This window comes from Actinomadura sp. 6N118 (assembly GCF_044326415.1).
Taxonomy (GTDB): Bacteria; Actinomycetota; Actinomycetes; order Streptosporangiales; family Streptosporangiaceae; genus Spirillospora.
The window spans coordinates 798,034-852,117 of the sequence record NZ_JBIRAZ010000001.1; the positions used below are offsets into that span (position 1 = coordinate 798,034).

General features: G+C 67.7%; 58 protein-coding genes and 2 pseudogenes (2 of these 60 cut by a window edge). 23 read left to right on the top strand and 37 right to left on the bottom strand.

Annotated elements, in window-relative coordinates:
* The 4 genes in view from ACH34W_RS03460 to ACH34W_RS03475 are tightly spaced (each overlapping or abutting the next) and all read right to left on the bottom strand, a layout consistent with a single transcriptional unit that may run on beyond the window.
* Positions 1 to 216, bottom strand: the 5' portion of a protein-coding gene (locus tag ACH34W_RS03460) for a hypothetical protein (RefSeq protein ID WP_395959189.1). The gene continues 210 nt to the left of window position 1, outside the view; the window shows 216 of its 426 coding nt (coding positions 1–216); it begins with the start codon at positions 214 to 216; its stop codon lies beyond the left edge, outside the window.
* Positions 213 to 953, bottom strand: coding sequence for a succinate dehydrogenase/fumarate reductase iron-sulfur subunit (locus ACH34W_RS03465; RefSeq protein WP_395959190.1), 741 nt, complete (start codon positions 951 to 953; stop codon positions 213 to 215). Before ACH34W_RS03465 ends, ACH34W_RS03460 begins: the two co-directional genes overlap by 4 nt.
* Positions 950 to 2,719 (bottom strand): fumarate reductase (quinol) flavoprotein subunit, encoded by a 1,770-nt coding sequence (frdA, locus tag ACH34W_RS03470; RefSeq protein WP_395959191.1) that lies wholly within the window; start codon positions 2,717 to 2,719, stop codon positions 950 to 952. Before frdA ends, ACH34W_RS03465 begins: the two co-directional genes overlap by 4 nt.
* Complete coding sequence (locus ACH34W_RS03475) at positions 2,716 to 2,934, bottom strand: hypothetical protein (RefSeq protein WP_395959192.1); 219 nt, start codon at positions 2,932 to 2,934, stop codon at positions 2,716 to 2,718. Before ACH34W_RS03475 ends, frdA begins: the two co-directional genes overlap by 4 nt.
* Before the next feature lie 369 nt (positions 2,935 to 3,303).
* On the opposite strand from ACH34W_RS03475, the gene ACH34W_RS03480 reads away from it, so the two are divergent.
* Positions 3,304 to 3,888: a TerD family protein gene (locus tag ACH34W_RS03480; protein WP_395959193.1), complete on the top strand. Its 585-nt coding sequence runs from the start codon at positions 3,304 to 3,306 to the stop codon at positions 3,886 to 3,888.
* Between the two features lie 453 nt (positions 3,889 to 4,341).
* Complete coding sequence (locus tag ACH34W_RS03485; RefSeq protein ID WP_395959194.1) at positions 4,342 to 4,605, top strand: helix-turn-helix domain-containing protein; 264 nt, start codon at positions 4,342 to 4,344, stop codon at positions 4,603 to 4,605.
* A 759-nt stretch (positions 4,606 to 5,364) separates the two neighbouring features.
* Here ACH34W_RS03485 and ACH34W_RS03490 read toward each other — a convergent pair.
* The 3 genes from ACH34W_RS03490 to ACH34W_RS03500 form a co-directional block, all read right to left on the bottom strand.
* Positions 5,365 to 6,957, bottom strand: coding sequence for a serine/threonine-protein kinase (locus ACH34W_RS03490; protein ID WP_395959195.1), 1,593 nt, complete (start codon positions 6,955 to 6,957; stop codon positions 5,365 to 5,367).
* Positions 6,950 to 7,525 carry a hypothetical protein gene (locus ACH34W_RS03495; RefSeq protein ID WP_395959196.1) on the bottom strand — a complete coding sequence of 192 codons (576 nt, stop codon included), beginning with the start codon at positions 7,523 to 7,525 and terminating at the stop codon, positions 6,950 to 6,952. Before ACH34W_RS03495 ends, ACH34W_RS03490 begins: the two co-directional genes overlap by 8 nt.
* Before the next feature lie 153 nt (positions 7,526 to 7,678).
* Positions 7,679 to 7,864: an alpha/beta hydrolase gene (locus ACH34W_RS03500; RefSeq protein ID WP_395959197.1), complete on the bottom strand. Its 186-nt coding sequence runs from the start codon at positions 7,862 to 7,864 to the stop codon at positions 7,679 to 7,681.
* Between ACH34W_RS03500 and ACH34W_RS03505 the strand changes: the two genes are divergently transcribed.
* Positions 7,863 to 11,093 carry a DUF4132 domain-containing protein gene (locus ACH34W_RS03505; RefSeq protein ID WP_395959198.1) on the top strand — a complete coding sequence of 1,077 codons (3,231 nt, stop codon included), beginning with the start codon at positions 7,863 to 7,865 and terminating at the stop codon, positions 11,091 to 11,093. The two genes, ACH34W_RS03500 and ACH34W_RS03505, sit on opposite strands and share 2 nt — an antisense overlap.
* 182 nt (positions 11,094 to 11,275) lie before the next feature.
* Here ACH34W_RS03505 and ACH34W_RS03510 read toward each other — a convergent pair whose 3' ends face one another.
* Both ACH34W_RS03510 and ACH34W_RS03515 read right to left on the bottom strand, forming a co-directional pair.
* Positions 11,276 to 13,162: a DNA/RNA helicase domain-containing protein gene (locus tag ACH34W_RS03510; RefSeq protein ID WP_395959199.1), complete on the bottom strand. Its 1,887-nt coding sequence runs from the start codon at positions 13,160 to 13,162 to the stop codon at positions 11,276 to 11,278.
* A 516-nt stretch (positions 13,163 to 13,678) separates the two neighbouring features.
* Positions 13,679 to 14,461, bottom strand: coding sequence for an endonuclease/exonuclease/phosphatase family protein (locus ACH34W_RS03515; protein WP_395959200.1), 783 nt, complete (start codon positions 14,459 to 14,461; stop codon positions 13,679 to 13,681).
* Positions 14,462 to 14,514: 53 nt separating this feature from the next.
* On the opposite strand from ACH34W_RS03515, the gene ACH34W_RS03520 reads away from it, so the two are divergent.
* Positions 14,515 to 15,495, top strand: coding sequence for a hypothetical protein (locus ACH34W_RS03520; protein WP_395959201.1), 981 nt, complete (start codon positions 14,515 to 14,517; stop codon positions 15,493 to 15,495).
* A gap of 113 nt (positions 15,496 to 15,608) precedes the next feature.
* On the opposite strand, the gene ACH34W_RS03525 is transcribed toward ACH34W_RS03520, so the two are convergent.
* Positions 15,609 to 17,066 (bottom strand): MFS transporter, encoded by a 1,458-nt coding sequence (locus ACH34W_RS03525; RefSeq protein ID WP_395959202.1) that lies wholly within the window; start codon positions 17,064 to 17,066, stop codon positions 15,609 to 15,611.
* A gap of 310 nt (positions 17,067 to 17,376) precedes the next feature.
* Between ACH34W_RS03525 and ACH34W_RS03530 the strand changes: the two genes are divergently transcribed.
* Positions 17,377 to 18,267 (top strand): LysR substrate-binding domain-containing protein, encoded by an 891-nt coding sequence (locus tag ACH34W_RS03530; RefSeq protein WP_395959203.1) that lies wholly within the window; start codon positions 17,377 to 17,379, stop codon positions 18,265 to 18,267.
* A gap of 117 nt (positions 18,268 to 18,384) precedes the next feature.
* Here ACH34W_RS03530 and ACH34W_RS03535 read toward each other — a convergent pair whose 3' ends face one another.
* Positions 18,385 to 18,765 (bottom strand): hypothetical protein, encoded by a 381-nt coding sequence (locus ACH34W_RS03535; RefSeq protein ID WP_395959204.1) that lies wholly within the window; start codon positions 18,763 to 18,765, stop codon positions 18,385 to 18,387.
* 568 nt (positions 18,766 to 19,333) lie between these two features.
* Between ACH34W_RS03535 and ACH34W_RS03540 the strand changes: the two genes are divergently transcribed.
* A complete protein-coding gene (locus ACH34W_RS03540; RefSeq protein WP_395959205.1) occupies positions 19,334 to 19,903 on the top strand; it encodes a dihydrofolate reductase family protein in 570 nt (189 codons plus the stop codon).
* 4 nt (positions 19,904 to 19,907) lie between these two features.
* On the top strand, positions 19,908 to 20,039 hold the full coding sequence (locus ACH34W_RS03545; RefSeq protein WP_395959206.1) for a hypothetical protein: 132 nt from the start codon (positions 19,908 to 19,910) through the stop codon (positions 20,037 to 20,039).
* 80 nt (positions 20,040 to 20,119) lie between these two features.
* Here ACH34W_RS03545 and ACH34W_RS03550 read toward each other — a convergent pair whose 3' ends face one another.
* From ACH34W_RS03550 to ACH34W_RS03560, 3 genes are all read right to left on the bottom strand, one after another.
* Positions 20,120 to 21,025, bottom strand: coding sequence for an alpha/beta hydrolase family esterase (locus tag ACH34W_RS03550; protein ID WP_395959207.1), 906 nt, complete (start codon positions 21,023 to 21,025; stop codon positions 20,120 to 20,122).
* Positions 21,026 to 21,164: 139 nt separating this feature from the next.
* Positions 21,165 to 22,070 carry a phosphotriesterase gene (locus tag ACH34W_RS03555; RefSeq protein WP_395959208.1) on the bottom strand — a complete coding sequence of 302 codons (906 nt, stop codon included), beginning with the start codon at positions 22,068 to 22,070 and terminating at the stop codon, positions 21,165 to 21,167.
* Complete coding sequence (locus ACH34W_RS03560; protein ID WP_395959209.1) at positions 22,067 to 22,501, bottom strand: carboxymuconolactone decarboxylase family protein; 435 nt, start codon at positions 22,499 to 22,501, stop codon at positions 22,067 to 22,069. Before ACH34W_RS03560 ends, ACH34W_RS03555 begins: the two co-directional genes overlap by 4 nt.
* Before the next feature lie 81 nt (positions 22,502 to 22,582).
* Here ACH34W_RS03560 and ACH34W_RS03565 point away from each other — a divergent pair, with 81 nt between their 5' ends.
* The 3 genes and pseudogenes from ACH34W_RS03565 (at position 22,583) to ACH34W_RS03575 (ending at position 24,678) form a co-directional block, all read left to right on the top strand.
* Positions 22,583 to 23,245 (top strand): CGNR zinc finger domain-containing protein, encoded by a 663-nt coding sequence (locus ACH34W_RS03565; RefSeq protein WP_395959210.1) that lies wholly within the window; start codon positions 22,583 to 22,585, stop codon positions 23,243 to 23,245.
* A 41-nt stretch (positions 23,246 to 23,286) separates the two neighbouring features.
* Positions 23,287 to 23,997: pseudogene (locus ACH34W_RS03570) on the top strand (phosphotransferase).
* A 534-nt stretch (positions 23,998 to 24,531) separates the two neighbouring features.
* Complete coding sequence (locus ACH34W_RS03575; protein WP_395959211.1) at positions 24,532 to 24,678, top strand: hypothetical protein; 147 nt, start codon at positions 24,532 to 24,534, stop codon at positions 24,676 to 24,678.
* Here the strand turns inward: ACH34W_RS03575 and ACH34W_RS03580 are convergent.
* Together ACH34W_RS03580 and ACH34W_RS03585 are read right to left on the bottom strand one after the other, a co-directional pair.
* Complete coding sequence (locus tag ACH34W_RS03580) at positions 24,671 to 26,167, bottom strand: hypothetical protein (RefSeq protein WP_395959212.1); 1,497 nt, start codon at positions 26,165 to 26,167, stop codon at positions 24,671 to 24,673. The two genes, ACH34W_RS03575 and ACH34W_RS03580, sit on opposite strands and share 8 nt — an antisense overlap.
* Positions 26,168 to 26,242: 75 nt before the next feature.
* On the bottom strand, positions 26,243 to 26,785 hold the full coding sequence (locus ACH34W_RS03585; protein ID WP_395959213.1) for a hypothetical protein: 543 nt from the start codon (positions 26,783 to 26,785) through the stop codon (positions 26,243 to 26,245).
* A gap of 1,120 nt (positions 26,786 to 27,905) precedes the next feature.
* On the opposite strand from ACH34W_RS03585, the gene ACH34W_RS03590 reads away from it, so the two are divergent.
* Positions 27,906 to 28,097, top strand: coding sequence for a hypothetical protein (locus tag ACH34W_RS03590; RefSeq protein WP_395959214.1), 192 nt, complete (start codon positions 27,906 to 27,908; stop codon positions 28,095 to 28,097).
* 77 nt (positions 28,098 to 28,174) lie between these two features.
* Positions 28,175 to 29,362, top strand: a complete 1,188-nt coding sequence (locus ACH34W_RS03595) for a helix-turn-helix domain-containing protein (protein WP_395959215.1) — start codon at positions 28,175 to 28,177, stop codon at positions 29,360 to 29,362.
* A gap of 217 nt (positions 29,363 to 29,579) precedes the next feature.
* Here ACH34W_RS03595 and ACH34W_RS03600 read toward each other — a convergent pair whose 3' ends face one another.
* Entirely contained in the window at positions 29,580 to 30,170 is a 591-nt protein-coding gene (locus ACH34W_RS03600; RefSeq protein WP_395959216.1) for a TetR family transcriptional regulator, read from the bottom strand.
* 102 nt (positions 30,171 to 30,272) lie between these two features.
* On the opposite strand from ACH34W_RS03600, the gene ACH34W_RS03605 reads away from it, so the two are divergent.
* The gene (locus ACH34W_RS03605; RefSeq protein WP_395959217.1) at positions 30,273 to 31,472 is read left to right on the top strand and encodes an FAD-dependent monooxygenase; all 1,200 of its coding nucleotides are present in this window, start codon (positions 30,273 to 30,275) and stop codon (positions 31,470 to 31,472) included.
* 144 nt (positions 31,473 to 31,616) lie between these two features.
* Here the strand turns inward: ACH34W_RS03605 and ACH34W_RS03610 are convergent, their stop codons facing one another.
* The gene (locus ACH34W_RS03610) at positions 31,617 to 32,273 is read right to left on the bottom strand and encodes a TetR/AcrR family transcriptional regulator (RefSeq protein ID WP_395959218.1); all 657 of its coding nucleotides are present in this window, start codon (positions 32,271 to 32,273) and stop codon (positions 31,617 to 31,619) included.
* 116 nt (positions 32,274 to 32,389) lie between these two features.
* On the opposite strand from ACH34W_RS03610, the gene ACH34W_RS03615 reads away from it, so the two are divergent.
* A complete protein-coding gene (locus tag ACH34W_RS03615; RefSeq protein ID WP_395959298.1) occupies positions 32,390 to 33,400 on the top strand; it encodes a hypothetical protein in 1,011 nt (336 codons plus the stop codon).
* Complete coding sequence (locus ACH34W_RS03620) at positions 33,397 to 33,750, top strand: hypothetical protein (RefSeq protein ID WP_395959219.1); 354 nt, start codon at positions 33,397 to 33,399, stop codon at positions 33,748 to 33,750. Before ACH34W_RS03615 ends, ACH34W_RS03620 begins: the two co-directional genes overlap by 4 nt.
* Here the strand turns inward: ACH34W_RS03620 and ACH34W_RS03625 are convergent.
* Both ACH34W_RS03625 and ACH34W_RS03630 read right to left on the bottom strand, forming a co-directional pair.
* On the bottom strand, positions 33,733 to 34,773 hold the full coding sequence (locus ACH34W_RS03625) for a zinc ribbon domain-containing protein (protein WP_395959220.1): 1,041 nt from the start codon (positions 34,771 to 34,773) through the stop codon (positions 33,733 to 33,735). The genes ACH34W_RS03620 and ACH34W_RS03625 overlap by 18 nt on opposite strands.
* Positions 34,703 to 35,797, bottom strand: a complete 1,095-nt coding sequence (locus ACH34W_RS03630) for a hypothetical protein (protein ID WP_395959221.1) — start codon at positions 35,795 to 35,797, stop codon at positions 34,703 to 34,705. Before ACH34W_RS03630 ends, ACH34W_RS03625 begins: the two co-directional genes overlap by 71 nt.
* A gap of 20 nt (positions 35,798 to 35,817) precedes the next feature.
* Here ACH34W_RS03630 and ACH34W_RS03635 point away from each other — a divergent pair, with 20 nt between their 5' ends.
* Positions 35,818 to 36,120, top strand: coding sequence for a hypothetical protein (locus ACH34W_RS03635; protein ID WP_395959222.1), 303 nt, complete (start codon positions 35,818 to 35,820; stop codon positions 36,118 to 36,120).
* Between the two features lie 223 nt (positions 36,121 to 36,343).
* Here the strand turns inward: ACH34W_RS03635 and ACH34W_RS03640 are convergent, their stop codons facing one another.
* Entirely contained in the window at positions 36,344 to 37,075 is a 732-nt protein-coding gene (locus ACH34W_RS03640) for an SDR family oxidoreductase (protein ID WP_395959223.1), read from the bottom strand.
* A gap of 94 nt (positions 37,076 to 37,169) precedes the next feature.
* On the opposite strand from ACH34W_RS03640, the gene ACH34W_RS03645 reads away from it, so the two are divergent.
* Complete coding sequence (locus ACH34W_RS03645; RefSeq protein ID WP_395959224.1) at positions 37,170 to 38,000, top strand: LysR family transcriptional regulator; 831 nt, start codon at positions 37,170 to 37,172, stop codon at positions 37,998 to 38,000.
* A gap of 54 nt (positions 38,001 to 38,054) precedes the next feature.
* Here the strand turns inward: ACH34W_RS03645 and ACH34W_RS03650 are convergent.
* The 7 genes and pseudogenes from ACH34W_RS03650 to ACH34W_RS03680 all read right to left on the bottom strand — a co-directional run.
* Positions 38,055 to 38,165: pseudogene (locus ACH34W_RS03650) on the bottom strand (DUF397 domain-containing protein); the annotation flags it as partial.
* 22 nt (positions 38,166 to 38,187) lie between these two features.
* Positions 38,188 to 38,376, bottom strand: a complete 189-nt coding sequence (locus ACH34W_RS03655; RefSeq protein WP_395959225.1) for a DUF397 domain-containing protein — start codon at positions 38,374 to 38,376, stop codon at positions 38,188 to 38,190.
* 14 nt (positions 38,377 to 38,390) lie between these two features.
* Complete coding sequence (locus tag ACH34W_RS03660; RefSeq protein WP_395959226.1) at positions 38,391 to 38,573, bottom strand: DUF397 domain-containing protein; 183 nt, start codon at positions 38,571 to 38,573, stop codon at positions 38,391 to 38,393.
* A gap of 21 nt (positions 38,574 to 38,594) precedes the next feature.
* Positions 38,595 to 38,783, bottom strand: a complete 189-nt coding sequence (locus ACH34W_RS03665; protein WP_395959227.1) for a DUF397 domain-containing protein — start codon at positions 38,781 to 38,783, stop codon at positions 38,595 to 38,597.
* Between the two features lie 13 nt (positions 38,784 to 38,796).
* Positions 38,797 to 38,976, bottom strand: a complete 180-nt coding sequence (locus ACH34W_RS03670; protein WP_395959228.1) for a DUF397 domain-containing protein — start codon at positions 38,974 to 38,976, stop codon at positions 38,797 to 38,799.
* A gap of 14 nt (positions 38,977 to 38,990) precedes the next feature.
* On the bottom strand, positions 38,991 to 39,173 hold the full coding sequence (locus tag ACH34W_RS03675; protein ID WP_395959229.1) for a DUF397 domain-containing protein: 183 nt from the start codon (positions 39,171 to 39,173) through the stop codon (positions 38,991 to 38,993).
* A complete protein-coding gene (locus ACH34W_RS03680; RefSeq protein WP_395959230.1) occupies positions 39,170 to 40,051 on the bottom strand; it encodes a helix-turn-helix domain-containing protein in 882 nt (293 codons plus the stop codon). The genes ACH34W_RS03675 and ACH34W_RS03680 overlap by 4 nt, the downstream gene beginning before the upstream one ends.
* 334 nt (positions 40,052 to 40,385) lie before the next feature.
* Here ACH34W_RS03680 and ACH34W_RS03685 point away from each other — a divergent pair, with 334 nt between their 5' ends.
* Positions 40,386 to 40,811, top strand: coding sequence for an ATP-binding protein (locus tag ACH34W_RS03685; protein WP_395959231.1), 426 nt, complete (start codon positions 40,386 to 40,388; stop codon positions 40,809 to 40,811).
* Complete coding sequence (locus tag ACH34W_RS03690; RefSeq protein ID WP_395959232.1) at positions 40,808 to 41,350, top strand: hypothetical protein; 543 nt, start codon at positions 40,808 to 40,810, stop codon at positions 41,348 to 41,350. The genes ACH34W_RS03685 and ACH34W_RS03690 overlap by 4 nt, the downstream gene beginning before the upstream one ends.
* Here ACH34W_RS03690 and ACH34W_RS03695 read toward each other — a convergent pair.
* Positions 41,347 to 41,700: a nucleotide pyrophosphohydrolase gene (locus ACH34W_RS03695; RefSeq protein ID WP_395959233.1), complete on the bottom strand. Its 354-nt coding sequence runs from the start codon at positions 41,698 to 41,700 to the stop codon at positions 41,347 to 41,349. The two genes, ACH34W_RS03690 and ACH34W_RS03695, sit on opposite strands and share 4 nt — an antisense overlap.
* 133 nt (positions 41,701 to 41,833) lie before the next feature.
* Here ACH34W_RS03695 and ACH34W_RS03700 point away from each other — a divergent pair, with 133 nt between their 5' ends.
* Together ACH34W_RS03700 and ACH34W_RS03705 are read left to right on the top strand one after the other, a co-directional pair.
* On the top strand, positions 41,834 to 43,855 hold the full coding sequence (locus tag ACH34W_RS03700) for a CHAT domain-containing protein (protein ID WP_395959234.1): 2,022 nt from the start codon (positions 41,834 to 41,836) through the stop codon (positions 43,853 to 43,855).
* Complete coding sequence (locus ACH34W_RS03705) at positions 43,836 to 44,339, top strand: hypothetical protein (RefSeq protein ID WP_395959235.1); 504 nt, start codon at positions 43,836 to 43,838, stop codon at positions 44,337 to 44,339. The genes ACH34W_RS03700 and ACH34W_RS03705 overlap by 20 nt, the downstream gene beginning before the upstream one ends.
* 47 nt (positions 44,340 to 44,386) lie before the next feature.
* Here ACH34W_RS03705 and ACH34W_RS03710 read toward each other — a convergent pair whose 3' ends face one another.
* The 6 genes from ACH34W_RS03710 to ACH34W_RS03735 form a co-directional block, all read right to left on the bottom strand.
* Positions 44,387 to 45,586: a hypothetical protein gene (locus ACH34W_RS03710; protein ID WP_395959236.1), complete on the bottom strand. Its 1,200-nt coding sequence runs from the start codon at positions 45,584 to 45,586 to the stop codon at positions 44,387 to 44,389.
* Positions 45,583 to 46,377 (bottom strand): PP2C family serine/threonine-protein phosphatase, encoded by a 795-nt coding sequence (locus ACH34W_RS03715; protein ID WP_395959237.1) that lies wholly within the window; start codon positions 46,375 to 46,377, stop codon positions 45,583 to 45,585. Before ACH34W_RS03715 ends, ACH34W_RS03710 begins: the two co-directional genes overlap by 4 nt.
* 16 nt (positions 46,378 to 46,393) lie before the next feature.
* The gene (locus ACH34W_RS03720; protein WP_395959238.1) at positions 46,394 to 47,161 is read right to left on the bottom strand and encodes a VWA domain-containing protein; all 768 of its coding nucleotides are present in this window, start codon (positions 47,159 to 47,161) and stop codon (positions 46,394 to 46,396) included.
* 56 nt (positions 47,162 to 47,217) lie between these two features.
* Positions 47,218 to 48,165, bottom strand: coding sequence for a hypothetical protein (locus ACH34W_RS03725; RefSeq protein ID WP_395959239.1), 948 nt, complete (start codon positions 48,163 to 48,165; stop codon positions 47,218 to 47,220).
* A 224-nt stretch (positions 48,166 to 48,389) separates the two neighbouring features.
* A complete protein-coding gene (locus ACH34W_RS03730; protein ID WP_395959240.1) occupies positions 48,390 to 48,848 on the bottom strand; it encodes a hypothetical protein in 459 nt (152 codons plus the stop codon).
* Positions 48,835 to 49,806: a serine/threonine-protein kinase gene (locus tag ACH34W_RS03735; protein ID WP_395959241.1), complete on the bottom strand. Its 972-nt coding sequence runs from the start codon at positions 49,804 to 49,806 to the stop codon at positions 48,835 to 48,837. Before ACH34W_RS03735 ends, ACH34W_RS03730 begins: the two co-directional genes overlap by 14 nt.
* A gap of 269 nt (positions 49,807 to 50,075) precedes the next feature.
* Between ACH34W_RS03735 and ACH34W_RS03740 the strand changes: the two genes are divergently transcribed.
* Positions 50,076 to 51,104 carry an NAD(P)H-dependent flavin oxidoreductase gene (locus ACH34W_RS03740; RefSeq protein ID WP_395959242.1) on the top strand — a complete coding sequence of 343 codons (1,029 nt, stop codon included), beginning with the start codon at positions 50,076 to 50,078 and terminating at the stop codon, positions 51,102 to 51,104.
* 71 nt (positions 51,105 to 51,175) lie between these two features.
* Here the strand turns inward: ACH34W_RS03740 and ACH34W_RS03745 are convergent, their stop codons facing one another.
* Positions 51,176 to 51,901 (bottom strand): siderophore-interacting protein, encoded by a 726-nt coding sequence (locus ACH34W_RS03745; protein WP_395959243.1) that lies wholly within the window; start codon positions 51,899 to 51,901, stop codon positions 51,176 to 51,178.
* 23 nt (positions 51,902 to 51,924) lie between these two features.
* A complete protein-coding gene (locus ACH34W_RS03750; RefSeq protein WP_395959244.1) occupies positions 51,925 to 53,472 on the bottom strand; it encodes an MFS transporter in 1,548 nt (515 codons plus the stop codon).
* A 225-nt stretch (positions 53,473 to 53,697) separates the two neighbouring features.
* Here ACH34W_RS03750 and ACH34W_RS03755 point away from each other — a divergent pair, with 225 nt between their 5' ends.
* Positions 53,698 to 54,084: the 5' portion of a TetR/AcrR family transcriptional regulator C-terminal domain-containing protein gene (locus tag ACH34W_RS03755; protein WP_395959245.1), read on the top strand. Its footprint extends 264 nt past the window's final position; only the first 387 of its 651 coding nucleotides appear in the window; the start codon lies at positions 53,698 to 53,700; its stop codon lies off the right edge, out of view.

Below are 54,084 nucleotides of genomic sequence, written 5' to 3' on the forward strand. Positions count from 1 at the left end.
GTCCAGGAACCGCCCGTACTGCTCGGCGCCCCGATCGGCCGCGTTGACGAGCAGCAGCAGGTAGACCACGAACCACGCGACGAAGACGCTGCTCAGTTCTCGCAGGATGAAGGCGAGGTATGAGCGGCGCCGCAGCCACCAGAAGGTGGACATCCGCGGCCGGTACCAGCGGGGATGGAACTCGGTGTACGCGGGCCGCTCCCTCATCTCCCTCATCGCGCCCCTCGTGGCATCAAGAACGACCTGAGCGATTCAGCGGCGGCGGTCAATTTGTAGCGCTGGATGGCACCGGCCGGATCGACGTCCTTGGGGCAGGCCCGGGTGCATTCGCCGACGAACGTGCAGGCCCAGAACCCCTCGGGATCGGACAGTACGTCCCGTCTCTCGTCGGCGCCCTCGTCCCGTGAGTCGAGGTTGTAACGCTGGGCGAGGGCGATGGCCGCCGGTCCGACGAACCCCGGGTCGAGGCCGTAGACCGGGCAGGCCGAGTAGCAGAGCATGCAGTTGATGCACATGCTGAACTGCTTGTACTCCTCCATCTCGGCCGGGGTCTGCCGATGATCCCGCGCCGGAGACGGCTGGTCCTCCCCGATGATCCAGGGCTTGACCCTCGCCAGCTTGCGCATGAAGTCACCGGTCTCGACGACCAGGTCCCGGATGACGGGGAAGTTGGCCAGCGGCCCGACGCGGACGGGTCCCGGGGCGCAGTCGACCAGGAAGGTGGCGCAGGCCAGCTTCGGCTCGCCGTTCACGGTCATGCCGCAGCTGCCGCAGATCCCCATCCGGCAGGACCATCGGTAGGACAGCGTGGCGTCCACGTGGTCCTTGATGTGGATCAGGCCGTCGAGGACCGACCACTCCTTGCGCAGCGGTACCTCGTACTCCTGGACCGTGGGCTCGGTCTCCTGCTCCGGCCGGTACCGCGCGACCCGCAGAGTGATGTCATCGGTCATGGCGAGCCACCTCCCGTAGACCCGTAGACGCGTTCCCCGGGCGGCCAGCGGGTGATCGTCACGGGCAGGTACTCCACCCGGCATGAGCCGTCGGGATTCCTGTGGATCAGCGAGTGCGCCAGGAACCGCTGGTCGTCCCTGGCAGGGAAGTCGGTGCGCTGGTGGGCGCCGCGGGACTCCTCGCGTCCCAGCGCGCAGGCGACCATGGCCTCCGCCACCTCCAGCATGCAGGACAGCTCCAGGGCGCTGGTGAGCTGGGTGTTGAACGTCCGGCTGTGATCGTCCAGGGCGATGGAGGCGAACCGGTCGCGCAGTTCGCGCAGCGTGCCTGCGGCCTTGGCCAGCGACTCCCCATCGCGGTAGATGCCGGCGCGGCCCTCCATCGTGTGCTGCATCTCCTGGCGCAGATCCGCCAGGCTCTCGTGCCCGCCGTTCTTGAGCAGCAGGTCGCGTTCCAGCCGGTGGACCTCGTCGCGCGCCTGGGCCAGCACGGCGCGGCTCGCGTTCCCGGTGGCCTCGGCGGCGTACGCGGCGGCCGCCCGCCCCGCGCGGGCCCCGAAGACGAGCAGTTCCGGAAGGGAGTTGGAGCCCAGCCGGTTGGCGCCGTTGATGCTGACGCATGCAACCTCGCCGGCCGCGAACAGACCTTCCAGGGGTGTGGCACCGTCGATGTCGGTGTGCACCCCGCCCATCATGTAATGGACCACCGGACGTACCGGGATCAGCTCTGTGACCGGGTCGATGTTCTCGTACTTCAGGCACAGTTCCCGGACGAAGGGAAGCCGGGCGTCGATGATCTCCTGGTCGAGGTGGCGCAGGTCCAGGTGGACGACGGGCCCGTAGGGGGTCTCGATGGTACGGCCCTGCTCCGCCTCGTGGACGAACGCCTGCGACAGCCTGTCGCGCGGGCCCAGCTCCATGCTGCGCAGCACCGGCCCGGGTTCGGGTTTTCCCAGGTCGTAGTCCTGCAGGTAGCGGCGGCCCTCCCGGTTCAGCAGCCAGCCGCCCTCGGCCCTCGCGGCCTCGGTGATCAGGATCCCCGTGAACGGCAGGCCCGTCGGGTGGTACTGGACGAACTCCATGTCCTTGAGCGGGGCGCCCGCGCGGTACGCCAGGGCCATGGCGTCACCGGTCTTGATCCCCGCGTTCGTGGTGAAGGGATAGACCCGCCCGCACCCTCCGGTGCAGAGGATGATCGCCTTGGCGGCGATCGTGGCGATCCTGCCCGACATCAGCTCGATCGCGACGACCCCCTGTACCCGCCCGTCGTCGGTGAGCAGCTTGGTCACGAACCATTCGTCGTAACGCATGATCCGTTCGTACTTCAGGGTCGTCTGGAACAGCGTGTGGAGCAGGTGGAAGCCGGTCTTGTCGGCGGCGAACCACGTACGTTTGCGTTTCATGCCGCCGAACGCCCGTACGGCGACCCGCCCGTCCGTCTCCCGGCTCCACGGGCAGCCCCAGCGCTCCAGCCGGAGCAGTTCCCCCGGGGCCTCCGCGACGAACGCCTCGACGGCATCCTGATCGCACAGCCAGTCCCCGCCCGAGACGGTGTCGTAGGCGTGCTCGTCCAGGCTGTCGTCGGGCCCGATCACCGCGGCGGCCCCGCCCTCGGCGGACACGGTGTGGCTGCGCATCGGATAGACCTTGGAGACGACGGCGACATCCAGCCGGGGATCGGCCTCCGCGATGGCGATGGCCGCCCGCAGGCCCGCCCCGCCGCCCCCGACGATCACCACGTCGTGCCGGGTCAGATGCGAAGTCATTCGAAGGCGTCGAGATCGTCGGCCAGGAGCTTCCCGTCATGCCGGACGACCGTCCGGCGCGCACTGCCGTCGTGGTACTCGTGGCGGGTCCTGCGACAGCCGCACGAGTAGTAGACGTCATCGATGACCAGGCCCTGATCATCCATCTCGCGGTGGTGCCTCGCGTCCACGATCTTGCCGCACGGGGCCTTTTCCCTCGTGAAGGGAATGCTCATATCGCCCCCCTCTGGGTGTGATGCCTGCTCACTTCCCGATCGGGGGGGACGACCGGCCCTCTCCTCAATAGCCTCGCACTTCAGCGGCGTCGCGGCTAGTCCCGCCTCCGCATGTGGATCTTCAGCGGCGTCCGGGCGGTCCCGGCCCCCGGATGATCAGGAAGACGACCAGCAAGAGTCTGCCTCCCAGAGACGGCTCATTGTCGATTCTTCTTCGCTCTACCTCAGGAGGGTTCTCATAGGTCTGTCCGAAATAGGCCTGTCCGAACAGGACCGGAACCTGCAACCGCTCCGGCTCGTTTGACCGCACGCGGTGCAGTCCGCTGACCATCCGCCCGGATCGGTCCGAGAAGCGCTGGAGGAACGAAGATGGCGATCACGCTGAGCAAGGAAGACGGCGCAGCCGACCTGAGCGGCATCACCCACCTCATCGTTGGAGTCGCCTGGGATCCCTCCGCCGGCGCCTCCGGTGGGGTCCTTGGCCTGGCTCGGCGGAAGAAGGGTGTGGACCTCGACCTGATCGCAGTGTTGATGCAGGGTTCGGAACCGGTCAGATTCGCCGGCCTGGACTCGCTGGACCCGCTGGGCAACGGCTCGGTCAAACATTCCGGCGACGAGCAGACCGGCGCCGCCGAAGGCGACGACGAGACCGTCCAGGTCACCTTCGCCAACGTCCCGGCCGCGATCACCTCCATCGTCTTCATCGCCGCGGCCTTCAAGCGAGGCACCTCCTTCGACAAGGCCAACAACGTCGCGTTCAAGGTCTACGACGCCACTGGAGGAGCGAGCGAACAGGTCGCCGACATCTGGCCGTCCCTGCTCGGCACGGACAACGCCAACGCGATCTGCCGCGCCTTCCGCAACGGTCCCGGCTGGCAGCTCGAAGTCCTGAACCGCCAGGGGAAGATCAAGCAAGGCGACCGGCAGGCACTGATCAGGTTCGCCATGCAATGAGAATTCGCTATGCAATAAGAGGACGCTCCTGAGGTCAGAGTCGGGAAATCTCATAACTGGCGCTGGCACCCCCGCCTGCCCGCACCTGGGCGCCGACGTGCACGTCCCCGTCGGCGCCTGATGAGCTCACTGGACTGGTGGGAAAGCGGACGTGATCTACGGCCGCGCTGTCGCGCCGTCACGCCCGAATCGTGGGCTTGAAGCTCGTGGAGCCGGGGCCGCCCTGGTACTACTCATCTCGGGCGCTGGCCAGCCGTTCGGCGATGCGGATCAGGCGAGGGCAACGATGAAGCCCGGCAGCGATTTGGCCGCCGCCGTCTCCAGCCCTACGAGCGCGGCTTCGGCCCCGCCGTCGACCACCTCATCACCCTGCGCACGACGACGTGCGACTGCCCGAGTTCCAGCCGACCTCTGCGTCGACGCTGCCAGTTCCTGCTGCACCTGGCCCGGCACATGCACGAACTCAGCCCGTCCGACACCGCCCGGCTGTCCACCCTGACGCTCAACGTGCTGACCGCGGCGCTGGCAGGCGCGCTGGACGCCCAGAGCACGGTGCCATCCCACATCTGGCGGCGAGCGCTGATGGCCCAGATCCACGCGATCGCGGCCCGGTGGGGATTCACCAGCCCCGCCCATTTCAGCCAGGCCTTCCGCACCGCCTACGGCCTCTCCCCACGCCAGTTCCGACAGCAGTGCACAACAGTGCGCACAGACTAAAGACCTGTGCGCTCACCTGTAACGACAGACCCAGCCACAGCCTGCACCCTTTAAGTGAAGAAGGCATCCTCGACCACTCGGGCATGCCCTGTCGGGATCTCACTCAGAAGGGGAACTATGGCAACGCGACGACTGGCGACCAGGATCATCGTGCCTGCTGCACTCATGCTCGCGACGATCGCGCCTATGGGAGTGATCCCATCAGCGCAGGCTGGCCCCTCGCCGAAGCCGCTCTCAGCGGCAATCGCAGCACCATCGTCCGCCGTGGCTCCGGCGGCCGCACAAGCATGTAACAATCCTTGTAGCTGGCTTTCGGCGCCGTATGCACAGCAGGTAATGGCCCAAATGGTCGCGGACCAGCAGGCCATGAAGCTGAAAACTATCGGCTATACCGTCATAGCCAAGGGTACGAGGAAAGTAGAAGCCGCCAAATGGAGAGGGTACGTGCAGTACCGGGGGTAATTCCTCCGTTGACGTTAACGCCTCACACCAGCGAGAGGTCCTGGTCCTGCATCGGGCCAGTCGAGGGCTGCCACAGCGCTAACTTGGCGCTCGGACTTCACCGATGCAATTCGCTCTGACGATGTCGTTCCCGGCGTCGGCTTCGGGGGGTATCGCAGCTTCTCGTCCCCCTGGTGATGGCCGTGAGATGGCCCGCGCGACCGCCTCGTTGTGTGGCTGCGCACCCTCGACCGCATTGCGTTGGCTTCGACTCCTGATCGAAGGTGTGCACTGTTCCCTGGTCGGCAGGGAGGGTGCTCATGGGGTTTCGACGGTGAAGGAGTCGAAGTCGGCCGACGCCTGCGGGGCGGTGCGGGCCCAGGCGGTGAGGCCGACGGCGCCAGGGGCGAGCGGGTCGACGGTGTCGGTTACGGTGGCGACTCGGCGGTCGTTGACGGTCAGGCTTAGGCGCGTCCCGTTCGGCGTGCTCTGGCAGCGGGCCTGGATGCGGTTGGTCGCGGTGGGCGTGAAGGCGCGATGAAACGGCTTGAGGTAGGGGCCGAGGTTGCCGGTTGCCTTTGGCGACTTTTTGAGGATGGCCGCTTCGCCGGTGCTGGTGACGTAGAACTCGTATTTGGCGTCCGGCGCCTTGTGCGGATTGCCCCGGCACCAGACGCCGTAAGCGTCGGTACCGCTTGCTTTCGCCGTCACGATGACGTCGGCGTAAACGGAGGTGTTGACGCTCGCCGGCGCCACCAGTCCACCTGCGTTCTCTTGGAGCAGCGGGTTGTCAACGCTCATCCGATAGTGGCCGTTGGCCAGTTTGGTCATGGCGCCGGTGCGCGTGCCCTGGGACCACCCGTACCGGCCGCTGAAATCGTCGTTGTGTACGAGCTTGAAGGCAGGCGGGTCCGGCCACAGGAGCATGGCAGCGACGGAGACGAGCGCCACGGCCGCCGTACCCGCGGCGAGCGCGGTGATCAGGCGCCCGCGCGATCGCGCGCGGCTTTGCCGTGGGCTTGGCTGCGGCTGGGCTGGCTGGGCCGATTGGGGCGGTTGGGCTGTCTGGGTTTGCTGGGGCAGTGGGATCCGCTGGGTCCTCTGGGGCGGCTGGGCGGTCGGTTCGGCGAGTTGGAGCCCTAGGCCGGTCATCTGTTCCAGGAGTTGGAGGACGGACGGGCGTTCGGCCGGATCCTTGGCCAGCGCGGCCTGGACGAGCGGGTGCAGCCGTTGGTCCAGGCCGTTCAGGTCGGGCTGGCCGTGCATGATCCGGTAATAGATCTGCTCGCTGGTGGCGCCGTCGAACGGCCACCGCCCGGTGCCCGCGTACGCCACCACGCAGCCCCACGAGAAGACGTCGGCCGCCGCCGAGGCCCGCTGCCCGACGAGCCGCTCCGGGGCGATGACCGGTGGCGTTCCCATCACGAACGGGCCCGTTTCGCCCGCGACGTCCGTCAGCTGCGCGATGCCGAAGTCGATCACCTTCGGCCCGTACGGCGACAGGATGATGTTGCTGGGTTTGAGGTCCCGGTGGACGATCCCGGCCCCGTGGATGGCGCCGAGGGCCATGGCGGTGCCGATCGCCAGCAACTCCAGTTGCCCGCCGGCCAGCGCCCCGTCCCGGGTCACTGCTTCGGCCAGCGTCCGGCCCTCGATGTACTCGGTGACCAGATAGGACGGCTCCCCGAACGAGGCGTCCAGGACCGCGGCCGTGCAGAACCGCGCGACCCGCCGCGCGGCTGCGGCCTCGCTGCGGAACCGTTCCCGGTAGTCCTCCCGCGCACTCCAGTGCGGATGCAGCACCTTGATCGCGACGCGCTTCCCGTCGGGCCCGCAGGCCAGATGGACGACGCCCATGCCACCGCTGCCCAGGCGCCGTTCCAGCCGGTACGGCCCGATCAGCTCATCCACCGGAGAGCAGTTCCTGCCCGGACTTGAGCGCGAGCTGTTGACCATTGATCGTCACCGTCGTCGTGGAGGTGTCGATGTTGGGAACGACGGGCTGGTTGATGCCGTTGTTGGTGACCGCGCCGACCTGCTCGCCCTCGGGCAGTACCACCCATCCGCCGACGAGCTGCCCGTTGGGTGACTGCGCCCGGTAGAGCCCAGCGGGCTTGTCGACCGGCGCCGCCCGGAAGGTCCGGAGCCGCCCGTTGAACCAGTACGCACCCACGCCCTCCAACGTGTTGAAGAATCCCAGGCGCTGCTTGTTCTTGGGATTCTGGAACGTCACCATGCCGTTCTTGGAGGCCTCGCCATCGAACCAGAGCTCGTCCTGGGCGTCGCAAACGAAGGCGCGTACCCGGCTGCCCACTACGGCGACGGCAAGATTGTTCCCGGTCTCGCTGACCACGCCGGCGAAGCCGAAGTACCGCTCGGGCGCCTTGGCCGGTTCGTTCCCGCCTGGTGATCGGTCCAGGCAGCCGCTGGTCACGCCGACGGCGAGGATGCCGGCGACCAGCCAATGAAGTCGCATCATTCCCCCAAGAGATGTCGTTCCAGAAAGTCGGTGTGACGAGCTTGGCCCGGCAATGGGTTCGTCAGCATTTGCCCAGGTCATAACCAATACCGGGCGCTTCGTCGGCTATGCGAGCCTGACGGCCGACGCCGCCGGACCAGGGCGCATATCGGGTCACGTCGCGGGGCATCGAGTCCCCGCCTTGGGGAGCCTGGCGTCGATGAGATAGCGATCGACGTGGTCGTCGATGCAGCGATACGACCGGCTTGAAGATCCCCGCCGACCTGGAGATCCTTGCGGACGACGATTATCGGGATTCATGATCCTTTGTCGGGGTGTGTCACTACGGTGAGGGCCCATGACCGATCGTCGAACCTCGGCGGACGAGGACGTTCTGCTGCTTCCGCCCGGCCTGCTCCGTCAGCTCCACCCCCGCCGCGGCGGCCATCCCGGCACCCGCATCCAGGCACTGCCCGCAGCCCCGACGTGGATCCCGGAGAAGATCACCGAGGAGCTGGCGAAGGACCCCGGCCTGGTGGACCGGCTGGCGGATCCGGGCTGGCGCGACCGCGTCCGGCGGCACCTGGACGGCGAGCCCGACCCGCGGGCGGCCGCGGCGCTCATGCTGTTGCTCAAGGTCGCGCCGCACCTGCGCCGCGGCATCGACCTGAGGAACTGGCGGCCGGTGGCCGGGAACATCGACGTGGACGGCTGGGTGCACGCGCATGGGGTGGCGTTCGCCGCGTGCGCGCTGGTCGAGGCGGGCACCCTCGCCTTCAAGGTAGAGGCGGCCAGGCCGGACTGGAAGCTGAGGCTCGGCCACTACGGCGCGGTCCACTGGGACCTGGAAACGGCCCAGCGCATGCGGATCCTCCTCGCCGCCGCCCCCGACGAGGAGTTTCAGGATGCGGTCGACCGGCTGGCGGAGCATCGCACGAACCCGGCCCAGAGGGTGCTCGTCTCGTACCTCGTGCCGACCCGCCTCGACTGGCTGGACGAGTGCGGCACCGACAACACCCGGGGGATCACCTGGACGCTGCTGTGCCACACGTTCAGCACGCCGGGGCAACTGGCCCAGGAGGACGTGTTCAACAGGGAGAACTGCTCGACGGGCCTGTTCGTCACGCTCGCCGACGCCGCCGGTGAGGACGCACTGCCGCTCTTCCTCGACGCCCTCGACCGTGACCGCGTCTACGACAAGGAGAGGCGGCTGGTCGAAGTGATCGGCCTGATGCCGTACGACGCGGCCCTCCAGGCGCTGCTTGACCGCAGGGCCCACCCCGAGGTCCCGACTGTCCTGGCGAAGGCGATGACGCGGTTCCCGGCCAGGGCCCTGCGGCTGCTGGCCGCCGAGAAGAGCGACCTGCTCGCCGAGCACGTCCGGGCGCATCCGGAGATGACCGCCGCGCTGCTTCCGAACCTTCCCAACGCGGACCGCGCCGCCGTCGAAGAGGTCATCGCCGCCGACCCGCGTGTTCCGGACGCGGCCCCGGACGAGCTCCCGCCGCTGCTGGCCGATCCGCCTTGGACCCGGAAGCACAAGAAGGCCAAGCCCGTCGTCATCACCGGCCTGACGCCGCCGGAGGGGCGTGAGCTGGCCTGGCTCGACGGCGAACGCGAGGCCTGGGCCGCATCGCCGACCGTCCGAAACGAGTACTGGCGCCTCGGCCCCGACACCGACTGGGACCTCAAGGTGAAGGAGTACCGGACCACGGGCCGGGACTGGGACGATCTCTTCCCGCAGGCCCCCGAGGAGGTCGTCCGTCCTCTGCTCGCCGGCTGGGAGGAACCGGAATACCACTACTGGTCCGAGGCGGACGTGCCGTGGGTGCGGTCCGTGCTGGGCCGGTACGGCGCCGACGCGATCCCGTTGGCGCTGGCCGCCGCCTGGGCGAACCCCGCGGCGTGCGGCAAGCTCCTCGGCCCCTGCCTCGGCGCCGACGTCGCGGCGGAGGCGGCCGCCCTGCTGGCGAAGAAGGCGGGCCGCCGCCCTGCCGTCGCCTGGCTCGGCCGGCACGGTGTGGCGGCCGCCCGCTACCTGTTCGCGCCCGCGCTGGGCAAGGCAGGGAAGGACCGCCGGAACGCCGAGGCGGCGCTGCACGTCATCGCGTCCGACACCGGCATCGGGCCGGTCGTCGCGGAGGCCCGGGCCGCCGGTGACGAGGTGGGCGACGCGATCGAGGCGCTGCTGAATGCCGACCCGCTGGAAAAGCTGCCCGCGAAGATCCCCGTCCCGCGGGAGTGGGCCGCGGTGGGCGCGCTGCCGCAGCTCCTCCTGCGCGGCGGGGAGCGGACCCTCCCGGCGGAGGCGGCCGGTCACGTGGTGACGATGCTGGCGATGTCGAAGCAGGGCGAGGTGTACGCGGGTGTCGAAGCGGTCCGGGAGATGTGCGATCCGCGCTCTCTGGAGGAGTTCTCCTGGGCGCTCTTCGAGCGTTGGGAGCTGCACGGTTCACCGGTCGCGGACCGCTGGGCGCTGGCGCAGCTCGGCTGGCTCGGCGGCGACGAGACGGTGCGGCGGCTCACCCCGCTGATCAGGACCTGGCCCACCGCGGGCGGTATCCACAAGGCCACCGTCGGGCTGGACGCACTCGGCGCGATCGGCACCGAGGTCGCCCTGATGCACCTGCACGGCATCTCGCGGAACGCCCCGTCCAAGAGCCTCAAGCGCCGCGCCCAGGACAAGATCCAGGAGATCGCGGACGGGCTGGGCCTGGACGCCGAGCGCCTCGCCGACCGGCTGGTCCCGGACTTCGGCCTGGACGCCGACGGCACGATGACCCTCGACTACGGCCCGCGCCGCTTCACCGTCGGGTTCGACCACACCCTCGCCCCCTTCGTCCTCGACGAGGACGGCCAGTACCTCAAGACCCTCCCGAAACCGTCCGCGAAGGACGACCAAGAGCTCGCCCCGGCCGCCCACCAGCGCTTCACCGCGGTCAAGAAGGAGGCGCGGAGCGCGGCGACCGAGCAGATCCGGCGGCTCGAGAGGGCCATGGCCACCCGGCGCCGCTGGACGGCCGCCGAATTCCACCACCACTTCGTCTCCCACCCCCTGATCTGGAACGTGGCGCGCCGCCTGGTCTGGCTGGCCGACGGCCGCGCGTTCAGGATCGCTGAGGACCGCTCGTTCGCCGACGTGAACGACGACGCGCTCACCCTCGCGGACGGCGCGGAGATCGGCATCGCGCACCCGCTCGACCTCGGTGACGAGGTCAAGCTCTGGCGGGAAGTGTTCGAGGACTACGAGCTGACCCAGCCGTTCCCCCAGATCGGCCGGCCCACCCATGCACTCACCGACGAGGAGCGGGAGGCCGGCCGCCTCATCCGCTTCGAGGGCACCACGGTCCGGTCAGTGTGGCTCTTCGGGCTGTCCTGGCGCGGATGGCTCCGCGAAAGCCCGCGCCTGCTCTCGCGCCCGCTGCCCGGCACCGGCCGCGCGCTGGTCGAGCTGCATCCCGGCCTGGCGCCGCACGATCCGGAAGAGGTGCCCGAGCAGCGACTCGACGCCATCCGGCTGAACGGGACCGGAGACCCGGACCCGATCGCCGTGTCCGAGATCATCGGCGATCTCGCAAGGATGCAATGACCGATCGCACGGACGAGGCCCCCCCGATCCTTCCCGCCGAGCTGCGCAGCCACCCGCACCCGCGCCGCGGCGGACCCACAAACAGCACGAGAACACCGGCCCCACCTTCCAGCAAACATGGACGCTGGCGGGCTCATTGGCGCAATGGGGCAGGCGGTGGGACGGGTTTCAGGATTCGCCGTTCACAAGCTGCAGCGGCCGAGGAGCGCGGCGAGGTAGGTCTGGGTTTCGGGGTCGGTGGAGTAGAGGATGGTGCCGGCCATGCCTCGCGTCAGGAGGACCTTGTAGGTGTTGCGGATTAGGCGATCGGCCTGGGCGTCTGTGACTGTCTTGGGGCGGAGGGCGGGGTCTTTGCTGGCTGCGCGGACGGTGATCAGGCGGCCTTCGCGGTAGACGAGGTCGGGGCCCAGGATTACGCCGTTCCAGTCGTACTCGAAGCCTTGGGCGGTGTAGACACAGCCGACCTGGTCGAAGCCGCCTTCGTGGGTGGCCCAGAGGTCGCTGGGTGGAGCGTCGCCTATGGAGCGGTCGCCTTTGACGTTCCAGGGACGGGACCACTCGCCGATTACGACGTCCGAGATCAGGGTGGTGGGCTGGCCTAGGTGGTTCTTCTGGGGGTCGCTCCAGGGCCAGCAGAAGCCAGCGGTCATGCGGGCGGAGTAGCCATGGGACTGCTGGGTCTTGAGCTGGGCTTCCAGGTCGTACGGGGAGTCGGCGATGGTTACGTCGAAGTGGTCGTCGCCTTCCCAGGGGGTGGGCACGTCGCCGTCTAGGCCTAGGAGGGCCAGGACCCACTCTTCGTATTTGCGGCTGCCGCCGCAGCGGAATTGCTCGTCGAGGGAGACGTGCTGGACGGTGAGGCCCTTGGATTCGGCTTGGGCTTGGATCTGGGCGAGGGTGCCCATTTCGCCGGGGCGTACGACTTGGTGCTCGTCGAGAAGGAAGACGGGGACGCGGGCGGCGTCGATCAGTTCGTCGACCTGGGGGCGGCCGGTGCGGAGGCGGGCGGCGGTGTAGCGGTTGGCAGAGACCTCACGGATGCGGTGGGCCTCGTCGCAGATCAGGACGTCCAGGCCGTTCTTCTTGGCCTCCATGAAGTTGTTGAAGTACTTGAACATGGCTTTGGTCTTGCTGGAGCCCTTGGCCACGTAGCGCCGCATGGTCTGGGTGAACGACTTGGAGCCGGTGGCGTGGAGCGCTGAGTAGCCCTGGCGGGAGAGCTCGCCCAAGAGGGAGAGGGCGATGACGCTCTTGCCGCTGCCTGGGCCGCCGGTGATGACGACGACGGTCTTCAGGTCTTCGTGCTGAGCTTTGTCGACGGCATGCAGGACCATTTCGTACGCGAGGCGCTGTTCGGCCAGGAGAGTGAACTGCTCGCGGTTCCGGATCTCTTCGGCGGCGAGCTTGAGGAGCTGCTTGGAGGGCTTTACTTCGCTGGAGAGGAGGCGGTCCGCGGCTGTGGCGCCGGGTGCGGGGGCGAACCGGTCGCGGAGGTAGTCGACGAACGCGCCGCGGGTGGTTTGGGTGAAGAGACGTTTGCGGTTGTCCTCGACAACGTCGTAGAGGTCGATGACGTCATTGCGTGCCGCGTTGTGGAGGTAGGCGACAGCGTGGAGCGCGTCCGGGTGGTCGGCTAGGACTGTGAGGAAATCAAGGATGTAGTCGCTGTAGCCCTTGGCCTGGAGGGACGGGTGCAGCTTGGGCTTGCCCGTCATGTTCTGGACGAGGACGCGGCGCTCATCGTCTTCCCAGACTTCGGCGTGGCTCCATTGTTTGAGCTCGACCACTACGTATGCGTCACCGCCGGTGCGGCGGTCTACTCCGGCGAGGACAACGTCGGCGCGTTTGCTGGTGAGGGGCAGCTGGTACTCGATCAGCATCTCGATCTGACCGAGCCCGGCCTCGACGAGGTCGTGGGCGAGGACGGGGAGGCTTCGATCCCAGGCCCGCTTCTCGGAGTCCGACACGTTGAGGTTGGCGGCCATCTTCAGATGTTCGGCAAGGATCGAGCTGAGTTGCCGTTCTAGCGGAGACAGCAGAGCTTCCGCGGTGCGACGGAAGACCGTCACGGGACCTACCCCCAGGCAGCACGAAGATCTCGTGCGGTATTGGGGACATGTCCGTGATCAAAAGATCGGTGGAAGTCCGGCGTTCCGCATCTCGGTTACGGCGAAAGACTATCGACGATCACCGACATTTCGGGTCACGTTGGCGGTCAAGTCGCGAGTGGCGAGCCTCGGTGGCGGGCTGTCGTAGCTTGGATGGTGTGGTGAGGGAAGAGCTTGGTGGGTATCGGCTGATCGCTTACGGGGGGGAACGCCGAGGACGTCGTGCTCATGCGGGCGTTCGGGGGAGGGCTGGTGGGTTCTTTGTTGATGTGGGGGCGGGGGAGCCGGTTCGGGGGTCGTTGACCAAGAATCTCGTTGACCGGCTGGGGTGGCGGGGGGTGAACGTTGAGCCGTTGCCGGATAGGTATGGACGGCTGTGCTCGGTGCGGCCCCACGATGTGAATCAGCGGATCGCGGTTGCTGGGGAGGCCGGGAGGAGACGAGACCGACGGCGGCTGCGCTGATGGGGCTAGGTGGTTACGGGGTTGGGGAGAAGCCGACCCGTAGGGGCAGGTGGTCTGAGGGCTCGGTTAGGGATGGCAGTGCGGTGTCGCGGAAGAGCTTGGGCAGGATTCCGGGGCGCGGCTCAAGACGTCCTGTGGAGAACAGCAGGTAGTCGAGCTTGCGTGGTCGGCCGTTGATGGCACAGGTGTCCCACGGCCGCTGGCTGCGGCAGCTCTCGTCCATTCCCTGCTCCAACGCGGCCGCGACTACGATGCTCTGCGATATGGCGTTGAAGTCGCCGGCGAAGATCCAGGTGTCGTCCGGGGCCGTGGCGTCGCGGTGTGCTAGGAGTTCGAGCATCTGATGGTGGCCGACGTGCTCGGCGCGGGGCGTCGACTCGGGTTGCCACGCCAGGTGGGTGCACGCGACATGGAGCGGCCGGCCATCGAGGGTGAGTCGGACGATCAGCGCCAAGTCGTCGTCACCGCGACGCTGCGCCTGGAAGTGCAGTTCATGGTGTTCGAGCCCGCCGAAGAGGGCACGGCGGGCGAAGACGGCCAGGCCGTCGGGGCGTTGGCTGCGCTGCACGTAGGCCGCATCATGGGTGGTTTCCAGGCGAGCGCGCAGGCGGTCGTAGATCGCGGGCTCTAGCTCCTGCAGGCACAGCAGGTCGGCGTCGAGTTCCTCAAGGCGGGTGAGCAGCAGGGCGTGGCGGCGGAATGGGTTGAGGGCCTCGGGAGGGCAGAGGGGATAGCGATCGGGGCGGGCGAAGGACTGGGCGAGAACGTTGTAGGTCACGGCAGTGAATGTCGTCATGCAGCGCACGGTAGGGATCGGGACCGGGAGGACGGTAGGACACGATTGCGGACATGGCAGTGAGCGACACCCCGATGGGTTGCACCTGGCAGCACTACCTCGAACACCTGACCGGTGAGCATGGCGGGTGGACCGCGCTGACCCACACGCTCATGCGGCGCGCTGGGCCTTGGGTGGGGCTGCCGGTTGATCCGGGAACGGTCGAACGCGGGCTGCGCCGCCTCAAGAGCCGGGGCAACGCGTCCGGCGGGCAGTACGGGCGCTGGCTGCTGCGCTACTTCGGCGTGCCGCAGCCGCTCGAAGACACCGCGCGCTGGATGGGGCAGTACCACGGCCGCTTCGCGGACTTGCCGCTGTCGCTACGCGAGGCACAGCTGTGGCTGTGGGACCGGCCGCCGATCGCCGAGTCGTCCGCCGCATGCTGGATCCACCTCGGCCTGGCCTCGGTCGCGCTGCGCCGACGCAACCCCCAAGACGCCCGGCTGCGGTTGATGCATGCCGCCGACACGATGCATGTGGTCGTGGCGGCGCAGGTCGAGTCCGCACTGCTTGAGGCACGGCTGGAGATGGACGCAGGGCAGGGGGTCCACGCCGACGAGGCACTCGCGCGGGCGCAGACGCAGATCGCGCAGCTGCCCGCCGGCGGCGAGCGGGACTGTTATCACGCGCGCTGGGCCGATCAGCGCGCGTATCACCTGATCCACGCCGGACCGCAGCCGCGCCTGCTGGCAGCGGCGCGGCTGTATCGATCCATCAACGTCCACAGCCCAGCTGCCTTTGCGCTGTTCCGGCGCGATCACGGGCTCGCGTACTGCCACTGGAAGCTCGGCGAGCGCGAGCGCGCGATCCACCACGCCCGTGCCGCCGCCGAGCAGGCCGGCGACGCCGGCCTGCTTCGCTTCCGCGTGATGGCGCTCCAGCTCCTGGCCCACATCGAGCCACGCGAGGCCCAACGGCTGCACCGCCGCGCCGACCGCATCATCACCGAGCTGGAGCACGTGGACCTTAAGCCGGGCAGCACACCTAACGGCTGACAGACCGTTGGCAGCAGGCGAGGGAGCCTTTTCGATAATGGATCAGGCCGGTGTGATCTTTCGGATGGTGAGGTTCAGCTGGAGCAAGGCTAGGGACGCAGCGGCGATCTTCGTTATGGGCGGTGTGGTTCGAGCTGCGGGCAGGTGGCTGAGGCGTGGCGGCGGCTGAGCAAGCGGACGGGTTTCGCGGGGCCGTCGCCGCGTCCGAGTCCGGGTAGGCCGATCCAGGCGACCAGTCCGCCGGTCAGGAAGAGACCGGCGCAGATCGCCATGCTGAGGTCGTATCCGTGGTTTAGGTCCGCTGGATTCATCTCGGTGCCGTTCGGGAGCCCTACCAGCAGGGGGAGTGCCGCCACGACGACCAAACCGGCCGCTCTGGCGGCACCGTTGTTCACTGCGCTGGCGATCCCGGTGCTGCGGTCGTCGACGGCTCCGAGCACCGCGGTGGTGACCGCGGGGGTGATCAGCGGTATGCCGATCCCGGTGAGGGCTACCACGGGGAGTACGTGGGTTAGATAGGAAGCTTCGGCTCCGATTCGGGTTGCCAACAATAGGGCGATTGTGCAGATCAGCGACCCGGCCACCAGCGGGCTCCGGGCACCGAGGCGGGTGGTGAGTTCGCCGCCGTACGGCGACAGGAACAGGGTGAGAGCGGTCAGCGGCAGCATCGCCAGCCCCGCTGTCCACGCCGAGAATCCGGCGGTGATTTGGAGCTGGATCGGCAGGAAGAAGAACATGCCGGCGAGGGCGCCGTACACGAAGAAGCTCACCAGATTCGCGGCGCTGAACTGCCGAGAGGTGAAGAGCCGCAGGGGGAGCATCGGTGCCGGGCTGCGTCGTTCGACGAAGAGGAACGTTACGAAGCTGACGAGACCGGTCAGCCCGGCTGCCATCGTCCACCCGCCTCCGATTAGGGCGTAGGTCAGCCCGGCCAGCGCCACGGCGGCCAGCACCGCACCCGCCACGTCAAACCGGCGCGTCGTTTCAAGGTGGGGGCTCTCCGCCACGTGGGATACCAGCAGCACGCAGAGGAGGGTGGCCAGCGGGATGTTGACTAGGAACACCCAGCGCCAACCGGCGGCGTCGACAAGGCCGCCGCCGAGCAGCGGGCCGGCGGCGCCGGCCACACCGCTTATCCCCGCCCACCATCCGACCGCCCGATTGCGGTCCTGAGGGTGGAAGGAGTCCTGGATCAGAGCGAGCGAACCCGGGACGATGAGCGCGCCCCCGACTCCTTGAAGGGCACGGGCGACGATCAACACCTCGGCGTTCGGCGCGATGCCGCACAGCAGAGACGCGAGACCGAACCACACCACACCGATCAGATAAATGCGTCGCCGTCCGAAACGGTCGCCCAGGCTGCCGCCGAGCAGGATGAGTGCGGACAGGGTGAGCGTGAACGCATTCACTGTCCATTGGAGTTCGGACATCGACGCGTTCAGGTCCGTTCCCAGTGCGGGCAATGCGATGTTGACCACGGTGGATTCGAGCAGCACCAAACCCGAACCGACCGCTGTGACCAGCAGTAGCCAGCGGCCGGCCGGTTCCGACAACCGGACCTGCGAACTCATCGCCGCCAGCCCAATTGCGATCGAACGGTGGTTGCCGCGCAGTTGAACCACCGTTCGGCCACGTCAAAGTCGCCGAGAATGCCGTGGCATATTGTTTGCGCATCGATACGAGCTTGGCGGCGAAAATTAAGGTCCATTGACTTCCCTCTCCAGTGCCTTGTTGGTCTGGGGCGTGGGCCTTCCCTCTCTCGATGAGGGTGTCGGGTGGTGCGGGGGCGATCAATGGCTGTTTGCTCACCCGGCGTTCAGCGCTGTTGAACGATCCGGGAGCACCGGGGAGACTGGGCCGGTGGGCGTGGAGTTGGCCAGTGTGGAGACATTCTTGGCGGTCGCCGAGGAACTGCACTTCGGTCATGCCGCTGAACGTCTGCGGGTGTCGCCGGCGCGGGTCACCCAGCGGATCCAGGCGCTGGAACGAGAGGTCGGCGGCGCTCTGTTCGAACGCACCAGCCGCAAAGTCGCACTCACCCCGCTCGGCAGGCAACTGCGCGACGGCCTCCGCCTGGCCCACGACCAGTTCATGTCGGCGATGGACGAGGCCCGTACCTCCGCGCGCGCTCCCGCCGGGCCGCTGCGTATCGGTTTCACCGTGACAACGGGCGGTGGGGAACTCAACGCACTGGTACGCGCCGTCGAGCGCGCTCACCCGGACATCGAGGTGCACCTGCACGAAGTGCCGATCACCGCGCCGCACGACGCGTTGCACCGTGACGAGGTGGACGTCCTGGTCAACTGGCTGCTCTATGAATCGCCCGAGATCACCCTGGGGCCGCAGTTGGCGGAGCACGCATTGGTGCTCATGGTGGCCGCCGAGCACCCGTTGGCCGGCCGCACCGGCGTCTGCTTGGAAGACCTGGCCGACTACGTCCTGGTCGACATGCCGTCACTGCGGCGCCCGTCCGGCGATCCATGGTTCGTCCCCAGCCGCACCCCATCAGGGCGGGTCTTGCGGCTGCGGCCGGTCAACACCATGGGCGAGGCGCTCAGCCAGGTGGCATGGGGCAAGACCGTGCACGTGACCGTCACATCGATGCAGCACCTGGTGGCCCGCTCGGACGTGGTGTTCGTCCCGATCGACGACCTACCACCCATCAAACTCGGCCTTCTCTGGCACACTGCACACGAGAATGCCCGCATCCGCGCCCTCGCCGCCCTCGCCACCAGCCGGCAAATCTCTGATCCGCAATCGGAACGGTCATGAACCGGGGCTTCACCCTCAAATGCGGCGAGTTCCTGGCTGGCGCAGCATGCGAAGGTCTTCAGTTTTGTTGACTCTGAGTCTCGACGGTGAGGCTCCGCCCTCTGCTGGCGGTGTGTCTTAGGGCCTGAGGGCAGCGGTGATAGCTCGGGCTTGGGCCACTGCGTGAGCGGCCCAGGCTCCTGACTGGGGGCCTGGCGGGAACTGCGCGGTGTGGTGAAAGCCGGGGCCGGTCACGGAAACGGCCACGAAACCCAGGTAGCGGCGTTCCTTCATCAAGAGGAAGAGCAGACCCAGGAGGCAGAACCAGACGAAGACGATGGTCAGGACGATGGCCACGGCAGGGATGCCCTCGGTGACCTGGGTGGAGTCCTGAACGGTCCAGACGGCGCCGTTCAGCGGGTACTGCCCGTACGGAAGAATGACGTGCGTGCTGGTCAGGGCCATGTCGCCGATTTGCAGCAGAACGGGTTCGGCGCCGCCCATAGGAACCGGATACATCGACCCCACCTTCGCCCGAAGCAAACCGTCCGCTGCCGCGGAACCACCTCATGCTAATGGTGTGTCGCTGCGCTGGTCAGCCCATTCCGTAACCATCGTTTCATTCTCACGTACGGCCCCGGACCGCACGCATCACATGTATCCAGTGGTCCGTAGAGTCACTCTGATCGGCTTGCATTCTCGTGACGGCCTGAATGGACGGTCGGGCCCGCCGAACGTGTACTAAGGATCTTCGAAGAACACGTCCCCGAAATCTGACGTCTGGAACAGGGCAGGGAACGCGGTGCGCATATTTGCGTCGGGCTCGTGCGAATCAAACATGGAGGGCTATCCAGCGGCCCGTGCGTTCGTGGTCGATCTCATCCGCAGACGTCGGCTCCGGATCGGTTCGCGCTGGCGGGTGGTGGCTCCCGGCCGTCAAGCGATGCTGCTGGTGGTGCTGGTCCCTCTGTGCCGGACCTCGCGTGACTCTGCGGAGGAGCTTGCGGAGTCCGTTCCCACTCTGCGTCGATGAGTTTCGGGAGGCCGGGCGGTCCAACTCCTGAGGAACGACGTTCAGGAGGTCTCGATGGGCACCGTGGTGCTGCACAAGAGCATGTCGTTGGACGGCTTCGTCGCCGGTCCGGATATCGGCGCCGAGCATCCCATGGGTAGGGGCGGCATGCGGTTGCACGAGTGGATGTTCACCGACCGGCCCGACCCGCGCGACAAGGAGGTCGTCGCCGCAATGAACGCCTCTGCGGGCGCGGTCGTCGTCGGCAGGCGCACGTTCGACGTCGGCCTACCCCACTGGGAGGACACCCCGTATCCGGTGCCGACCTTCGTGCTCACCCACCAGGCTCGCGACGAACTCGTCATGAAGAGCGCGACCTTCACCTTCGTCACCGACGGCATCGAGACCGCCCTCAAGTCCGCCCAGGTCGCAGCCGGCGACAAGGACGTGATCGTGATGGGTGCCCAGGCAGGACGGCAGTTCCTGGGCGCGGGGCTGCTGGACGAGTTGCAGATCAACCTGGTGCCGGTCGTGCTGGGCGCCGGAACCCGGCTGCTGGAAGACCTGGGCCACATCGAGTTGGAGCGCACACAGGTGATCGCCTCCGACGCGGTCACGCACCTGCGGTTCCGCGTCGTGACGTAGCGGCTTGCGGAATGGAAAACGCCAGGGGTGGAGGCTGCTCCACGCCACCCTGATCACGTTCGAACCGATCTACGGCCCCGTCCACCACGAGGTCGCCGTCACCCTGCACAGCCTGGGCCCCCTCGCCCAGCCTTGACTTTGTGTCCAGGATCACCGGTGCCTGCGCGGGGGTTTCGTGATGGGTGGGGCAATCGCCCCCGCGCGCGGAGCGCTTTTCTAGAGGTGGTGCTTTGTCAGGAAGCGCCAGATCAGTGGGGTCGCGCGGATGGGGTCCTTTGTGCCGTTCGGGTCGGACGGGGTCAGGGCACCCGGCCAGTGGTGGGTGCCGCCGATCAGCTTGTAGTGCTCGATCGTGGCGTTGGCGCGGCAGGCGGACCAGCGGAGGCCCTTCACGTTGTGCTTGTTGTAGAAGGTTCGAGGGGTCGTGTCGCAGCCGTTGCGGCTTGCCCAGGCGGTGGCCCAGCGGGTGATGTGGGGGAGCTTGCGGGTCTTGTGGCCTGCGTACGGCGTGGTGCGGTCGGCGGTGCCATGGAAGGAGAGGATCGGAACGGGGCGGGATGGGCGGCACTTGCCGTTGATGTCGTAGTAGGCGCCCACGACGGGGGCGACGGCCGCGAGTTGGGACGAGAGGCGGCAGGCGAGGAGGTTGGCGAAGCCGCCGCCGTTGGACTTGCCGACTGCATAGACGCGGCGGGTGTTCACGCAGGCGGTCTCTTTGATCTGGGCGATCAGGTCGCGGGTGAAGCGGACGTCGTCGGTGCCCGAGGAGTAGGGAGCACCCTGCCAGCCCTTCGCGCCGCCCTTGGTCGGGGTGCCGTCCGGGTAGGCGACCAGGGCCGGGTACTTGTTCATGCCCGAGTACTTCTCGAGTCTCTGGGCACTCTCGCCGCGGCCGTGGAAGGCCAGGACGAGGGGGAGGGCGCGGGGACGCCCGGCGGGCACGTGGAGCCGGTACTGGCGACGTTGCCCGCCGGAGACCACGGTCTGGACGGTGGTGCCGGGCTTGGGCTGCTTGCAGGCGGCGCTGCGCGGGACCGCCGACTCGGCCTGGTCGCCGCAAGCGGCGAGGAGGGGCGCAAGGAGGGCCAGTGCGGTGACGGGGAGCGTGGTGCGGAGACTCATGACCTTGACCCTCTCAAAGACGATCAAGCTGGTCGAACCGCTCAGCGCCGAGCCACGCGGTGATCTGGGCGTGGCAGCCCGGCGCCGGTACGCCGACAACGAGCCGCCACGCGATCAGGGCCGTACGATCCAGTGCCGGTCATGGCTGCCGCCATTGCGCCGCGAATGCGCGAGCCGGGTTCTCGGTAAAGATCGCGCATGCGATGTCGGGCCCAAGTTCGCGCTCGATTCGCGGGCGCAGGCCGCTGAGCAGGAACGGCATGCCTGGGCCGTCGGCACTGGACCTGGCCATAGGCGTGACCGTGTCACCGCCGAGCAGGATCTGCTGGGCGTGGCCGGCGTCGGTGAGAGCGGCGAGGCTGTCCAGCAGGCGCCAGTCGGTGCCGTGGTGCGCTCGGGAGGGACCGTCGAATGCCAGGAAGGCACCGGCTTCGGCGGCCTGCCGGTGGATTCTGGTGTCCGGGAATCGATGCAGGTGCCCAAGGATTACCCGCCGTGCGGGCACCTCGCAGGTGTCGCACAGGAAGTGGAGCACGTCCAGGGCGGCGGTTCCGGCCTCCAGATGGATGCCGATGGGGGCATCGGTGGCGTGGTGCGCCTCAGCCGCAGCGGCCATGACGTGCCGGGCGTGGTCGTCGAGACGGTGATACGCCCCCGCCACCTTGATCATCCCTGCGTTCACACGGCCGCTGGTCAGCTCGCGGATGAACAGCCCGGGCAGCTCCCCGTAGACGCGCTCCAGCTCGCCTCGAGCGTAGTGCTTGGCCTGATGTATCCCGGTGGCGGAGATGACGTGCACGCCCGACCGCCGGGACAGATCGGGCAAGTCTTCGGTTCGTGGCCCCATCCCCCACGGCGTCCATTGCACTACCGCGCGCCCGCCGAACGCGGCGAAGGCGTCCAGTTCGGCGAGCGCGGCCTCGGAGTCGTCCAATTTCTGACCCGGCAACGCCACAGAGCTGATGAACAGGTGGTCGTGGGCATCGCAGACGCCCAACGCCTCGGGCGCGATGTCCCCGAGGACGGTCCGGATCGCCGCCGTCATCGTGCGGCTTCCTGCTCTGTGTCGGCGAGCGCGGACGCGGCGACCCGCAGCCCGGCCAGCGCCTTTGGCACCCCGATGTAGGGCGCCAAATGGACGAAGACCTCGATGATCTCCTGGCGCGTCATACCGACTCGCAAGGAGGTCTTGACGTGTCCGTTCAGCTGCGGATCCACACCACCGAGTGCGGTCAGCGCCGCCAGGTTGACCAGCTGCCGGTCGCGCAGGGACAACCCCTCGCGCAGGTAGGTGCCACCGAACAGGGCGGTGACGATCCAGTCGGCGAAGCCCGGGGCGAGGGGCTCGATGCCCGGCAGTGCCGCCTGCTGGGTCGCCTCATCCTGGAGCGAGTCAAGCATCCGGTATCCCTCATCGCGGTCCAGCCGCGCCGGCGTCATCTTCTGCGCCAGTGCCTCGCTCCTCGTCACGGTCATGTCCTCACCCTCGAGCTGTTGTAACGCCTTGGACGTTACAACGCCGAGCACGTGTAACGCCAGAAGCGTTACGCTTCTCTCATGGCCAAGAAAGACGCGCTTGCCTTCCGGTTCGACAGCGGCGCCATTTGGTTGAACCTGCTCGCGACCAAAGGCCGCACGTTCAGTACGAACCCCATCGAACGGCTCGCCACGCCCAGCAGGCTCGCCGAATGGCTTGAGCGCTGCGAGCTCACCCCCGCTCGACCGCTCGATCACGACGACCTGCGCCGGGCTCGGACGCTGCGGGAGACGCTGCGCGTCCTCGCACTGGCCACCGTCGACCAGCAGCCGCCACCCGCGGGCGCTATAGCGGAACTGACCGCGTTCCTGGCCGAACACAACGATCCGATCCGGCTGACCGCAGACGACCGGCTGCGGCGAGAACCACCGGCGACGACCCTGGACGCCCTCGCCCGCATCGCCCGCCAAGCGGTGGACCAGATGACCGGCGCCGACCGGTTCGCCCTGAAGAGCTGCCCGGAACACGACTGCCGGGGCGTCTTCATCGATCCCCCAGGGCACCGACGCTGGTGCCCGTCCCCGGCGTGCGCGAGCCGGGGCCGGGTCCGCGCACACCGCGCCCGCCGTAGCGCCGCCGCCCCTGACGCAGGCAGCAACGACGCGGCCGCCTCCGCGGCCGGAAAACAGGTTGCAGTTCAAGATCGAGAAGCGGGACGCTCCCCGTGTGAAGATGCACGCTGACCAGCTGACCGTGTCACTTGGGACGGTGCGCACGTTGGTAGATGAGCAGTTTCCTGAGTGGCGGAGCCTGCCTGTCAGCAACATCACCGCTCAGGGGACGGTCAACGCGATCTTCCGCATCGGTGACCTTCGCAGCTCGGTTCCCTCTACGGCCCGGGGACGTCGAGTCGACGCGGCGCCAGCTGCAGTCGGAAGCGCAAGCAGCTCGTGAGCTGGTAGGTCAGACGCGATTTCGCACGCCCGAGCCAGTCGCGCTCGGTGAGCCCGGGGCGGGCTACCCGCTTCCGTGGTCGGTGCAGACATGGCTGCCCGGCGTTGTGGCTACGGACGAGGACCCAGGCGAATCGGTCGCGTTTGCGCATGACCTGGCCGACCTCATCAACGACTTGCGCGCCATTGACACGCGTGGCCGCACGTTCGCCGGCGAAGGCCGAGGGGGTGATCTGCAGTTCCATGACGAGTGGATGGAAACGTGTTTCAGGCGCAGCGAGGGGCTGCTGGACGTCCCTCGGCTTCGATAAATGTGGGCCTTCATGCGGAGTCTGCCGCGCAACGCAATCGACGTGATGAGCCACGCTGATCTGATTCCCGGCAACGTGCTCGTGTCCGCCGGGCGGTTGGCCGGGATTCTCGACGTCGGTGGACTCGGACCGGCTGACCCTGCTCTGGATCTCGTAAGTGCGTGGCATCTGCTTGAGGCGGGGCCGCGGCAGGTGCTCCGCGAGGAGCTTGGCTGCGACGACCTTGAATAGGCGCGCGGCAGGGTGTGGGCCTTCGAGCAGGCGATGGGCGCGGCCTGGTACTACGTCGAAAGTAACCCGACCATGAGCCGGATGGCCCAACGCACTCTGGAACGCATCCTGGCGGACTGAACCATCCCGGACACTAATTAGCCCGCTGCCCGCTGCCCGCTGCCCGCTGCCCGCTGCCCGCTGCCCGCTGCCCGCTGCCCGCTGCCCGCAGGCCATCCATCACTCCTGTCACGGGCCGATCTGAGCCGAACACGCCGACAAGACCAAGACCTGCGAGCACGGCGCGGACACCGGGGATCGTGCTGCGCCCATGACGGCCGTCGTGCCCGAAGGCCCCGAGCCCGAAGGCCCCGAGCCCGAAGGTCAGGCGAGCTTGGGCGTGATTGTCGAGTGCAGATGAGCATGTAGGGCTTGGAGAGCTCGGGCACCGAGGCAAGGACTCTCGGCCACGGTTCATGAGCCTGATTTGCGTGCGGGCTCATCCGGGATTCGTGATCGAAGCCCCGGACGTGCGCGCCAGCCTAAGACCACACGATGGCGTACTCATCGCCCGAGCCGTTCCTCATCGAGGCCATCTCCTCGCCGGACGAGCGACCCCCCGTCGAGGAGGCCTCCCGATCCGGGCTCCTCGTTCAGTCTGCCGGGGAGGCGTGCAGGCGTACGGCCTGGCGCGTCACGTGAGAGCGTGAAGTTCACGGAGGTCACGGATCGCATTGTGCACTTCGGTGGTCTGCTGGACGAAGGTGTCGGTGAGCCAGTCGAGGAGGTGATCGGCAAGCTCACGTTGGTCTCGCAGCCAGACCTCGTTCGCCGCGGTCTGCCCGGTGCTGACCCCCAGCTGCTTCTCTTGATCGATCATCCGTTTGAGGTCTTCCATGTTGCTCGTGCCGGACTTGCCCGACGGCTTGGGAGTCGGATCGGCCGCACCAGAGGACCTGTACGCGGCGGCACGGCGCAGCGTGCCGACCCGGTCCTCGGCCTCCTTCAGGAGACCTGCGGCATGGGCGTCGATCGCGGTGACGTCCTGGGGGTGCTGGGGCGCCTTCCAGTCCATGGTCTCCCCGCGCGTCAGCAGGTCAAGGGCCTTCTGGATGACCGCAAGATCCTGGGCACCGAAATCGCCCGCCCACCTCTCCTGCTTGTCCCTCTCGCGCTGGCGTCCCTGCATGAGGGAGACGACCTTGTATGCGGGGAAGACGCTCTCCCGCTTGAGCGGGCGTTGCCAGCCCTTGGCGACGACGCCGCGGCGAGGGTGGATGTCGATGGACAGGGTCGGGATGCCCACGTACGCGAGCAGGTCGGTGACCCCGCTGCGCATGCCGACCGCCGCGACCGCCGCGAACTTCTCGACGAGCACCCGCAGCAGCCGTGCCTCGGCCCGGCGTCCGAGGGAGTCCACCGACTTCCACGTCCAGTACCTCAGCAGGTTCGCGCTCACCTCGTCCTTCGGCGTCCTGCCCAGCCGGGGGTACGGGTCGTACTCGCCCATCGGGACCGGCACGAGACCCAGCCGCGCCACGGCGTCCATGAGCTGGAGGAAGCCCTCCTCGCCGGTGTCCAGCGCGGGAGCGGTCCCTGAAGTGTGGCCCGACTGGCGATAGTTGACGATCACGTATCGCTTTCCGCCGGTGAAGCCGTGCGCTCCGAGGTCCTCGTGAATGCCCTTGTCCAGGCTGGTCCCGGTGCCTTTGACGAAGACCTCGGGAGCCACGAATCCGGGGACGTCCCGGCGCTGTTCGGCGGAGACACCGGCATAGGCGGTCACGATGGTCGTGGCCCCGCCCTCCCGGATCCAGTACGGCCTCGCCTTCGACCTGCCGGCCGCCAGTTCCCTCAGGTCGGCCGGTCCAGTGTCGGCGTAGTAGCCGTCGGCGGGCGGGGGCCCGCTGGTCCACAGGACGGTCTCGCGCTCGTCGATGAAGCGGGCGATCTCCGCGGCCCTCGCGGCCGTGGACGCGTCGACGCCCCAGATGATGACCAGGGAATGGCCGATGATCGTGTGAGCCATGGCCACGTCGTACATGTCGCCGGTGTGGCTCGCGCCGATCGTGAAGATCCCGCCGTTGAACTCGATCGACGCGTAACCGCCGGCGAGCTTCTGGGAGAATTGCTCAAGCACGTTCATGGCCTCGCGCTCGCCACGCGGACGGGCGATGAATTCCACTTCCATGGCGTTCTCCGAACCTCCGGCAACGGCCGTTCGAGGCCGCCGGAGAATAGTTTTGCCGTCCGACGTCTTCGAGCTCTATTTCGGGGTGGCGAGGGCGGAGAGCCGCTCCAGTACCGCACCGTAGAGGGTGTCGATGGAGGCTTCGGTCAGGCCATTCTGGTCGTACGCGAGCGTGTCCAGCACGACCGCGGTCGATGGCACCAAATTGACCTTGACGAAGGTCGAGGTGACACCGGACATGGTCTTCCAGAGCTCCAGAACCCGTGGATCCATGGGCCGATACCGGTCTCCTGAGGCGAGGGCCGGCTCCCGTTCGATCAGGAATGCGGTGCCCGCCTCGGCGCCCAGCGACATGCCGAAGGCGCAGACGTTCCACAACCGGATCTTCCATGCCTGCCACGCGCGGTTTCCGGGGTCCTTGGCCATCGCGGCCTGGGTCTGCATGGCCTGGGTCGCGGCCTTCATGTTCGCCGACGGCTGGATGTTCTCGGGGTAGACGTCACTGAGGCAGTACCCCGCTCCGCCGTGGTACTGCCTGCCGAAGCGCAGCGCCACCTCGCGGTCGAACACGTACATGATCGTTACTGGCGCGATCTGGAGCGAGCCGAAATTGCTCACGGCAGATCGTTCTGCTGACGATTCAGTCATTGAAGCCCCCTGGCGCGACAATTTCGCACCCCAGTTCCGGCCCGGCGTATCGGGACGCCGCGACATTGTCGGCAACTCTGCGTGAATTCCCCTTGCCGACCGTGTCCACATTTCTATATCGGCTTTGCCGCTGAGAAACAGACATTGCTATCTAGCTGGCGGGCAAGCCAAGTATCTCCCGTTCGCCAGTAGGCATACGCCAACGGGTAAGGGGAGGCCGACGCCACCGCGCGAGGTGCTCAAGGTTCATGCGATGCCGCCGGTGCCGCCAGAGTGGATGCGCTCCGAACGCCGCGGACGGCGCAGCAGCGGCGCCAGAAGCCGGTCCCTTATCGCCGAGTGATCGGCTCGCGTGAATTCCCCGGCGAGGAATGGCTGTGTGCCACGGTGGCTACTCTCGCGCTCACCCCGCTATCGAGCTGGCGCCGTTATCCGCGGCTCACATGTGTTTCGAGGTCTGGGAGCTCTGCGGCACTGCGGCAAGTAGGTCACGTGGGGATGCGGCTACGGCGACGCGTCACTGTGAGTTCGTGCTGTAAAGGGACGGCAGTCTGCTCGGGCTGGATCCTGACCGAAACGCTTTTGGGGTCTCCTGCGGCAACAGGAGACCCCAACGGTGCAGATGCCACCCGAGCCAAGGGAGGAATCCGCTGCTCACGCCACAGATCACTGCTTCAGGTGGATGCTGGACGGATGCGTTTCCAGTAACGCCGATCTGGCCGATGTCCGGCAAGATGTGGCTTTGGGACGAGGACATCACGCCAATGCGAACAACTCCTCTACCTGTGCTGATGGCTTGGCGGACCTTGGGCGCCCGCTCCGGAATGGAAACAAACTGATCGTTTACGGCGGTGTTGTTCACGGCCCCAGGTGGACGGGATTCGAAACAACACTCGCGGTACTAGGGCTTCCTGGTCGCATCCGCACCGGGAACCATGGAGGGAGTTACCCCTTCGCGCAGGGACGACGGCAATCGTCTCCGCGCACGCCGAGGGGGCTCGCTTCATCAGTCCACCCGAGCCAGCGCCGGGAAGCGATCGCCACATGATCGCAGCCCTCGTCCCGGTGTCCAACTGAGAGGTCCGCACACATGTCTGTCCCTTTCCCCCGCTATGACGGGGCGTGCATCCCCGCGCCCGGTCGGCGCAGCGTCGTCCTGGTCGTCCTCGTGGTGGTCGTCGTTGTCCTGCTGGCAGCCGGCCTTACGCTTCCGGCCGCGATCACGACCGTGGCCGCGGCGGTTGAGGTCACCAGCCGTCTAGCCCGCCGCGACGAGGACTGAGCCGGCTCGGCCGGCCTCGCCCATGCGAGGTCCCGGCCGAGCCGGCCAGACCGGCGCCTTGTTGCTGGGAGCCATTGGTGCCACGCCCCCAAACTCGCCTCGATCCACAGGCCGGCCCAGTCGCAGCATTCGCCTGCGCGTTGCGTGACCTGCGTGAGTCAGCCGATCCGGTGCCCACGTACCGGCAGATGGCCGACCGCGTCCACTACTCCGTCACTGCCCTGTCGCAGGCCGCCTCGGGCCGCAAACTGCCCACATGGGAGGTGACTCAGGCCTTCGTCACAGCGTGCGGGGAAGACCCGGCCGAATGGCGAACCCGATGGAAGCACGCCGCAGCCCCCAACGACACCGTCACCGAAGCTGACCCTGCCGATCAACAGGGGCGGCCGACGGATGAGTACGCCCAGCGATCAGGGTCGACCGAGGCCGGCGACATCGACCCCGCGGACGCCCAGACGACGACTCAGCTCATGGAAACCCTGAACCGGTTTCGACTCCGCGCTGGCGTCAGTCTTCGAGAGCTCTCAGCCCGATCCCACCGAACCACTGAGCATCCGACGAAACTGTCACGCACCACGCTCTCCAACCTTCTCAGCGGACGGGGCCGCCCACCCGCCCTGGACGATGTGCTGCAGATTCTTTCGTTGTGCGATGGATCGGCTACCGAGCTGGAGCGTTGGAGGACATGTTGGCAACGGCTGCACGGACCCCTGCCGCCAGCAGACCCCCCACCGTCCATGGTCGAACACCTCAGGGCCGCTACGCTCACCGAACGTGATCTGGTGAGCGAGCGGGAAGCAACAATTCCACCTCGACAGGCGCCGGCTCCCGCGGCTTCCCGGTCTGCTCCACGCCGCACAGGGCGCTTCCTGCCCACAATGGCCGCGGCGGTGGCGACGACGCTCGCGACGATCGCCACGGTCTGGCTCTCGCAGGACCCCCCACCCAACACCACGATCACCATCACCGAAGCGGCAGCAACCAAGACAGGTAACGGCGTGACCATCAAGGTCAAATACCGTTGTGCCCCGCACAGCGGCATCGTCGCGCTCAACGCCACGGTCGCTGCCGCCGCCGGCGCCCGCGGCAAAATCATCCCGGACTGCGATGGGACAGAACAGTCGGCAGACGTCACCGCCGTCGACAACATGGACCGCAACGGCTTCCAGCCAACGGACCTGGCCACCATCTCCGTAACCCTCACCGACACCAACTCCCACATCGTCGAAGACGCCGCCACCGCCATCACCCGTCGCCTGAGCTAGACGAGTGAGTGCGTCACGAGCGCGGAGAGGGGACTGTAGAAACATGTATGGGCACTGGCGGTGGATTCCCTGGGTCGCCAGGTGATCAAGACGGCAGGATCGTCGGTGACGAGAGATTGTCACGCCGGGATCTGTGGGAGCCCGGGGCTGAGATGCCCCGGGCCACCCGACTTCCTCATGGTCGTAGGCGGGTCCACCACATCGTGATCGTCAGGAATCACCCGTCCAGGCGTGCGCTGGAGGTGAGGGGCTCGGTCAAGTAGCGCTGGATCGTGGGGGCCAGGCTCGCCACGAGGGTGTCCACGTCGAGGGCGACGACCGGGGGCAGGCGCAGTATGTAGCGGCAGAGCGCTACGCCGAGGAGCTGCGTCGAGACCAGCCCGGCGCGCGCGGGCAACTCCGCCGGGTCGGTCACGGCGGGGGCGAGGGCCCCGGCGACCTGGCTTCCGAAGACGGTGCGCAGCCGCTCGGCGGCCGTCTCGTTGGTGATGGCCGAGCGGAACAGGACGATCAGTACCTCGTCCGCCAACGCACCTTCCCAGCGCTCGACGAAGTGCCTGGCCAGCGTCTGGCCCGCGCGTTCGCGCGGTACCGCGGTCAGGTCGGGCAGCCGCAGGTCGATGTCCGTCGCCGCCGCGAACAGCCCGTCCTTGCTGCCGTAGTAGCGCATCACCATCGACGGATCGATCCCGGCGTCGGCGGCGATGGCGCGGATCGTCGCCCGTTCGTAGCCGTCGGAGGCGAACCGGCGGCGGGCGGCCGTCAGGATCGCGGTCCTGGTCTGGTCGGAGCGTTGTGTGAAGGCCATGCCTACAACTGTAGGCCAACAGGTGTTGGCAAACCAAGCGAACTGGGTTAACGTAAATGACAACAGATGTTGGCAAACAGACGTTGGCCATTGGAGGCCGTCATGTCAGACCAGGCAATCCGTCCCGCCGCCCCGATTCCCGCAACCACCGAGGTCCTGATCGTCGGCGCCGGCCCCGTCGGCCTGACACTGGCCGCCGCGCTGACCGAACGGGGGGTGGACACCGTGCTCGTCGACCGCCAGGCGGAGGGCGCGAACACCTCGCGCGCCGCCGTCGTACACGCACGCACCCTGGAGGTGCTCGAAACGGTCGGGGTCTCGGGCGAACTTGTCGAACGGGGGGTCATCGTGCCCCGCTTCACCGTCCGCGACCGCGACCGGGCCCTGCTCAGCGTCGACTTCGACGGGCTTCCCACCAAGTACCCGTACACGCTCATGGTCCCGCAGAACGTGACGGAGGAGGTCCTGCTGCGCCGTCTGCACGCCGTCGGCGGCCAGGTCTACCGCCCCTACGAGGTGGCCTCGATCGTCCAGGACGGCGAGGGCGTCACCGCCACCATGACCACCGGCGAGACGATCCGCGCCCGCTACGCCGTCGGGGCGGACGGCATGCACAGCACCGTACGCGAGCATGCGGGCATCGGCTTCACCGGCGCCACCTACGGGCAGTCGTTCGTGCTGGCCGACGTGCGGCTCGACTGGGACCTGCCCCCCGACGAGGTCATGCTCTACTTCTCACCCGCGGGGTTGGTCGTCGTGGCGCCGCTGCCGGGCGGCCGCTACCGGATCGTCGCGACCGTCGATGAGGCGCCCGAGCACCCCGGGCTGGACGACGTGCAGGCGCTCCTGGACACACGAGGTCCCCAACGGCGGTCCACCAAGGTCACCGAGATCGTGTGGAGCTCGCGCTTCCGCGTGCATCACCGGCTCGCCGACAGTTACCGTGCCGGCCGGGTCTTCCTCGCCGGAGACGCCGCCCACGTGCACAGCCCAGCCGGCGGCCAGGGCATGAACACCGGCATCCAGGACGCGGTCGCCCTCGCGGCCCGGCTCGGCGCCGTACTGCGCGACAACGCTCCGGTCGCGAGCCTGGACGCCTACGAGGCCGAACGCCGTCCGGTCGCCGTCAAGGTCGTCGCGTTCACCGACCGGATGACGCGGGTCGCCACCGCCCGCAACGCGCCGCAGCGCCGCCTCCGCAACGTCGTCCTGCGCGTGCTCGACCGGATCCCGGCCGTCAACCGGACGATGGCGATGAACCTGTCCGAACTGGCCGTCGACCCGACCTCACGGCCCCGTTGACGGCCAAGCAGGGTCCGCTCCGAACGAGTGGTGCGGCTGCGGGCCGCGTTGCCGCAGATCAAGCGCATCATCCACACCCTGGCGGTCAACACCGGCTTCTGGCACGACACCGTGTGGATCGCCGATGCCCCAGGTGGGTCGACTTCACGGCTGGGTGCGTCGCTCGGCGGCGTCGAACGCGGGCGCGAGCGGGGCCAGCGCCGCGCGGAGCTGGTCGGGCAGTGAGCCGGAGGGCACGAGCAGTCCTCCGGCGCCGAGGCTCCCAGCGGCCCCCGCGTTCCCGGCCGGCCGAAGCCAGCCTTCCAACGCGATGCGAACGGCTGCGGCCACGCTCGCCGCGAGAACGCGGGCTGTGTGCGCTCCGGCGTCACCCAGGCGTTCGGCGATCACCGCTGTGAGAGGGGCCTCGATGCCGGCGGTGGTGTCGAGGAACGCCTCGCGCAGCGCGGTCCGGGTGATGATCAGCAGCAGCGCCTGGTGTTCGCGCTCACCGGTGTTGGTGTACTGCTCGACCACTGCTTCGGTGACGGCGTCAGCCAGGTGCACGTGTGCGGGGCGGGCGGCGACCGCTGCCGCGATCCGCGCCTCCCGGTCCGCGGTGACAGCGGCGACGATCGCCTGCTCGCGGCTGGCGAAGTAGTTGTTGTAGGTGCGCGGCGAGACCCCGGCCGCTTCGGCGATGTCCTCGACCCGCACCTGGTCCGGTCCGCGCTCCACAGCCAGGCGCAGGGCCGCCTGGCGTAGCGCCTCGCGCGTGGCCTGCTTCTTCCGCTCCCGCAGCCCTGGTGGTGGTGTCGTCACGGTGCCAGCGTTCCACACAGAGCTGCGTGCACGCAAATTTGCGTGCACGCATTTTTCCTGTCAGCCTCGACCCGCCCGAGACCGACAGAGAGGACCTCACCATGCGAGCTAGAGGAATGACCTACGACACCGGATTCGTCGTGCACGGCCAGATATCCCGCGAGCACTTCGACCCCGCGGTGGTCCGGCGCGAGCTCGCCATCATCCGCGACGACCTGCACTGCAACGCGGTCCAGATCATCGGCGGCGACCCCGACCGACTGGAGCTGGCCGCCGGTGCCGCCGCCGGCCTCGGCCTGGAGGTCTGGTTCTCGCCCTATCCGCTGGAGCTGGACCCGGAGCAGATCCTCACGCTCTTCCGCGACTGCGCCGAGCGAGCGGAACGGCTCCGGCAGCAAGGGGCCACAGTCGTGTTCGTCGCAGGGGTCGAGCTGAGCGTGATGAACCGCGGGTTCCTGCCCGGAGAGAGCCCCGAGGAGCGGGTCGAGCAGCTGATGAGCCAACCCGAGCGGCGGGTCGAAGCGATGCGCGAGCTCGGCGTGCGCATCAACGCATTCCTCCGCGACGCCGCAGCCACGATCCGCGAGCGCTACCAGGGCAAGCTCACCTATGCATCCATCCAGTTCGAGCAGGTCGACTGGACTCCCTTCGACATTGTGACGTTCGAGCTGATCCGCTCCGCCGAGGTCGCCGACCGGTTCCGGGACGCGGTGCGCACCCTGGCCCAAGGCCCGAAGCCGCTCGCCATCACCGGGTTCGGCACCGCGGCCTACCGCGGCGCGGGAGACCGTGGTGGGCGGGTGCTGGAAGTGGTCGAGTACGACCCAGAGACCAAGGCCCCAGTACGGCTGAACGGCATATACGAGCGTGACGAGGCCGGCCAGGCCGCATATCTGAGCGATCTGCTGGAGATCTTCGAGACCGAGGGCGTGGACAGCGCGTTCGTGTTCTTGTTCGCCCTGCCTGGCTACCCGCACCGCCCCGACGGCGACCCCAGGGACGACTTGGACCGGGCCAGCCTGAGCATCGTCAAACTCCTCGAAGGGCGCCGGGGGCAGACCTACCCCGACATGGAATGGGAACCCAAGGCCGCCTTCGCAGCAGTGGCGCAGCGGTATCAGAGATGACAGGCACCGCGCACGGTGACCACGGCTCGGGGTCGGCACTGCGCCGCAGTGCAGATCCCGAGCAGATGGAAGCGGTATTCGCCGAACTCACCGCAGACCTCGCGCCGGTCTACCGCCGCCGCGACCTGCGGGCCAACGGCATGTTGTACCTGCGCGGGTTAAGCCCCCCGCCGGATATCTTCGCGCGAGTCGTGGTCGACTTTTTCTCACCTACCGAGAAGGTGCACATCAAACTCGTGAACCGGTTCAAACGAAAGGCTCGACAGCTACGCGACCGGAACCACTGCCGCTTGGTGCTCAGGGGGGTGGGTTGGGTCTACTTCACCATCGTCCTAAGGCTTATCCCGTAATTCATCTGGTGGGATGAGACGGGGTGCAGCCGCGGCCAGGGCCTGGTTTTCCGGCGTGGTCACGCTCCCGGTGGTGCTGGGGGCGTGTCTCATCCGGGGTCGCCGGGGCCTGCCGTTCGGCGTTCGGCGAGCAGAGGCCCCGGATGGCTTCGCGGGGCTGCCACGCGGCCCGGCCCGCCCGGGGTGGGAGGGTGTCGGGCACGGTGTGGTTGACTCGCGCAGGGCTCCTTGCAGCCCTTGGGCATAGATGATCTGGGCGTGCCGGGCCATCGTGGCGTCCAGGCGCGCGGTTTTGGGGTCGTCGGGGTCGGTGAGGCGCACGAACGCGCCGAGCGCGGCCGACACCAGGTCCCGGTCACCGGTCAGCCCGCACCGCTGGCAGCGGTGTTCGCGGTCCCGCAGCGACTTGGCCACCCGGGCACCGCACAGACAGTGCTGGGACAGCTTGGTGTGGTAGGTGGAGGACCGCACCAGCCGTCCCCCGGCCGCAGCGCATTCGGCCGCCAGGGCGGCGATGAGCATGCCGGGGGTGGTCTGCGAGAGACGGCGCCCCCACAGCCGGTACCACGTGCGGATATCGCAGTCCTCCACCGTCAGGTTCGGCCCGTGGGTGGTGATGATCTGCCGGGCGAGGTGGCGGGCGCGGTGCCGTTTGCGTTCGGCAGCCGACGCGGACGCCTGCGCGTGCCGGGCCCGGGTCGCACGGTAGCCGTTGGACAATTCGTCGTGGCGGTGGGCCTGCTTGGGGACGCCGTCGGTGCGGGCGTCGCGGGCTCCTCGCGGCACGGTGACCTGCCGTTCTTTGAGCCCTCGGGCGGTTCGGCGCTCGGCCCGCCGGGCCTGCCGTTTGGACAGGGCGTATTGGCGGGTGTTGGTGGCTCGGCGTGACCGGTCCAGGGCCCGCTGCCGTCGGCGCCGCTTGCGCGCCAGTTTGTCCAGGCGGGCCTGTTCGTCATCGTCGAGGGTGAGCCGGGTCGATTCCGGGACGCCGTCGGCGGGGTCCATGCTGTCGGGGAAGGACACGATCGACAGGTTGGAGACGTTGCCGTCCACCCCGCCCCGCCGGTCCAGCCCGGCTGCGTGTGCGCGCATCTGGCGGACGGCGGGCGAGGAGTAGCCGGAGCCGAGGATCATCAGGTGGGCTTCCAGGGCCCACCCGCCCGGCGCGCAGGAGTCCCGGCGGCGGACCAGGTCGACCTTGTGCCACACGCCGGGGTCGGCCAGGAAGTGCTCCAGTCGTGCCCGCTGTCCCGGCGCCTGGGAGCCGGACCGGCAGCACCAGGTCCCCCTCCGTGCTGTCGGGGCCTCCGGTGAACACGACCGCCAGTGGCCCGTTGTGGTCCCACCAGGTCGCCTTGCGCATCCCTGGCTTGCCGGAGGCCGGGGTCTTGCCGGTCGGGACCGTCTTCCCGTCGGGGAGAGCGGGTTGGGGCATCCGGTGGGGCTGGGCCAGGCGGCCGCCCTTGGTGTGGACGTCCAGGTGGCCTTGCAGGGTGCCGACCAGCCGGAACGTCTCCCACTTGTTCGCCTTGGTGTGGGAGCGGGCCCGGCCCGGGATGCGGGTGAAGTCCCACCACCGGCCCACCCTCGGACGGCCGAGCCTGCGGCCCGAAGCGTCACCGAACAGGTGCCGGTCCACCCCGTTCCACACCTCGTCGGCGATGTGCATGACCAGCGCCTTGGACACATGATGCTTCAGATGGCGCGAGTGTTCCAGATGCTTGTACGCCGACCGCTCCAGCCCTTCACGGGTCAGTCCCAGCCGCTGCCACACGGCCTTGCCGCCGTCACGGTCCCGCTCACGCTTGGCCGCCCAGTAGGCGTCGACCTTGGCGCGCGCGTCGCGTTGCAAAGCCCGCTTGACCTGCCACATCGCGCCGTACAGCTTGTCCACCCGGGCCAGATCACACGGGTCGGTCACCACCAAAGGCAGCTCGATCACCGCCACCTCGTCCGGCCGCACCCATGCCGGGGCCTTGTTCTTGCCCCGATGCCGACGCGGCTTCACCGCGTCCCGGCCCGTGGCACCGGTGGCCTCGGCCGCCATGATCTCGCCTCCTCTCGCGGATGAACGGGCCGGTGGTGGACGACCCACAACATCAACAACTGACATTACGCTCCGCCACCGACAGAACTCACCCCGCAATCTTCACCATGATCCACATCACCTCCACTTCCCACAGCGCAGGCGGCCTGTTCACCCTGACCGGCCTGTACCCGGCCCAACTCCATCGCCTGGTCGAAGGGCTGGCAGATCATCCGCCAATGCCGCCGCCGCGGCCCCAGCTTCGACCACGCCACCACCGGAGTCACCACCCCGACAACCTGAAGACAGACCCCCAACTCAACGAATTACGGGACATCTCTTAGCCGTAGCCGTCTTTGTGGTCGTGGCCGCCGCGACGACCGAGAACAGTTTTGCCGGCATTTGGCTGGTGGCCGTCACGCTACCGACCTCTCTCATCGTCTTCTTCACGCCGGTTCCAGCAGGGGCCGCCACATTGGCGGGGTTGATCGCGTCCGGTGCTTTTCCGCCCGAAGCGCGGGCCGCTGCAGATCGGGGACGCGGGTTTCGTGCGGCCTGGTTGACGAGTTACCAGGGCACCACGCCGGCGTCTTCGAAGAAGGAGCCGGTTGGGCCGTTGTCGGGCAGGGTGGCCAGGTGGATGGCTATGGCGGCGCCTTGTTGGGCGGTGCGGATGCCGCGGAAGCCGTTGAGGTCGGTTGCGCAGTAGCCGGGGCAGGCGGCGTTGATCAGGATGTTGGTGTCGTGCAGTTCCTTGGCGTACTGGAGGGTCACGGCGTTGAGGAAGGTCTTGGAGGGCGAGTAGGCGGCGGAGATCGGGCCTACGGCCTCCACGCCGGACTGAGAACTCTGGCGGGTGAGAGACCCGACGCTGCTGGACATGTTCACGATTCGCGGTGCGGCGGACCGCCTGAGCAGCGGCAGCATGGCGTTGGTGACGCGGATGACGCCGATCACGTTGGTCTCCACGACCGTTCGCATGGTCGCGGGGTCGACGGTCGTGGGCGTCTGTGGCATCCCACCGGTGACCCCGGCGTTGTTGACCAGCACGTCGAGCCGTCCGAAACGCTTCGAGAGCAGGGAGGCCGCGGCAGTGACGCTCTCGTCGGAGGTCACGTCGAGGGGTACCGCGAACGCGTCGACCCCCTCGGCGCGGAGTTTCTCGACGGCCGCCGAGAGCCGCTCCGGGGACCTGGCCCCCACGCCGACGGTGTGGCCGAGGGCGCCGAGCCCGACGGCGATCTCGTATCCGATTCCCTTGTTGGCGCCGGTGATCAGCGTGATCGTCTGTTCGCTCATACCCGAAATCCTGGCCGTCCGGCCGCGAGCACTCCAACACCGCCTGGGTAGCGTTCGATACCTCGCGGGTATTGATCCCGGGTACGGTGAGAGCATGGAGACGCGAGAGTTGCGGTACTTCGTCGCCGTCGCCGAGGAACTCCATTTCGGCCGCGCCGCCGAGCGCCTCGGGATCGCCCAGCCGCCCCTCTCGCGGGCGATCAAGCAGCTGGAACGCCGCCTGGGCGTTCAGCTTCTCGAACGTACCAGCCGTACGGTCGAGCTCACCGAGGCCGGAAAGGTCCTGCTCAGAGAGGGCCGGGCTGCCCTCGACGCGGTCGATGCCGCCGCCCGCCGCACCCGCCGCGCCGCCGCCGGGGAGCCGAAACTGGTGCTGGTCACCAAGGCCGGGGCGTCGGGTGAACTGCTGCCCAAACTCCTGGACGCCTACGCCGCCGAGCCCGGCGCGGTCGCCGTCGAGGTCCTGCTGTGCGGGATCGGAGAGCAGGAGCGGCTGCTCCGCGACGGCCGGGCCGACGTGGGCCTGCTGCACAGGCCGTTCGACTCGACGACCGGCCTGGACAGCGAGGAGCTGAGCACCGAGGGCCAGATTCTGGTCCTGCCGAAAGACCATCCCCTCCAAGGCCGCAGGGACCTGCGCATGGCTGACATCGCCGACCTGCCGCTGCCACGCTGGCCGCACCGCGACGGCGGCTACCCCGACGGCCCGGGACCCGAGGTGCACGACCACGCCCAGCTCCTGCAGCTGATCGCGCTGGGCAGGGCGGTGGCCCTACTGCCCGAAACCGCCCGGAGCCATCTCCGCCGCGACTTGGCCTTCGTGCCGATCCTGGACGCGCCGACCGTCACCACCGTGATCGCCTGGCCGCCGCACAGCCGGTCCCTGGCCCTCGCCGGGCTGATCCAGACGGCCACCCGCCTTTAGGGCCTTGAGCAGGGATGTCCATTCGGTCCGAGTCACCTCGATGATCGGACCTGGCGCCCTGGAGTCGCGGAGGGCGATGGAGCTGTTGCTGTGGGCGACTTCGACGCATTCGCCGTTGGGGTCGCTGTGGCTCGACTTGCGCCATGCGAAATGGTGCTCGGTCATGTTCCGATCCTGCCTGGCTACCTCAGCGGGTCCGGAGGACGACGAGCAAGGCGGCCCATGCTTTGGGAGTGAACTTGATGATCGGACTGGTCTCGTTGGCTTTGGAGTCGCGCAGCCCGACGCTGCCGTCGCTCGCGCGCGCTGCCTCGACGCAGTCGCCATCTGGATTGCTGTGGCTTGATTTGCGCCAGCCTGTGCTGTCGGTGGTCATGGGCGCGTCCTGGATCAGGCGTTCTTCAGGGCTGTGAGCAGGGAGATCCATTCGGTTCGAGTCAGCTTGAGGGTGGGGCCGGGCGCCTTGGAGTCGCGGAGGCCGATGGCTGCGTTGGTTGCTCGGGCGACTTCGACGCAGTCGCCGTTCGGTTCGCTGTGGCTCGACTTGCGCCAGTGGGATCTGCGTTGGGTCATGTCTGATCCTGACTTGCCCGTTCAGCGGGTTCGGAGGGCAGCGAGCAGCGCGGCCCATGCCGAAGGAGTGAACTTGATGATCGGACTGGTCTCGTTGGCTTTGGAGTCGCGCAGCCCGACGCTGCCATCGCTCGCGCGCGCTGCCTCGACGCAGTCGCCGTTGGGATCGCTGTGGCTCGATTTGCGCCAGCCTGGGCTGTCGATGCTCATGGCACGTCCTGGATCAGGTGTTCTTTAGGGCAGTGAGCAGGGAGGCCCACTCGGTCCGAGTCAGCTCGACGATGGGGCCGGGCGCTTTGGAGTCGCGGAGGCCGATGGCTCCGTTGATGGCGAGGGCGACCTCGACGCAGTGTCCGTCCGGGTTGCTGCGGCTTGACTTGCGCCAGCGTGGGTGATTGTTCATGGGAGCATCTTCAATCAGCTGTGCTTTAGGGCCGTGAGCAGGGACGTCCATTCGGCCCGAGTCACTTCGATGATCGGACCTGGTGCCTTGGAGTCACGGACCCCTATGGCGCCGTCAGGGCTTTTTGCGACTTCGACGCATTCGCCGTTGGGATCGCTGTGCCTTGCCTTGCGCCAGCCGCTGTAGTGCTTGGTCATGCCTCCGATCCTGCCTCGTTTGTCAGCCGATCGGCTACCTGGTCGAGGAAGGTAAGGCTGTCAGCCTTGGAAAGCGCAGCTTCTTGAAGCCGGTTGAAGTGCTCGGTGTACCGAGCCACGTCGCGTCGGTCGGTGAGCACAAGGTCGGTCGCCACGGTATCGATCACCGCCATCGTCGGGTCGGCTGGCTCGGAGAAGGTGTAGAGGAAGAAGGACGACTTGGGCAGCAACCCTCCAGGAACGCGTGCGTTGTGAAGCAGGAGTCGGATGGAGATACGCGGCTCCTCCGTGACCACGTCGATCAGGTGTCTCAGCTGGTCAGCCATCAACGCTGGAGGCACGGCCAGTCGGTGAACAACGCACTCGTCAAGCACGGTCTCGTATGAGGGGCCGTCCGGTTGTAGAAGGCGGCGCTGGCGGTGTGCTCGAGCGTCCGCCATCCGGTCCGGCCGATAGCCGAGCGGCCCTTGGTTTTCGTCGAGCTGAACCAGGGCCTCTATGAAGCTGGGCAGTTGCAAGACCGCAGGAAAGCCGGTCTGGTTGTAACCCCGGATGGTGTCGGCACCGGATTCCAGGTCGGCGTAGAGGCGTTGGCGGGCGCCCATGGAATCGCCGAAGGAGTCCCACCAGCCCTTCTGGGCGGCGTCTCGGGCCAGACGGACGATCTTGTCGTACCGCGGTCCGGTGACGCCTAGGCGGTCCAGCAGATCCATGATCTCGGCTAGGTCCGGGCGGATGGCTCCGGTCTCCAGACGGGTGATTTTGGTGCGGGACTGGTAGACGAAGCGGGCGAGTTCGTCAGCGGTCATGTCGCGGTCTTCGCGGATCTTGCGGAGCTCGACCGCGAGTCGGCGGCGGCGAACGTAGGGGCTCGGCATGGCCGCTCTCCTTTGAACGGGAGCCTTGATTACAGTGCGTACGGATCAATAACTTTCTGCAACTGATGCCTGGTGGGCAATGGTATGGCCGGATCAGGCCTCGGTGTCGGTAAAAGCGCTGGCCAGGAGAACGCGCCAAGATTTTTCTGCACGTTCAGGAACCGCACGTGCGGTTACTGGATGTGCGGAACGCGAACGTTGTGGAGTGGATTGTGCGAATCAGGCTTGGAGTCCGGTCTGACAGCTATTTCTCGTGAGCGGATGGCAACCTTCTGTGACGAAGGAACTGCAGAACAGGCTGTGTTCCACGCGATCTGCACATCGAGGAGTGCTCATGTCCACGGCGATGGTCTTCGTGGCGGGGCCCGTGCCGCTGTACTGGCGGCGGTGCTTTCCGGGCCGTCCCGAGCAGGCGCGGACTGTCCGGAGGTTTGTGGCCTGTCTGTTGGACGGGTGTCCGTACCTCGACGACGTGCTGTTGGCTGCCGATGAGCTGGTCGTCAACGCCATCCGGCACACGAAATCGGGTCGGTGCGGTGGGTCGTTCACCGTCGAAGTGATGCGTGGGGTTAATGGCGTGGCGGTCTCGGTCGCGGATGAAGGTGGTCCGGGTGAGATCGTGGCGCGAGACGCGGATGAGCTCGATGAATCTGGGCGCGGCTTGAAGGCTGTGGCGCTTACTGCGGCCAGCTGGAGCTGGCACGGGAACGAGGAGGGACGGACGGTCACTGCCGTCTTCGCGGGGGAGTGGGCGTCGTGACGGCGCATCAGCACGTTCAGCAATGCGTTCACTCGATGATGACCGGGGCCTTGCGGGCTGATCCGGCCGCGATCGACAAGCTTTTGGTCGGGCTTGAGAAATCGCAGCTTGATGTCTGCAGCCGGGACTTCGTTCGCGAGGCCAGGCGGCTTGTTCTGGCCTCTAGCGCGGCGCTGTCCACGATCTTGGGACCGCACAAGCCGGGGGACGATCCGTATGGACGCCCCATTTGCCATGGCTGTGGCACGTCTGAGTGCCGGATGCTGAGGAGTGTCGGTGACGTCTTCGCCGCCTACTCCGTTCGCCCGATGGCCGTGGATCGGGCTGAGGCTTGGCGGCGGGCTGATGCTTTCTTCGGCGGCACCCCGTTGAGGATCGAGGAGTTCGAGGAAGGCTTTGTCGCGCGGCCTTGCTCGAACGAGACCGGGGCGCTGTTGATGATCGACCGCCGTAGCGGGGTGATGAGCCGATGGCCTTCGGAGCTGAGTAGGGAGCAGCTGATCCCTCGCTACCGGTCGTACGTGCGTGGCGAGCTCTAGAGGGGTGGGGCCTTGCGGGCTGAACCTCGGTAAGTGTCGGGGTCGTAGCGCTGGGCGTTCTGGTCTAGCTTGCTGGCTGCGGCCTCCAGAAGGTCGACGTTCAGAAGGTCCGCCAGGCGAATCAGGTAGAGGAAGACGTCGCCGAACTCCGCTTGCAGACGAGCGGCGGCTTCTGGGTCGTCCATGATCTTCCAGGACTCTTCCGGTGTGAGCCATTGGAGCTCGGCCAGGAGTTCGCCTGTTTCGCCGGCCAGGGCCATCGCCAGGTTTTTGGGCGTGTGGAACTGCTCCCAGTCGCGTTCCGTAGCGAACGCGCGGAGGCGGTCGGCGAGGTCATTGATGCTCGTCACAGGACTAGCGTACGGGCGATCAAACTGCGCGGAGTGATCAATGCAAAGCTGATGACGCTTATTGGGGGATTGCGTACGATCAGGGGCAGGGCTCGCAAATTAGGCTGCGGGGGTAATCGCCCGAGAGGCGAGCATGCAGACGCGGAATTTCGAGATCGAGATCGGCCCGGGGGACACGGGGATCTATCCCGTCAGGGTGCGCACGCCTGGTGAGGTCGTTGACGGCGTGATGCGGCTGCCGTTGCCGGCCGATGAATTGGACTATGAGCTCGAGGCGATCAGTGGGTTTGTGCTGGCCTCGTCGGCGGTCAGGCGGCGGCTGGCGTCCAGGGATGAAGAGCCGGTGCGGGAATTGGGCCGCCGGCTTTTCGAGGCGCTGTTCACCGGGCGGGTGCATGGGCTTTACACGGCCGGCCTTCATGAGCGGACCGTTCAGCGGCTCGTGTTGCGGATCCAGGCGCCTGAGCTGGCGCGATTGCCGTGGGAGTTCTTGTTCGATCCGGCGCGGCAGGACTATCTGGGGCTGAGCCAGCCGCTGGTGCGGTATCCCCATGTACTGGCTGGGCGTCAGCCGTTGGTCGTCGCGTCGCCGCTGCGGATTCTGGGGATGGTGGCGCGGCCCGGGGATCAGGTTGCGTTGGAGGTCAAGGAGGAGCAGCGGTTGCTGGCCGCGGCTCTGGCTGGGCTGGAACGTCGGGGGCTTGTCGAGCTGGCCTGGGTCGATGGCCAGACGTACGGGGATCTTGAGGACGCGCTGGATCAGGGGCCCTGGCACGTCTTTCACTTTGTCGGTCATGGCGGATGGGACAGGGGTAGTGGGGAAGGCACCATCTCGCTGGCGAACGAGCGGGGTGGGACGGATGCCGTCGGCGCGGATGATCTGAGCCGGTTGCTCGGCGAGCACTCGACGCTGAGGCTGGTCGTGCTGAATGCATGTGACACGGGGCTTGGGAGTGCCCTGGATGTCTTTTCGAGCACGGCGGGGGCGGCTGTGCGCAGGGGGATTCCGGCTGTGGTGGCCATGCAGTTCGGGATCAGCGATACGGCCGCGATCACGTTCGGGACGACGTTCTACCAGTACGTGGCCAAGGGCCTGCCGGTCGACACGAGCGTCATGCGGGCGCGGCGGGCCATGCGGAGGGCCAAGAAGGACACGCTGGAGTGGGGGACTCCGGTGCTCTATCTGCGGGCCACAGATGAGACGGACGGGCACATCTTTGCGACCGACGGCGCGCCTAGTCCGCAGACCTTGTTGAAGAAGGCGACTTACACGCTTCGGGCGGACGCGACTGATGAGAATGCCCGTCTGCGGCAGTCGTTGTACGAGGAGGCGCGGGGACATCACGCGGCTGGACGGTGGGCTGCTGTTCTGGAGATGGGGGAACGGCTGCGTGCGTTGGATCCGGCTGCGGAGGATCCGGATGGGTTGATGGCTTCGGCACGGGCGGCTCTGGCGAAGACGCAGGCTTCGGCTACGAGTGAGGATTCGGCACGGTCGCTCTGGCGGTTCCGGAATGAGCTGACCGTTCGGCATCGCAAGAGCGTCATCGGCGTGGCGTTCAGCCCAGATGGGCGATGGCTGGCCACGGCCAGCAGTGACGGTACGGCGCGGTTGTGGGATGCGGGCACTGGCCAGCAGTCACTGACGTTCAAGCACCCAGGCTGGCTCAACGTCGTCACCTCGGTGGCCTTCAGCCCAGATGGCGGGAGGTTGGTCACCGGTAGTGAGGATGGGGTTGGGCGTGTGTGGGATGTGGTGAGTGGTCGTTTGGTTGTGCGGTTGGGGCATGAGGGTTCGGTGCCGGGGGTTGCGTTTAGTCCGGATGGGCGTCGGGTCGCGACGGCCAGTGAGGACAAGTCCGTCCGGGTATGGGACGCGGGCAGTGGCGAGCAGTTGCTGCGGCTTGCGCACGACAGCTCGGTGCGGTGCGTGGCGTACAGCCCGGACGGGCGCCGACTGGCCACCGCGGGATGGGACAACGTTGCGCGGGTGTGGGATGCGGGGGATGGGCGGGAGCTCTTCGGGCTCCATCACGACAGTTCGTTGCGTGCGGTGACGTTCAGCGGAGACGGGCACCGGGTGGCCACCGCCGGAAGTGACAGCACCGCGCACATCTGGCGAATCACGGAGGGAAATGCCGGCGATGGTTGGTGACGACGCGATGGTTGGTGATGGGGCGATGGTCGGAGGCGGGGGGATCACGGCCGAGATTCTTGTCAGCTCGGAGTTCCGGGAGGGTGAGGAGCGTGCTGTGGCGTCGGCGTTCGCCGACCTTGGTGTAGAGCCGCGGGTACGGGTCGTTCCTGTCAGGCGAGGGCCGGGGGACCTCCAATGGCTGGTGCTGGCGGCGTTGCCTCTGCACGCGTTCCTCAGCGGGATCGGAACGACATTGGCGGGCGAGGCCACGCGCGGGCTCAAGAGCCTGGTGGGGAAGGCCATCGGCGGGCGACGCGGTACGGCTGGCGAACCGCCCGTTCTCGTTCTGCAGGATCCGGTGACGCGCCTCCAGATCGCGCTGGAGGCCGACCTGCCCGACGAGGCGTACGCGGCGCTGGTTTCGACAGATCTATCGAGCTACGGCAAGGGGACGCTCCGCTATGACCGGCACCATGGCGTTTGGCGGTCGGAACGCCCGTAGGGGAGCCGGAACCTCAAAAGGCCGGAGTCAGGCGCCTGCGAGCGTGGCTATGAGCTTGCGAGCATGGCTATGAGGAGGAGCACGCCCAGGATCGCTACGGTGACGCCGATCGCGATCAGCGCGGTCCGTGTCGACGGGTCCAGGGTCGACGCCTTCGCGGGCTGGAAGGGATACGAAGCGGCTGCGGGCATCTCGTTGAAGAGGTCCTGGCCCGTTGCGGCGGTGTGGGTGCACCAGGGGCAGCTCTGGAGATGCGAGCCGTACGTGTGACCTGGGCGAGCCGGGCACACCTGGACGCGGCTCCGCTCTGTGTCCAGGGCGCGTAGCCAATCACGGGCCGTGGGTCTCGCGGCAGGGTTGAGCACGCCTGGGCCGAAGGCGCCATGGGCCAGTTCTAGGAGCGCCGGTGGCAGAACGACGGGATCGATGACACCGCGCGGCACGATGACTTGTTGCGGCAGCACAACGTAGGAGCAGCTTGCGGCGATGTTGTCCGCGACGGTCGCCTCTGAGTCGCTGTCCCTGCGTACGCCCCCGAACGGATGGTTGCCGCCGGTCAGTAGCTGGTAAATGAGCACGGCCAAGGCGAAGTCGTCCGTGGCAGGAGATGCTGGGCTGCCCTTCTGGCGTTCGGGCGCGCTGTAGTCGGCGGTCTGCATCAGGCAAGGGAAGTATTCGCTCGTGACCGGATCGGTGAATGCGATGGAGTCACAGTCAAGGAACGTCACGAACCCATCGCGGTCCACCACGACGTTGTTGCTGGAGAAGTCGCCGATGACCAGCTGCTCCTGATGCATGCGGGCTGCCATGAAGGCGAGGTTCCAGCTGATGCCGAGCAGGAAACGCCAGTCGGCGCGTTGCGGGAACAGCCGGAGCCTCATCGAACGCCCGAACAACGCCACCAGTTGCACATGGTCTGGCTCGCCGAATTTCGGCATGGCATATCCCAGAAACTGGCTGTTCGGGCTACGGGCCAGTTGGGTCGGCCATGCCAATTCTGGTGGCTGGGACGAGTGTGTAGGGCGGCCCCCTAGGGGCGCCATCGTCAGCATCCGCTGGAGACGTCGTTCCTGGTCTGCGCCGGGGGGTTCGCGGTAGAGCTTGACGACGATGCCCTCGTTCGAGATGACGGGGAACACGGCCGCCTGGCCGCCGGCCTTGAGCGGACGGTCGGCGAGTTTGACGGGTTCGCCGTCGAGGAGAACGGCAGGCCCGGTCACGGGCGTCCTTCCCAGTGGCCCGGTCATGATCGCACCGCCCGCAGGAGCGTCTTGTCGTCGGCGTTGACGGCGGTCACCCGGTCGGAACGGAGGAACGCGGCCAGCTCTTCGGTGTCGGCGTGGGGATCGTCCCCCGCGCGTTCGAGGGACGCGAACATGGTTGAGGCGAACGAGGCGTTGGGCATCGGTGGTCGGCCGTGGGAGTTCGCCAGCGCGGCCTGGGCCAGACCGTCGGTGGAGAGCAGGACCCCATCGACGCCGCTGTCACGTACGCATGCCGTGCGCACCCATTTCTCGGCGTCGGACGACGTCAGGAACACGGTCTCGTTGCTGTACTCGCTGACCTCCGGCGCGGTCGGAAGCAGATGGAACTGCGGCTTGCCGTCCTCGGTCCCGGCCCGCAGGACGACGAAGCCGTCGCCGACGCTCAAGTGACCGATCCAGGTCGGCGCGATCACCACCACGGTGAGCGTCGCGGCGAAATCATCGGGGGCTTCGGCGGTCTCGTGCAGGAACTCCTCCCGTACCTCCCGGAGGGCTGTGCGCAACAACCCGTGTACGGCTGATGCGTCCGCGCGGCGGCCGGACACGTGCTTGCCGAAGTGCTCGGTGGCCAGCCTGACCGCGATCTTGGACCCCTCGGCGGAACGGGGGCGGCTGCCCGCGCCGTCGGAGACCGCCAGCACCGTCACCGGCCCGGCCTCGCCGGCGCGCCAGGCGTCCTGGCAGGGGACGCCGTCGCGCCGATGCCGGTAACCCGTGACGCTCAGGCCGTGCACCCGCCATGCCGTACGCCGCCGCTCCCCGCGTTCGTTCACGATCCCGGCCTCCCGCTCAGTGTTCCCAGGCCGGCCGCTGGGTGAAGCGGCTGAAGATCTTCTCGAAGACCTCGTCGCCCGCGCCCTTCTGCTCGGCGCTGGCGCTGGCCGACATCATCTGGAGGAGGTCCCGGAACGGGAAACCTTCGAGCCGGGCGTTGAACTTGGGCGCGAGCGCTTCCAAGACCTGCGCGCCGTGGGACGTGACGCCGCCGACGCCGATGGCGTACAGCCGGAAGCGCCGTTGCTCCTGCTCGCGGGACAACACCGGCACCAGCCGCCGCCAGCTGTCGGTCGGATGACCGTGCTGATCGGTCGGGATGCCGTCGGTCACCAGGCAGATCTGCGGGCGGAAGTGCTGGAGCCCGGACAGCCGCAGCTCCTGCTTGCGCGCCATCACGATCTGCATGGCGAGCTCCAGCGCCTCGGTCATCAGCGTGACTCCGGACGCCATGAGCTGCGGCGGCTGAAAGGCCCCGGCCGACACGAACGGGCTGACCCGTGCCTGGGGCGGCAGCGGATAAGGACCCTGCCAGGCGTTGACGCCCTGACCGCCGAACGTGATGACCGCGATCTCGACGCTGGCGCTGAGGCTCACGTCGTCGCGCAGGTCACGGGTCCAGGAACGGAGTGCCTCGTTCAGCGACTCGATGGGGCTCCCGCGCATGGAATGGGACGTGTCGAGGCAGAGCACGAGCGGGAGGCGCTGCGCGTTGTTGCCGATCTCGATGTGAGAGAAGTCCGCCGGCGGCCTGTCAGGGGCTGGCTGCTGGTCACGTCGCATGTGCTGGTCTCCCCGTTCTCCCCATGTTTTGTCGTCGGTGAGTGTCGTATTGCTGGTCAGTGGTCGACCCGTCGGCCGGGACCTGGTCCGGATCCGGCGCCGGGTCCTGGTTCGGGTCCTGGTCCGGGACCTGGGCCGCGCCCTGGGCTCGCGCCTGGCCGGGTCCGTGACGGGCGTGCGAAGGCGAAGAGGATGTCGGCGTCCTTGCCCGTTCCCTCGACCACGTCGACGTCGTCACCCAAGGTCGGCGGCGGCGCGACAAGGTCTGCCCAGACGGCCCGATAGAGGCAGCGGTCGAGTTCGACGTATCCCTGAGGGTGGAGTGCGGTACGTACGGTGGCCGTTCGCTTGGGACCGGGCGGCATTGGTATCCGGCGGCTCTCCCATCGGGCTGGGCCAGCCGGCTCGGGGGTGCGGCCTTGATTCGTGGGCGTGGGCGTGGGCTGGAAGCGCTCGGGGTGTGCGGCGGGCTCCGTGGCATAGGCGGGGCGGCGTGCGTTTCCCGATCCTCGGCGCACCATGAGGAGCAGCCACCCGAGCAGAGCCAGCACGACCCCGAACGCGACCAGGAACCAGAAGATCGGCGGCCCGCCGTCGTCCGGGTTCTTGATGTCTGTGGCGAGGTCGTTGTCGATGAGTTCCCGTGCTGATGGGCTGGTGTTGTTGCTGACGGCGTCGCAGATGTCGTCGCAGAGCCCGGCGTCCCTCAGCGGCTTGAGGGTCTCTGGCCCGAGCGCGCTGACCGTGATGTCAGGCGAGATGAGGCGATGCTCCTTTTTCCGCGCGAGGATCAGCAGGACGGTCCCGCCAGGTCCGGTCACCTGAGGTTGGCCCTTCTGGCCGCGAGCGGGAACCGACACCACGAGGTCGACGCCCTCCAGGTCCTGCTTGACCTGATTCCAGCCGGCCGGATCGGCGAACTCCTTGTCGATCCGGAGCGGTGCCCGAAGGGTGGTGGTGACCCGATCCCCCTTCGCGGCCGCGACCTGCTTCAGGCAGGACAACAGTGCGCTGTAAGGATCATTTGGGCAGGCGGGCTCAGCCGAGGCCGATACCGCATTCCCCGCCGATAGCAGCGCGATGATCAGAATTGCGAGAAAGATCCCCCGGATCGCAGTACTGAAGATCCCATGACCCATGGTGCCCCCTTTGGGCCCTGAAGGATCCTGATTGTACGACAAGACCGCCAACAGAGGCCCGGTCATTTAGCCGTATTCGGGGCGATTCCCTAGAGCTTGAAAACCTGATGACACCGGGTGAACATCTGCCGCACCTGTGCCAGCCAGTGATCGGCCAGATCGTCGAAAACCGGCTGGCTCATCTGGCTGGTCAGCGGCAATACGCACACTCCGGCCAGGAAGGGGCGCGGCCCGCGTACGTCCCACACCGAAAGCATCGGGATCAATTGCTCGGTGTTCCAGGCGTTCGCGGCCGCCGCGGCGAGAGCCAATTGATCTCCCTGGAGGGAACGGCCGTCGGTGATGAACGCGACGAGCAATCCGCTGGCCGTGGTGAATCGCATCGTGACGACGCGATCCGCCTTTTGAAGATCGATTTCAAGGCTGATCGAGGACGTTTCGGTCGTGGCGCGGAGGTTATTGCGTGTCGCCCAATTCTCGACCATCCATTGCCAGTGCGCGCCGACCTCGAGTGCGGCCGGACCGCCGAACGCCTCATGATCTGCCACGCGACACCGCCTCGGTGACCATCTGGTCGGTCAGCCCGGCATCGAGGAGCGCCTGGGCATGCAGGAAGAGGCAGGACCGCATCGACGTCCCGGCCTGCGAGCCACCCTTGGCGGCGAGTTCCTCGGCACGCGTGCGGATCCGCTCTGCGGCCTCGGGCGGCGGCCAGGCCACGTCAGTCGGCGCGACGAGCAGCTCGTCCAGGAGGTCCTCGAGGCTTGGCCGCTCCTCGGCGGCCTTGGTGAGACACCGCCCGATCAGGTCGCGCACCCCCGGGGGCACCTGGTCGAGGGGCGGCGGCTGGTGAACGATCCTGTACATCGCGCTCGTCCCTTCACCGAACGGGGCTTTGCCGGTCGCCGTGAACGCCAGCACCCCGCCCAGCGAGAAGACGTCCGACGCCGCGCCCACCTCCTTGCCCCCCATCTGCTCGGGCGACATGTAGGACGGCGTGCCGATGATGAGGCCCTCCCGCGTCATCCGCGTGTCCTCATCGGCGAGGGAGATGCCGAAGTCGATGACCCGCGGCCCGTTGTCGGCGAGCAGGATGTTCGACGGCTTGAGGTCCCGGTGCACGAGCCCGGCGGCGTGGATGGCCTGCAGAGCTTCAACAAGCCCCGCGCCCAGGCGCCGCACCATCGCCTCCTGGAACGGCCCGGACGTTTGGACGACCTCCATCAACGACGGGCCGGGCACGTACTCCGTTGCCAGCCAAGGCGGATCGCTCTCGGTGTCTGCGTCCACGACCGCCGCGGTGAAGGCGCCGCTCACGGACCGCGCCGCGTTCACTTCACGCTTGAATCGCTTAAGGAACGCCGGATCCTCCGCGTACTCCGGCCGTACGACCTTCACCGCCACGTCCAGCCCGCCGGGCGACCGGCCGAGGTACACCCAGCCCATCCCGCCCGACCCGAGCCGGCCGATGATCTTGTACGGGCCCACCCGCTGGGGGTCGCTCATCGGCGTCCGCACCCTGTCACCCCGTCCCAGAGCCACCGCGGCGGCCACGGCTGTGCGCGCCGCTGTGGATACGCCGAGTATTGCCCGTGATGTCCCGACAGGGCCATGCATCTACCCCAGACGGCCAACGATGGCCGCCCGTTCCACGAGTCGCCGCCTCCCGGATCGCGCGCACAGCGGCGGCCACCATGCGCCAGAACCTGGCTTCGTGCCGTCACCCGGTGGGAACGTGCAGGAAGGACGCGTCCAAGCTCCAGGAGGAAGTCGTCATGAGCGTACTGTCCACCAGGTTCACCGAGAAGTTTGCCGTTACCTACCCGTTTGCCTGCGCAGGAATGGCTTTCGCGGGGGGCGCTCCTGATCTGGCGGTGGCGGTCACCGGAGCGGGTGGCATCGGTGCGGTGGGGGCGACGCTCACTCCCCCGGACGTGCTTCGGCAGATCATCCACGAGGTCCGGAAGGGCGTCGGAGAGGCACCGTTCAACATCAACTTGATCACGTACTTCGACAACGCCGAACAGGTCCGCGTGTGTGCCGAGGAGCGGGTGCCGATCGTCTCCTTCCACTGGGGTCACCCGCCGGCCGACCAGCTCAAGCAGCTGCGCGAGGCTGGGGTGTCGGTGTGGGAGCAGGTCGGGTCCGCCGACGCGGCCAAGCTCGCCGTCGATGACGGCGTGGAGGTCGTCGTCGCCCAGGGCTGGGAGGCCGGTGGGCACAACTACGGCGGCCTGCCCACCATGGTCGGTGTTCCTGCCGTCGTGGACGCCGTCGGGGACCGCGTGCCGGTCCTGGCCGCCGGGGGGATCACCGACGGACGCCAGGTCGCCGCGGCCCTGTGCCTGGGGGCTGACGGGGTGTGGGTGGGGACCCGGCTGGTCGCGTCCTTGGAGGCCCAGGTGCATCCGGAGCACCACCGCCGGTTGATCTCCTCCCTGGGGGAGGACACGGTACTGACAGCGATCTTCGGCCCCGAGTGGCCGGAGTTCAACCCCATGCGGGTGCAGCGCGACCGCGTGGTGGACGAGTGGAACGACCGGCTGGATCAAGTGCCGGCCGACCGTGACTCGCTCGAACAGGTCGGCACAACGGTCCTCCAGGGAGCAGAGACCGTGTTGCGCAAGTTCAGCGCGCTGCCGCCGATGCCCGCGACCAAGGCCGACTGGGAGGAAATGCCCTGGCTGATGGGCCAGGGTGTCGGCCTCGTCCACGACGTCAAGCCCGCAGCGGAGATCGTCCGAGAAATGATGGACCAGGCCGAGCGTGTACTGGGCAAGTTCCGGTCCGAACACCGGCCCTGAGCACACGGCCGCCGTCGGTGTTGGGCCCTCAGCCCAGCCTCGGCGTTGAAGACCTGGAGCGCCTGCGGCGGTCAGAGACCCGCTTTTCCCGTCGCCCAGTACGGTTGCGTGGAAATGTCGGACCGGTGCAGGCCGTACCGGGCGCGCAGCAGGGTGCGGGCTTGCTGGATCGTCTGCCCGTGCCCAGCTAGGTAGGCGTGTGCGACCTCCTGACGCGGGGAACCGTCCAGCCAAGTCAACAGGGATTCCCCGTGCCGCTCGGTCTGTGCGACGACCTCCACATCAGGCAATAGCCCCTGCACCAGCGGTACATCGTGCGCGGGCACCTCGACCACACCGCAAACCCGGGCCCCGTCCCCTAGCCAGCGGATCATCGAGTCCCACAGACCGACGGTGGTGGCGTCGCCGCACATCAGTACGGTCCCTGGCACGGCACGTGCCCGGAAGCTTCGAGTCGCCTCCAGCCCGATCGGATTGACACGGTCCCCGACAGTGAGACCGTCCAGCCACGCCTCACCTGGCGGCAGCACGTTCCTGGCGCCGGTGCTGTGCCGGTAGAACAGGAGCGACATCCGGCCCGTCTCGGCGTCGAACGCGTCCGGTGTGTAACGCCGGAATTCGGTCGGGGTGACTCGGAACGTGGTCACCTGGCACGGCGCCCAGGGATGCCCCCGCAACCCCTCGCCGGCAAGATGCACCCGCCGGAACCACGGCGAGAGATCCTCGATCCCGGTCACTGTGCACGGCATACCACGGGCCTCGATCAGCCGGGCAAAGGGCGCGGGCAGTCTGGGCATCGTTCACTCCTTCGTCGGTGATGTCAGCCCATGTGGATGGGCGCCGCCCCTTCGGCGTGTTGTTGCTTCTTGGTGTTGATGGCGATGGCGGTGATGGCCGAGCCGGTCAGGAACATGGCACCCGCGGCGATGAACGCCATGGTGTAGCCGTGGGTCAGTGCCTCTCCTGCCTTGGCCATGAGGGGGAGGTCTTTGGTGGCCAGAGCTCGGTAGAGGGTCCCGGCGGCCTCGGGCAGCTTGTCGTTGGCCGCGGAGGTGGAGATGGTCGACAGGACCGCCAGGCCCAGGGCGCCGCCGATCTGCTGGGCGGTGTTCAGCAGCGCCGAGGCGATGCCCGTCTCGTGGTGCTGGACGCCGCTGACCGCGCCCAGAGTCATCGGTACGAAGCCCGTCCCCAGGCCGAGCCCGGTGACGAGCATCGCCGGCATCAGATGCCCGGCGTAGGAGGAGTCCGGCTCCAGCGTGGCGAACCAGAGCATGCCTGCGGCCGCCACCAGCAGGCCCGGTCCAGCGATCATGCGGGGGGCGACGTGCGTGATCAGTTTGGAGCTCAGCGCGGCGGCGCTGCCCATGCCGACGCTGATGGGCAGGTAGGCGAAGCCGGTCTTCACCGGGCTGTAGCCCAGGATCAGCTGCATGTACATCGTCAGGAAATAGAAGGTGGCGAACATGCCCGCTCCGAGGAAGAGCATGGTGGCGTAACTGCCGGAGCGGTTGCGGTGCTTGAACAGGTGCAGCGGCATCATCGGGGCACGGCTGCGGGCCTGCAGCAGCAGGAAGGCGGCAAGCAGCACGGCCGCTGTGACGAAAGAAGCCAGGGTCAGGCTGCCGGTCCAGCCGTGTTCGCCACCGCGGGTGATTCCGTAGATCAGTGCGATCAGGCCGCCGGTGCCGGTGATCGCACCGGGAACGTCCAGGCGGCCCGGGTGGCGTTCGGCCTCGACGAGGGTCCTGGTTCCAGCCAGGACGGCCAGGCCGATGGGGATGTTGACGAAGAACACCCAGCGCCAGTCGAGGACGTCGGTGAGGATGCCGCCCAGCAGCAGTCCGGCCGTGGCGCCGATCCCGGACATGGCCGCGTACACACCCATCGCCTGGTTGCGCGGCTTTCCCTCCGGGAACGTGGTGGTGATCAGGGCAAGGGCGCTGGGGGCGGCGAGCGCCGCGCCGGCACCCTGCAGGACGCGCGCCGCGATCAACAAAGCCCCGTTCGGGGCGAAGCCGCCCAGCAGGGAGGCCACGATGAAGACGACGATGCCCACCTGGAACATCCGCCGCCGCCCGAACAGGTCGCCGGCCCTGCCACCCAGCAGAAGCAGCCCGCCGAACGCCAGGGCGTAGGAGTTGACGACCCACGCCAGGTTCGCGTCGGACACCCCCAGGTCGGTCTGGATGTTGGGCAGGGCGATATTGGTGATGGTGGCGTCCAGGACCAGCATCAGCTGGGCCGTAGCGATCACGAACAGGGCCAGGCCCATATGCCGGCCACCGGGTGAAGCCCCGGACGCCTTGGTAGACGGCGGCCTGTACGGCTGCGCGGAGGCAGCGGTGGTCGTGCTGTCGGCAGGCAAGAAACGACTCCAAACGGTGGTGAGAGTGAGAAGAAGCGTGGCCCGGCAGGCGTAGCCGTGCAGGCGCCTCCGGGCGCCCCCGTGCGGGCCCGGATCGGTGAACGTCGGGTTCCGTGGTCAGCAGGACGCCATGGCATGCGCCCTCTCCACGAACCCGCATCTCCTTAATGTCGTTAAGTTGAGGTAGCCTAGAGTTGCATTAATGGCATTAAGGAGTCAAGTCCGTTGACGAACGGAGAGCGCATGGCGTTGAGCCGGCTGGAGATAGCCCGAGCCGGGCTGAGGCGACTGAACGACGTCGGTCTGGGCGGGCTGTCCCTCCAGCGGATCGCCGATGAGCTGGGCGTCAAGGCTCCGGCCCTGTACTGGCACGTCAAGAACAAGCAGGAGTTGCTCGACGAGATGGCCACGCAGATGCTGCGCGAGGCCACCGGCCTGCCCGGGCCCGCCGTCGCCGCTGAGGGCGGCTGGGAGGCGTGGTTGCGCGAGTTCGCCCAGGCGTTCCGCCGGATGTTGCTCAGCTACCGGGACGGCGCCAAGGTCTTCGCCGGCACCTTCCTCACCGACCCGGCCGTCCCCGATCCGGGATTGCTCCAGCCGTTGCTCGACGCC

Excerpts from the sequence above, each read along its gene's own strand:
- ACH34W_RS03740 (WP_395959242.1), top strand. The coding sequence starts at position 50,076 with ATGAGCGTACTGTCCACCAGGTTCACCGAGAAGTTTGCCGTTACCTAC.
- ACH34W_RS03745 (WP_395959243.1), bottom strand. The coding sequence starts at position 51,901 with ATGCCCAGACTGCCCGCGCCCTTTGCCCGGCTGATCGAGGCCCGTGGT.
- ACH34W_RS03465 (WP_395959190.1), bottom strand. The coding sequence starts at position 953 with ATGACCGATGACATCACTCTGCGGGTCGCGCGGTACCGGCCGGAGCAG.
- ACH34W_RS03630 (WP_395959221.1), bottom strand. The coding sequence starts at position 35,797 with ATGGCGGCCGAGGCCACCGGTGCCACGGGCCGGGACGCGGTGAAGCCG.
- ACH34W_RS03685 (WP_395959231.1), top strand. The coding sequence starts at position 40,386 with ATGTCCACGGCGATGGTCTTCGTGGCGGGGCCCGTGCCGCTGTACTGG.
- ACH34W_RS03505 (WP_395959198.1), top strand. The coding sequence starts at position 7,863 with ATGACCGATCGTCGAACCTCGGCGGACGAGGACGTTCTGCTGCTTCCG.
- ACH34W_RS03680 (WP_395959230.1), bottom strand. The coding sequence starts at position 40,051 with ATGCCGAGCCCCTACGTTCGCCGCCGCCGACTCGCGGTCGAGCTCCGC.
- ACH34W_RS03640 (WP_395959223.1), bottom strand. The coding sequence starts at position 37,075 with ATGAGCGAACAGACGATCACGCTGATCACCGGCGCCAACAAGGGAATC.
- ACH34W_RS03500 (WP_395959197.1), bottom strand. The coding sequence starts at position 7,864 with ATGGGCCCTCACCGTAGTGACACACCCCGACAAAGGATCATGAATCCC.
- ACH34W_RS03590 (WP_395959214.1), top strand. The coding sequence starts at position 27,906 with ATGTCTGTCCCTTTCCCCCGCTATGACGGGGCGTGCATCCCCGCGCCC.
- ACH34W_RS03535 (WP_395959204.1), bottom strand. The coding sequence starts at position 18,765 with ATGTATCCGGTTCCTATGGGCGGCGCCGAACCCGTTCTGCTGCAAATC.
- ACH34W_RS03555 (WP_395959208.1), bottom strand. The coding sequence starts at position 22,070 with ATGACGGCGGCGATCCGGACCGTCCTCGGGGACATCGCGCCCGAGGCG.
- ACH34W_RS03655 (WP_395959225.1), bottom strand. The coding sequence starts at position 38,376 with ATGACCACCGACAGCACAGGCTGGCGCAAATCAAGCCACAGCAATCCA.
- ACH34W_RS03665 (WP_395959227.1), bottom strand. The coding sequence starts at position 38,783 with ATGAGCATCGACAGCCCAGGCTGGCGCAAATCGAGCCACAGCGATCCC.
- ACH34W_RS03600 (WP_395959216.1), bottom strand. The coding sequence starts at position 30,170 with ATGGCCTTCACACAACGCTCCGACCAGACCAGGACCGCGATCCTGACG.
- ACH34W_RS03705 (WP_395959235.1), top strand. The coding sequence starts at position 43,836 with ATGCCGGCGATGGTTGGTGACGACGCGATGGTTGGTGATGGGGCGATG.
- ACH34W_RS03615 (WP_395959298.1), top strand. The coding sequence starts at position 32,390 with ATGACCTACGACACCGGATTCGTCGTGCACGGCCAGATATCCCGCGAG.
- ACH34W_RS03560 (WP_395959209.1), bottom strand. The coding sequence starts at position 22,501 with ATGACCGTGACGAGGAGCGAGGCACTGGCGCAGAAGATGACGCCGGCG.
- ACH34W_RS03485 (WP_395959194.1), top strand. The coding sequence starts at position 4,342 with ATGCACGAACTCAGCCCGTCCGACACCGCCCGGCTGTCCACCCTGACG.
- ACH34W_RS03525 (WP_395959202.1), bottom strand. The coding sequence starts at position 17,066 with ATGAGTTCGCAGGTCCGGTTGTCGGAACCGGCCGGCCGCTGGCTACTG.
- ACH34W_RS03645 (WP_395959224.1), top strand. The coding sequence starts at position 37,170 with ATGGAGACGCGAGAGTTGCGGTACTTCGTCGCCGTCGCCGAGGAACTC.
- ACH34W_RS03720 (WP_395959238.1), bottom strand. The coding sequence starts at position 47,161 with ATGCGACGTGACCAGCAGCCAGCCCCTGACAGGCCGCCGGCGGACTTC.
- ACH34W_RS03550 (WP_395959207.1), bottom strand. The coding sequence starts at position 21,025 with ATGAGTCTCCGCACCACGCTCCCCGTCACCGCACTGGCCCTCCTTGCG.
- ACH34W_RS03675 (WP_395959229.1), bottom strand. The coding sequence starts at position 39,173 with ATGACCAAGCACTACAGCGGCTGGCGCAAGGCAAGGCACAGCGATCCC.
- ACH34W_RS03620 (WP_395959219.1), top strand. The coding sequence starts at position 33,397 with ATGACAGGCACCGCGCACGGTGACCACGGCTCGGGGTCGGCACTGCGC.
- ACH34W_RS03710 (WP_395959236.1), bottom strand. The coding sequence starts at position 45,586 with ATGACCGGGCCACTGGGAAGGACGCCCGTGACCGGGCCTGCCGTTCTC.
- ACH34W_RS03660 (WP_395959226.1), bottom strand. The coding sequence starts at position 38,573 with ATGACCCAACGCAGATCCCACTGGCGCAAGTCGAGCCACAGCGAACCG.
- ACH34W_RS03605 (WP_395959217.1), top strand. The coding sequence starts at position 30,273 with ATGTCAGACCAGGCAATCCGTCCCGCCGCCCCGATTCCCGCAACCACC.
- ACH34W_RS03480 (WP_395959193.1), top strand. The coding sequence starts at position 3,304 with ATGGCGATCACGCTGAGCAAGGAAGACGGCGCAGCCGACCTGAGCGGC.
- ACH34W_RS03495 (WP_395959196.1), bottom strand. The coding sequence starts at position 7,525 with ATGATGCGACTTCATTGGCTGGTCGCCGGCATCCTCGCCGTCGGCGTG.
- ACH34W_RS03565 (WP_395959210.1), top strand. The coding sequence starts at position 22,583 with ATGGCCAAGAAAGACGCGCTTGCCTTCCGGTTCGACAGCGGCGCCATT.
- ACH34W_RS03735 (WP_395959241.1), bottom strand. The coding sequence starts at position 49,806 with ATGAGCGACCCCCAGCGGGTGGGCCCGTACAAGATCATCGGCCGGCTC.
- ACH34W_RS03575 (WP_395959211.1), top strand. The coding sequence starts at position 24,532 with ATGGCGTACTCATCGCCCGAGCCGTTCCTCATCGAGGCCATCTCCTCG.
- ACH34W_RS03635 (WP_395959222.1), top strand. The coding sequence starts at position 35,818 with ATGAACGGGCCGGTGGTGGACGACCCACAACATCAACAACTGACATTA.
- ACH34W_RS03670 (WP_395959228.1), bottom strand. The coding sequence starts at position 38,976 with ATGAACAATCACCCACGCTGGCGCAAGTCAAGCCGCAGCAACCCGGAC.
- frdA (WP_395959191.1), bottom strand. The coding sequence starts at position 2,719 with ATGACTTCGCATCTGACCCGGCACGACGTGGTGATCGTCGGGGGCGGC.
- ACH34W_RS03700 (WP_395959234.1), top strand. The coding sequence starts at position 41,834 with ATGCAGACGCGGAATTTCGAGATCGAGATCGGCCCGGGGGACACGGGG.
- ACH34W_RS03515 (WP_395959200.1), bottom strand. The coding sequence starts at position 14,461 with ATGACGACATTCACTGCCGTGACCTACAACGTTCTCGCCCAGTCCTTC.
- ACH34W_RS03580 (WP_395959212.1), bottom strand. The coding sequence starts at position 26,167 with ATGGAAGTGGAATTCATCGCCCGTCCGCGTGGCGAGCGCGAGGCCATG.
- ACH34W_RS03540 (WP_395959205.1), top strand. The coding sequence starts at position 19,334 with ATGGGCACCGTGGTGCTGCACAAGAGCATGTCGTTGGACGGCTTCGTC.
- ACH34W_RS03475 (WP_395959192.1), bottom strand. The coding sequence starts at position 2,934 with ATGAGCATTCCCTTCACGAGGGAAAAGGCCCCGTGCGGCAAGATCGTG.
- ACH34W_RS03520 (WP_395959201.1), top strand. The coding sequence starts at position 14,515 with ATGGCAGTGAGCGACACCCCGATGGGTTGCACCTGGCAGCACTACCTC.